The organism is Neobacillus sp. NPDC093182, from assembly GCF_044754045.1.
In genome coordinates, this window is the sequence record NZ_JBIVOI010000001.1 from 345,401 (window position 1) to 403,071 (window position 57,671).

Sequence of the window (57,671 nt, forward strand, 5' to 3'; positions counted from 1 at the left end):
TTCATGATTACGTCCCCATTTTGCACCAGGAACTACTAGCAGCGCTTCCAAATCTTCGACCCAAAACTCTACCGCTTCCAAAATATGCGAAACAATTTGCATTGCGGACCATTCTGTTTCAGAAGGTTTAACATAAAGTGCACCCTCTTCCGTATTTTTCAATACCGCTATAATATCATCTATACTCTTATTAAATACTTCCAATTTTTCATTCAGTACTGCTGTTGCCATCGTTACGTCCTCCTTCAAATCACTTCATACATAAATTTAAAAAATGCGTTAGAGCCAGCTCTAACGCGTTTTTAATTAGCAATTTACACGTTCATAATTTTTCTTGAAATAGCCATATAGGAAATCAACAACATGGTAGTCAGTTGGCTTGTGCTGTTCGAAAATAAAGTTACGAAGTGCAAGTGCTGTTGGATCCTCCGCATGAATAATTTCGCCCCATCTGCGTGCTGATCCTTGTACCATTGCAGAGCGTGGGATTCGAATTTCTTGGTATGCTTTAAACGCTTCCTCGTAGGATTTATGTTCTTTTAATTTCTCACCTAATACAAATGCATCTTCGAGGGCTTGAACGCCGCCTTGTGCTAAATATTGAAGCATGGCATGTCCAGAATCTCCTAATAGCGTAATGTTGCCATTTGTCCAATTGTCGATTGGTTCACGGTCATACATTTGCCAGCGGAATTGACGGTTAATGTAAGTTAAAGCGTTTTCAACCTTTGGATGACAATTTTCAAAACGACGTGCCATTTCTTCTGGTGTTCCCCAGTCTTCTACAGTCGCATCATATGATTTAAATACAACTACTTGGTTGTAAAGCTCTCCGCGGCGAACTGGGTATTGTACCATGTGCAGGTTTGGACCAATCCACATGATGACATCGTCTAAGTCTAAGTTTGCGGTAGTAGCCACTTCTTCAATTGGAATCGTTCCACGATAAGCTACATATGCAGAGTTTACTGGTTTATCATCAACTAACTGCTTACGCATGTTTGATTTTACCCCATCCGCACCAATAACTGCTTCTGCTTTAAACGTTTCCCCATTTTGATTAACAATGGTTACAGTATCACCATTTTGTTCTGCAGTTTGAATACATTGGTTGGTAAAGAATTTGATATTGCTGCTTTTTTGACATGCTTCATAAAGAACTCTGTGTAAGTCAGAGCGATGTAATACGATATACGGCTGGCCGAATTCTTTTTGGAAACCTTCCCCTAAATCAAGAGTTGCTATTTCTTTTGCAGTATAAACATCTTTTAGGACAAGGCGTTTTGGTAATACTGCATGTTTTAAGATTTCTTCCTTTACCCCTAAACGATCTAAAACCTCTAACGCATTTGGTGCTAACTGAATCCCAGCACCTACTTCTCCAAATTCAGGTGCTTGCTCAAAAACCGCTACTGATTTACCCGTTTCTTGGATTGATAGTGCTGCCGCTAAACCACCTATTCCTCCACCTACTATAATGATGTCGCTTACATTAGTCATTGACATTTCCCCTCCAACTGAGTTATTATCTTCCACAAATAGTGAACTTTGTTACCTGATAAGAAAACTTTAAATCATTTTTTATCAATTCGTCAACAAAAACTTTTAAAATTTAGAAAATTTATATTAATCATTTTTTCTACTACTATCCAAAACCAACCGAAAAATGGGGTGATCTTTATGACAACTGAAACGAAAACGATCGGTATTCAGTCATTACAAATTGGGTTAAACATATTAGAGATCTTAGCAATGGAAAAAAAACCTCTAAAGTTTACTGATATTCAAAACCTAACCGCTATGACAAAAAGTAATTTATATAAATATTTGTCTACACTATCCCAATTTGGATTAATCTATCGTAATCCTCATACAAACGCATATACGCTTGGACATAAATTTGTACAGTTAGGAAATGTTGCTTTAGGCCAATCTTCTTTAATAGAAGTGGTCATTCCCTATTTCAAAATGATAACTGAGAAAACGAACCTAACAGTCCTGCTGGCTGTTCCTTCTACAAAGGGTCCACTCATTTCATATATTTTAAGTGCTGATTATGGAATAAATATCGGTGCACAAATAGGGACACACTTACCGCTCTCCTCCTCGACTGGCGTTGTTTTTTCTGCTTTTGAAAAAGACGTCCTAATGAAAGAATGGGAAGAAAAAGAATTATCGAAGTTCAATGAAAGTGAATTTAAGCAGTTTCAAAGTGAAAAAGAGAAAACCAGAGGATTGTTTTTTGCATCAAAAACGGAACCTCTAATAAAGCATGTCTCCTCTTTTAGTGTCCCTATATTAAATTTCAACCATGGACTGCTCGGTGCCATAACGATCGTTGGTATTACTGAGACAGTACCAAAATCGGCGGACCATCCAACAGGAAAATACGTTCTCAATGCAGCCAAGGAAATTTCCGAGTACTTCGGTTTTACAAAATAAAATTCTGAAAACAAATAATATTGACAATCGTTTTGAAATATTTTAATATTTTTATAAATAGTGAACTAGTTTCATAATTAGTGAAAAACAAGGAGGCCAACCATGAAACTTATTAATTTTACTGTCGCTGGGCATACACGTGCAGGGGCAATCGTTGATAACAAAGTAGTCGACTTAAACTATGCTTACCAAGCACAGTTAAAGGCAGAAGGAAAATACCGATATGAAGCAATCGCAAAAGCATATGTGCCGGATAATACCGACGAGTTGTACCAAGGCGGCAAAGAATCACTGATTCTCGCACAAAATGCAATCGATTTCATACTAGCTAACCCTGAAAGTTTTGGAAAAAAAGTGATTTACAATCGCGAGGAAGTTAAGGTAGAAGCGCCAGTTCAACGTCCAGGCAAAATTATTTGTGTTGGACACAACTACCGTGAGCACATTTTAGAAATGGGTCGTGAAATCCCATCGAACCCAGTTATTTTCGCAAAATTTGCTAATACGATTTTAGGACCAGAGGACGATATTCCACACTATCCAATCTCTGATCAGCTTGACTACGAAGCAGAGTTTACTTTTGTTGTCGGCAAACAAGCTCGCAATGTTGCAGAAGAAGATGCATTAGATTTTGTAGCAGGTTACACCATTACAAATGACGTTACCTATCGTGACATTCAACGACGTACGCTTCAATGGCTGCAAGGAAAAACAGTAGATGGCAGCGCACCAATGGGACCATATTTGGTAACTTCCGATGAGCTGCAAAATCCATCTGGCTTAGATGTTGTCCTAAAAGTAAATGGTGAAGTACGTCAAAAAACGAATACTGCTAATCTCGTATTCTCTGTTCAAAAATTAGTAGCTTTCTTATCCAATTTAATGACGTTAGAGCCTGGAGATGTTGTCTTAACAGGAACTCCTGGAGGCGTTGGGGTGGCGATGACTCCTCCGCAATTCTTAAAAGATGGAGACGTAGTTCGCATTGAAATCGACCAAATCGGTGCACTTGAAAATAAAGTAAAGGCAACGGAAGCGGTAGTCACTGTTTAATTAGACATTGCAAGGGGTCAAGCAGCAAATAGGCTGCTCCCCTTTTCTCTATAAAATTTGAAGGCAAAGGAGAATGTAAAATGGCTGAAGTAAATCCAGAAGTTCAAGAGTTTATGAAAAGTTCAATTGTAACCGATTACACAAAAGATATTCAACAATACAACTTAGGACCCCTTTGGGAAGCAATTCCTACAATTATGCATAAAACGCCAAAGCCTCAAGCACAAGCTTATCTTTGGAGCGATGAATTAATCAAAAAGAAAATGGCAGAAGCAGCTCAAATCTTCACACCAGATCGAGGTGGAGAACGTCGTGCAATCTATTTCCAAAATCCTGGCTTAACTTATCGGGAACCTTGGGGATGGGGATCGACTACTCAAACGATTTATGCAGCTGTACAAATGTTATTGCCTGGTGAAAAAGCGCCATCTCACCGTCACTCTCAAAGTGCATTGCGCTTTATTTCTGAAGGTTCAGGCGCATACACGATTGTACAGGGTGAGCGTATTTTCATGGAAGAAGGCGACTTTTTGATTACTCCAAAGAATTTGTGGCACGGGCACGCCCATTTAGGGACAGAGCCTATGTATTGGATGGATGCCTTAGATATTCCTACTATTTACGCAATTGGCGGTACCTTCTTTGAACCTTATGAAGATGGTTTACAGCAGCCAGATATTCCAGATAATTTTTCAGAGAGACGTTATCGCGGCGGCATGGTTCGTCCTGTTGGTGATGATAAGTTCACCGTTGCTCCACTTGCTAATTATAAATGGGACCGCACGGTAGAAGGAATTAAAGGCTTGATGGAATTCGATCCAGATCCACATCATGGATATGCTGTAGAGTACATTAACCCATCTACAGGTAAATCCGCTAACCCGACTCTCGGTACTCGAATGCAGCATTTACCGCATGGTTTCAAAACAAAGGCATTACGCCATACACACTCAACTGTTTACCAGGTACACAAAGGTTCCGGTCACACAGTCATTAACGGCATTCGCTTCGATTGGAAAAAAGGCGACTACTTCGTGGTTCCAAACTGGGCTTGGTATGAACACTCTGCTTCAGAAGACTCTTACCTATTCTCGGTAAACGATTTACCTATTATGAACCGTTTCGATTTAGAACAAGAGCAATCGTTTGAAGAAAATAACGGTCACCAAAAAGTTACTGGTGAATTTAAAGCCGATTTCCGTTAAGGAAAGTTTAAAATCACAGATGTATTCAACAGAGAATTAACATGGAAAAAAGCGGCCTCCGATGTTTGTGAGGCCGCTTTTTCTATGTCAATCGGATATCGGCAATGGCTGAAATCGGGATACGGTGTACTTCTTCAAAGTGATCGATAATATGAAGACGTTGCGCCATTTCATCCCAATAATGAATTTTTCCAATGACGATTTCATAATTTCGATTTCGATAATGAGTGATGGTAACGAATTGGTCGAATTCGATTGCTTCAGATAAGGTCATATTCATAAGTTCGAGCTGCTGCTCATCGATTTCTTTCCGCTCATCATATTGATCTTCCTTCACCCAGTCTCTAAGCAATTTAATATGCTCAGGAAGCATCATCGAAACCCATTTGATTCTTCCGCGGTCGCGAATCATTCATTCTCCTCCTTACTTCGTTGCAACTCCAGCGCCTAGGGGCTCGGTCGAAAAAGAAAAATTGCTTCTGCTTTTCCTACTGTCTAGCTCCAGCGCCTAGAGGCTCGGGGTCATAAGTCAATCCGTCAAGAAGGTTAAAAAGCAACCTTCTCGCCGGCTCGCCTATGCCTGTCGCCTCTGTTCAAGGCGCTTCCGCCTTTCTCACTACCCCTTATGCCCTCCAACAAGCGTAGCTCGATGCTTTGCCGTTCCAGCAGTTGTATAGGAAACAGCCCGCAGCAGGGAACCTGAACCAAAGCGTCTGCGGATAGAATCAACTACATAGCCAAGCTCCCTCCGCTTTACCGCGCCCATGTCAAACAGGTCGAGCTGAAACTCATGATCATCGACGATATTTCCAATACTAATTGCAATTTGCCTTACCGTCTTTCCTGTATAATGTTCGTGGAATAATTCGAGACAGACTCGGTAAAGATCCATCGTTACATTCGTTGGCTGCTTGATGGTTCTTGAGCGGTGAAAGCCGCCGCCGAGTTCATCCTGGCTATAGCCAATGCTAAGGCTGATTGTTCTCCCAGCCTTACGGCGAGATCTCGCTCTTCGGGCTACTTCTTCACACATTTCTAAAATTACATGCTTTATCTCTTCTTCTTCTTTATAATCTCTTAAAAGAATTTGGCTTTTTCCAAAGCTGATCTGCCCCTCAATCAGGGGTGCTCCCAAGTCTGAAAGGTCTACTCCCCAGGCATGATGATAAAGCTGATTGCCCATAATTCCGAATTTCTTTTCCAGTGCTTCTAAATCATAGCGAGCCAGCTGGCCAACCGTAAAAATGCCCATCCCATTTAGAGTTTTTTCAACACGCCTGCCGATTCCCCACATTTCTCTTAGCGGTGAAACCTTCCAAAGCTTCGTCTGGACGTCCTCGTACTTCCATTCAGCAATTCCATGCTTCTTTGCTTCGAGATCGAGGCAAAGTTTTGACAGTAACATATTCGGGCCAATTCCGACCGCACAGGGAAGCTGGAACTCACGTTCAATATCATTCTTAATTTTCTCTGCAATCGTAAAGGCGTCCCCCCACAAATGAAGTGCCCCATCCACCTTGATAAAACTTTCATCAACGCTATACGTGTGAATAGCTTCCTTCGGTACATAACGATTAAATACGCGGGTAATTTCAGTAGAAATACGCAAATAAGTGGCCATTTTGGGCTCGACTACTTGAATGCGGGGATCATCGGGAATCTCAAATAGCCTGGAACCTGTTTTAATTCCAAATTCTTTCTTCAAACGTGGTGATGCGGCTAGCACAACACTTCCATTCCGTTCTTTGTTACCGGCCACAGCTAGATAGCAAGTCAAGGGATCAAGACCATGCATGACAGCGGAACAGCTGGCATAAAAGCTCTTCATGTCGACGCATAAAATATGATTGTGCGGTAACGTGCTGTAATCAACCATGACTTTTCCCTCCATTTAAATATCGAACGTCTGTTCCTTATATTATATACACATCTTACACGAATATGCGTTCGTATTCAATGGAAATTTTTTGACATATTTCATGGTTTTGGTTATTTTTCCGGGGGAAAAAGCGGTATAATTGTGAGTGAGGTGTACGTACATGGAGAAAAAGTTAATTCTTAAAATGATAAAAAATTGCTTCAAACAATATTATGCCGAGATAGATTCACTGCCAATGAGCAGTAACGATTTAGAGGCGCTCGCGGATCGGATTATTCAAATAAAAGTAGAACAGCCCACGGTAGATTTATACGAGGCTGTGAATGATACTGTATACGAATTTTTAACAGGATGAAAGCACAAAAAACCGCTGTCGCGGTTTTATTTTTTGTTAAATGCTTTTTTGCCAATACGTTCAAACAGTCTTGGAAAGAGAACATAAACAACGCTGCCCATGTTCATCCAGCGCGGCAGGTTGATTTCTCTCGTTTTCGTCAGCATACTGTCAACGACTTTCCGAGCAACATATTCAGGCTGAAGCATAAACTTTTGAACATTTTTAACATAGGTGCCTTTTTCATCGGCAATGTTAAAAAAGTTCGTTGCAATAGGCCCCGGATTCACAGATGTTACGAGAACATTGTAATCACTAAGCTCCATTCTAAGCGAATTCGTGTAGCCAAGAACCGCATGCTTAGTAGCCGAATACACACTTGATTTTGGCGTTGCGATTTTTCCCGCCTGGGAGGCGATATTAATGATATGGCCGAAACGGCGTTCACGCATTTTCGGGAGCACCATGCTTGTGCACGCCATTAGTCCGACAACATTGACATTGAACATACCTTTAATTTCATCCATTGTTGCTGCATGGGCTTCACGGAACACACCGAACCCCGCGTTATTAACAAGGATATCTACCTCACCAATCTCCGCAAAAATAGCTGTAAAAACTTCCTTCACTTTTTCCGTATCAGAGACATCTAATTGATAGACCTCTACCTTTACTTGATGCTTTTGCTGCAATTCCATTTGCAGCTGCTTCAACTTTTCAATGCTTCTTGCAATTAGGACAAGGTTGGCACCACTTTCCGCACAAAGCTTGGCGATTTTAGCACCTATCCCCCCGGATGCACCGGTAATGACTATATTTTTACCCTTAAGTTGTTCCCTAACCATACTCACACCTCATCTAGCTTGATAAAGGACTGGTTGATGATCCTCACTACTACTAATCTCGCCGATTGAGGCTAAATAGTCAAGCTGGCCCACGGTTTCCGATAATGTTAATATCAATTCGCGCTTATACGCTGTAGGAAAAAGCCTCTTGCAAAGTTCAAATACAGTATGCTTCTCCTCTTTTAGCCAATTATTAACCTTCATTGCACGTTCATGTTGATGAATCAGTCTTTTTTCAATTAGCTCTTTTAATTGGAAAACTTCCTCGCCATGACCTGTATAAACGAATTGAATGGGATAGGATAACAACTTTTTCATCGAATCATTATGCTGCAGCTGAGGCTTCGGTCTTTCTGCTTCACCTGGTGCTGGCATTTCTAGGAATGGATTTGGTGAGATATGTGCAAGAATCAAATCCCCTCCAATAAGAATTCCATCTCTTTCTCGAAATAGAGCGATTTGACTCTGGGCATGCCCAGGTGTCTCTATGACTTTCCATTCACTTAACCCCGGCGGGATCATCCCTTCAACCAATTCTCCCGTCAAGGAGCGGTTACAGGAGTACCTGAATGTTTGTCTTAAATGTAAGAGAGCCGAAAAATATTCTGACGGGATTCCAAAGTCAACAAATTGTCTTCGAAAAAAAGCCTCTTGTTCTTGAAAGAAAGCCTCTGTTGGTTTAATCCATCGTTCATTCAGCGGGTGCCCGTAAACCTCTGCCTGATCTGATAAAAAATCAAGCATTCCAACATGATCAGCGTGATGATGGGTAATAATCACCTGTTCAATATCATCCGGGCTTAATTGTAATTGAGACAGCTGAGCCTTAAATGCAATCCATGACTCCTTGGTTTTGACACCACAATCGACAAGTGTCAGCCGCTCACCTTTAAGTAAGTAAACATTAACGTCCCCGACTGCATAAGGAGTCGGCAAAATTATTTTTGCGATACCATCTTTCCATTCTGCCATTCAAAAAAACTCCTATCGTTATTTTTAAATAGAATGTGAACATTTTTTGACAATTATTTATATAGTAAGTGTAACGAATTTCCCTTTCGATTGTCATTATTTTTGCATAATATAGTTAAAATAAATAAAAAATTCAGATTTTATCACTTGACAGAAGAGCCGTAATCTTGGATAATCACTATTAAAATTTGATTCGAACATTCGCGATGATTAAGACCAGTAAATGAAAAATGGCAAAAGAGAGTGAAGTCCATCGGCTGAAAGTCTTCACAGCCCTCTTTATCATTGAACCTACCTTATGAGCACTTAGGAAAACCTAACGTAATCCGGCGTTATCGGAGTCGAGTGAACCCTGATATGTATTTAGTTTGGGTAAATGAAGGTGGTACCACGGAAGCTAGACCTTTCGTCCTTTACGGATGAGGGGTCTTTTTGTTTTTATAAACAAGTAAAAGGGGGCAATATGATGAAAAAAATAGCATTTATCGGTGCCGGTTCGATGGCTGAAGCATTTATTTCAGGGATTCTTGAAAATAGTTTGATTGATAGAAAGAATGTATGGGTTACAAATAATTCAAATAAAGAGCGGTTGAAGAGGATAAGTGATACGTATGGCGTCCGTACCACTTACGATTTAAACGAATTGTTTGCAGGAGCTGACATCGTCATCTTATCGATGAAGCCAAAGGATGCCGCAACCGCCATCCAATATATTCGTGAATATTTAACCGAAAAAATGCTGGTAGTTTCTGTGTTAGCTGGTGTGTCGATGAGCACGATTGAGACATTAGCAAAATTACCGATTGCGATTGTTAGAGCAATGCCAAATACTTCAGCAGCCGTTGGTAAATCTGCCACTGCCGTTGCTGTAAATGAACGAGTTACCCCTCAGCAAATTGAATTAATGAAAGATCTGTTTGGAACGGTCGGCTTGACAACTTTTGTAGAAGAGGAGCAGCTTGACGCTGTTACAGGACTCTCCGGCAGCGGACCTGCGTATATTTATTACCTCATTGAAGCAATGGAGAAGAGTGCTGTTGAGGTTGGACTCGATAAGGAGATGGCGAGTGAATTAATCGTACAAACGTTAATTGGAGCAGCTGAGATGGTGAAAAACTCCACAAAATCATCTGAACAGTTACGAAGAGATGTAACAAGCCCAGGCGGTACAACAGAGGCAGGGGTCAAAGTACTCGAGGAACATCAGGTCCAGCAAGCGTTCATTTCTTGTATTAAGGCTGCAACGGCCCAATCGATAAAGATGGGAGCGGCATTACGTGAACAGCTGGAAGTTACCGAACCAACTTCCTAATTTGTGTCTATTGATTTAAACTAGGGTAAAAAAGACTAGGAAGTGTAAAAGATGCTGACGGTATTATTTTCAATGGGTATCCTGGTCTGGACTGTTTTTCTCATAGACGGGCTAATCGGTTTACGGAAAATAGACGCTTTAGAAGATGCGGATGAGTTAGAAAATGGACCTTTGTTATCCGTCATTGTAGCGGCACGCAATGAAGAAAATCAAATAAGAGATAGTATCCTTAGTCAGTTGGCGCAAACTTATAGAAACGTTGAATGGATTCTCGTTAATGATCGGTCAACGGATGACACTGGGCTTGTGATGGAAGAATTAAAAAAGGACGATCAGCGAATTTCTGTTCTTCACATAGAGGGATTGCCTGAAGGGTGGCTTGGAAAAAATAACGCCTTATACCAAGGCTTCCTTAAAGCGTCGGGAAAATGGCTATTGTTCACCGATGCGGATGTAAAGTTTAAAAAAGAGGCATTTGCAAAGGCGCTTCATTATTTTGAGAAGCACGAGCTTGACCATCTAACAGTGGCACCAAACCTGAGTGCGAAAAAGTTTTGGTTAAAATCATTTGTTGCTTTTTTTCTATTCGGGTTTTCTTATTTTAAAAGACCATGGGCTGCCAATAACCCAAAATCAAAAATCGGGACTGGAATTGGAGCCTTTAACCTTGTTTCCAAAGAAGCGTATAGCAGCTTTGGAACACATGAAATGGTGAAAATGCGGCCGGATGATGACTTACAGCTTGGAATGAGAATGAAACAAGCAGGCTACGCTCAGAGGATTGTTACAGCTCTTAAGCTGATTGAAGTAGAATGGTACGGAAGTTTGCAGGAAGCATTTATCGGCCTCGAAAAGAATACATTTGCCGGATTACATTACCGGATAAGCATGGTGTTTTTTGCAATATTCGGCGTTTTTATTACGAATGTCCTGCCCTTTATTACGATATTTTCTTCTGATAAAATAGTCGCCCTCTTAAGCTTAGGAATTATTTTGTTAAGCGGGATTCATTACGTTATGGTCATCAAAAAAATGACCATATTCTCCCCCTCTATGTTTCTAGTATTGCCTGTGACAGCTTTGCTGTTTATCTATTCGATCATCCGTGCCAGCTATCTAACCTATAAACGTGGCGGCATCATGTGGAGAGGCACCTTATACAAATTAAGAGAATTAAGAGACAAAGGGTGAAGTTTTTTATAAAGGCTCTTTTCTAAAATGCACTATAGTGGTATAGTGACCGAAAAATTAATGATGTAGGAGGTTCATAATGTCTGCAAAATTATTTTCTCCTTATACGATAAAAGGTGTTACGCTGAAAAATCGAATTGTAATGGCGCCGATGTGCATGTATTCAAGTCATAACGAAGATGGTCAAATTCAAAACTGGCATCGTACCCATTATACTAGCAGAGCAGTTGGACAAGTTGGGCTTATTATCGTTGAAGCAACTGCAGTCACTCCACAAGGCAGGATTTCACCTAGGGATTTAGGCATCTGGAGTGATGACCACATTGAAGGTTTAGCAGAACTCGTTAGCTTAATGAAAGAGCATGAAGCTAAAACAGGTATCCAGCTTGCACATGCGGGTAGAAAGGCAGTCCTAGAAGGTGAAATCATCGCCCCTTCTGCCTTAGCTTTTAATGAAAAAATGAAAACACCTAAAGAAATGACAAAAGAGGATATTAAGGAAACCGTTGAAGCTTTTAAAAAAGGAGCGGAGCGGGCAGCAAAAGCTGGTTTTGATGTTATTGAGATACATGGTGCTCATGGCTATTTAATTAATGAGTTCCTCTCACCGCTAACAAATAAAAGAACCGATGAATACGGTGGTACTCCTGAAAATCGGTACCGTTTCCTTCGTGAAGTAATTGAAGCCATCAAAACAGTCTGGGATGGAGTGCTATTTGTGCGAGTTTCTGCACATGAATATCATGAAGAGGGATTAACACCGTTAGATTACGTATTTTTCAGCCAATGGATGAAGGAACAAGGCGTAGATTTAATTGATCCAAGCTCTGGAGGAGTCGTACCAGCACAGATTAATGTGTATCCCGGCTATCAAGTGCCCTACTCCGAAACCATTAGAAATGGTGCCGAAATATCTACTGGAGCAGTGGGATTAATTACAACGGGTATTCAAGCAGAGGAAATTCTTCAAAATGAGCGTGCCGATTTAGTATTTTTAGCACGGGAATTGTTACGTGACCCATACTGGCCAAGAACAGCAGCCAAAGAACTGGGCATATCCATTGAGGGTCCCAAACAATATGTACTCGGCTGGAAATAACCAAATAAGACGGCTTTTGGCCGTCTTAATAGCTGGAATATAGTCATCGCGGATATATTGCTGTAACGTCGAAAACATTCATTTACTAGGTATATTTATTTCTTTAAAGTCTTCAGCAATGTCTGTATTCGCAAAGACTTCCTGTGCTTCCGCAGCTAGTTCAGCCCAGGCTTGTCGATCATAGCGTGAGCTGATGTGGGTCAAACAGAGCTGCTTACTTCCGGATTGTTTCGCCACTTCTGCAGCCTGATGGGTGGTTGAGTGGAAATAATCATAGGCAAGCTTCTCTTCCCCTTTAGAAAAGGTTGCTTCATGTATTAATAAATCTGCGTCCTGGGCTAAAAGTATTGCGTTCTCACAGTATCTTGTATCTCCAAGAATCGTGACAATCCGGCCCTTTATATCCGGACCGAGAAAATCTGCTGGTACGATAATGGTGCCATCATCAAGTGTAACGGTTTCACCTTCTTTAATTTTCCGGAAAATTGGTCCTGGCTGTACTCCCGCCTCGACAAGCTTATCCGCTAAAAGGGTCCCTGGTTTATCCTTCTCGATAATTCGATACCCGTATGAAGGAATACCGTGATCCAACAGTCGAGCTTCGACAGTAAACTGTTCATCTTCAAAAATAATCCCTTCGTCGAATTCGACGATTTTTAGCGGGTATTTTAAATAAGTTTGGCTGACTGAAAGGCTTATCGTGATATATTCTTTTAGTCCTTTTGGTCCATAGACAATCACTTCTGATTCTCCGCCTTGAAAAGAACGGCTGGCTAATAAGCCAGGCAGACCATAGATGTGGTCGCCGTGAAGGTGGGTAATGAAAATTTTCTCGATCCTGCGAGGTCTGATCGAAGTATGTAAAATTTGATGCTGGGTTGCTTCACCTGCGTCGAACAACCAAATGGCTCCTCGTTCTTCGAGTAACTTTAAGGCAATAGAAGTAACATTCCGAAGCTTAGCTGGAATACCAGCGCCAGTGCCTAAAAATAATATGTCCAATATATACCCGCCTTTCCCAATAATAATATAAATAATATAGCATATCGCTTGCACAATTGCCCTTTGTGCGTATATTCTCTTTTAAAGGAATAGATTTGAATACATGCTTCAGTCGATTTTTGCGAAATCTAAATTGAATACATATAAAGAGAGGTATTTATCGTGGAACAATCTAAGAATATGACTTCATTAATTATGATATTTGGTGCAACGGGAGATTTAGCCGTTCGGAAGCTCTTTCCGTCCCTTTACCGATTGTTTCAAAAAGGAAAGTTAGACAAATTTGCAGTTATAGGCGTAGCAAGGAGACCCTTATCTACAGAAGAGTTTCAGAATTCTGTAAAGGACTCGGTACTAACTGCTCTCGGCAAAAAGGAAAAAATCGATGAGTTTATCTCTCATTTTTATTATCAGTCACACGATGTAGCTGATTCCAGCTCATATCAAAACCTAAAACATTTAGCACAGCAAATTGATGATAAATATGAATTAGAAGGTAATCGTATTTTCTATCTTGCCATGGCTCCTGAATTTTTTGGCCCAATCGCTTTACATTTAAAATCGGATGGATTAACAGATGTTAAGGGGTACAAACGACTGGTCATTGAAAAACCATTCGGACATGATTTAGAATCTGCAAAGGTGTTAAACGAACAAATTCGTCAGGCCTTTTCAGAAAGCGAAGTTTACCGAATCGATCACTATTTAGGTAAAGAAATGGTTCGGAATATCGAAGTAATTCGTTTTGCGAATGCCATTTTTGAACCTTTGTGGAACAACCGTTATATCTCCAATATCCAAATTACCTCAAGTGAAGTACTTGGAGTGGAAGAACGCGGCCGTTATTATGAAACAAGCGGTGCTCTCAGGGATATGGTTCAAAACCATATCATGCAAATGGTAGCACTCCTTGCAATGGAGCCTCCGATTAAATTGACAACAGATGAGGTTCGTTCTGAGAAGGTTCGAGTATTTCGTTCATTAAGAATGATCAAAGGGGATAAGATAAATAAATATTTTGTCCGGGGACAGTATGGTGCCGGTTTGATCGAGGATCAACAGGTTCCTGAATATCGTGCAGAACCAATGGTAGACAAAGAGTCCAATACAGAGACTTTTGTAGCCGGGAAAATTATGATTGATAATTTCCGCTGGGCTGGTGTGCCTTTTTACATTCGAACTGGTAAAAGAATGACAACAAAATCAACAAAGATTGTTGTTCAATTTAAAGACATTCCGATGAACCTTTATTATCAGCCGGAAAAACTGTTGAACCCTAATCTGCTTGTCATCCATATCCAGCCTGAGGAAGGAATCACCCTCCATCTCAACGCAAAAAAAGCTGGCGGACATCTTGATGCCCAAGAGGTTAAATTAAGTTTTGCTAACACAGGAATTCATGCAATGAACACTCCTGAAGGGTATGAAAAGCTCCTGTATGATTGTATGCGCGGTGATGCAACTAATTTTACACACTGGGATGAAGTCGCCTATTCTTGGGCCTTTGTTGATAATATTTCTGAAGTATGGGAAAAAACGAAAGCCGTAGACTATCCAAATTATGAATCTGGTTCAATGGGTCCAAAAGCAGCTGATGAACTGTTAGAAAAAGACGGATTTTTCTGGTGGCCTGTAACCGATTTAGATGTAGATATCTGTAAATAATACAAAAAAGCTCCGCATTTGTTACTAAAACAATTGCGGAGCTTTTAGTTGTCTTCCTTCTTTTTTTGAGGGAATGAACGGAGAAAGTCTTTATTAAAGCTTGTTCCGGTACCAACATTATCAGCTTTGTTTACTTTTCGAGTGCCGGCATTTTCAATGATATTTTTGCCAAATTTTTCACGTAAAGTCGATAGTGTTTTCAATAATGGTTCTTTCTTTGCATCTTTTTCAAATGAAAATAAATCAAGCTGTTTAAAGGCTAAATCCTGCTCTACTAAATCATAGCCTGTGATGCCTAATAAACGGACGGGGTCTCCATTCCAAGCTTTGAGAAAAATTTGCTTCGAAAGGGAAGCAATATCATCTTTGTGCTGAATGGGGTTAGAAAGTTTCTTACTACGGGTAATTGTTTTTCGATCTTTAAAACGAATGGTAATGCCCAGCGTTGCTGCTAGGACATTTTTTCGCTTTAACCTTACTGAAACCGTCTCTGCCAATGCTTCCAATACCCGGTACAATTCTTGTTGATTGCTCGTATCCTTTGGCAGCGTTGTGGAGTTTCCAATACTTTTAAAATCAGACACCGACTCGGGATCGACGGGTCGATTATCAATTCCATTTGCTCTTTCCTTTATGCGAATTCCATTAATGCCGAGCAGTGATTTAAGCTGTATTTCATTGCCAGCCGCTAATTCACCAATGGTATGAATGCCAATGGTCGTTAATTTTTCAGCCGTCTTTTTACCAACGCCATGCATCTCACTCGTGTTTAACGGCCATAAAACGGAAGGGATGTCACGTTTTCTCAGTATCGTAATTCCCATTGGTTTTTTCATATCAGAAGCTGTTTTTGCCAAAAACTTATTTGGAGCTATACCGATACTGCACGGCAAATCAAGCTGTTCAAGAACCCTTTTTTGAATACTTTGAGCAATTTCGATTGGACTGCCAAGTTCAAAGGAATCGGTAATATCCATATACCCTTCATCAATTGATACAGGTTCCACAAGTTCTGTATAATTCCTGAGGATCTCAAACATGGCGATAGAAGCAGTCCGGTAGCGATCAAAATTAGGTTTCCTAATAATTAACTGCGGGCAAAGTTTCTTTGCTTCCCAAAGGGGCATAGTCGTCTTGACCCCAAATTTCCTTGCTTCATAGCTGCAGGTTATGATGATTCCCCGTCGCTCCTCCACGTTTCCAGCAATTGCAACGGGCTTCCCCTTCAATTCCGGTTCATAAGCCATCTCCACAGAGGCGTAAAAGCTGTTCATATCTACGTGCAGAATGACTCTTCCCTTTTTCGGATACATTTCCTTCATACGTGGCACTTCTCCTATAAACAATAGTATCTCTAGTATAGCAAAAAGGAGAACCGGCTGGCTCCCCTCTCACATATCCTTATTGATTTGTAACCTCTTCAATAATGGCAATTGTCATCTCTGCAAGCTTGTTTAATTCTTCAATCGGCATACGTTCATTTGTAGTATGAATATCTTCATAACCAACAGCCAGGTTAACAGTTGGAATGTTAAAGCCCGCAATAACGTTGGCATCGCTTCCGCCGCCGCTATGCTGCAATTCACAGCTGCGGCCAATTTTCGCTGCCGCTTTACGTGCGATTTCAACTACTTGATCGCCTTCGCCAAATTTAAATCCTGGATACATAACCTCTACTTCAACTTCAGCTCTTCCACCCATTTCAGCAGCAACTGTTTCAAAAGCTTCTTTCATTTTAGCAGCTTGTGCTTCCATCTTTTCAGCAATAAGGGAACGGGCTTCTGCAAGAATATCTACACGGTCGCAAACGATATTCGTTTGTGTACCGCCTTCGAAACGGCCAATATTTGCAGTTGTTTCTGAGTCAATTCTGCCTAATGGCATTCTCGCAATCGATTTTGCTGCAATCGTAATTGCAGAAACGCCTTTTTCTGGAGCAACACCTGCATGAGCTGTTTTTCCGTAAATAACCGCTTTTATCTTAGCTTGTGTAGGAGCAGCAACAACGATATTACCAACTAACCCATCACTGTCAAGTGCATAGCCATACTTCGCTTTTAATAATGAAGAGTCAAGTGCTTTAGCTCCTACAAGACCAGATTCTTCTCCAACCGTGATAACAAATTGAATCAACCCATGAGGAATCTTTTGTTCTTTTAAGACGCGGATTGTTTCAAGCATCACTGCTAAACCAGTTTTATCATCAGCACCTAAGATCGTTGTTCCATCTGTGACGACATAGCCGTCTTTAATAGATGGCTTAACACCTCTTGCTGGAACGACTGTATCCATATGGGAAGTAAAGTAAATAGGGTCAACACCGTCTTTAGTAGCAGCAAGTGTACAAACTAAGTTACCTGCACCATGTCCTGTTACAGCGGTTGTATCATCTTCAAACACATCAAGACCTAAATCTGTAAACTTATGTTTTAAAACTTTAGCAATTTCAGTCTCGTATTTTGTTTCAGAATCAATTTGTACTAGTTCTAAAAATTCATTCAAAAGACGCTCATGATTAATCATCTGAATAACCCTCCGTTTTATGTACTCACTACTAGAGTATACTCCTTCATAAACCTGTCTTCAAATGATTGCTTTAAAGTGGGATATTCCCGTGTTTCTTGAAAGGTCTAGATTCTTTTTTATTCCGAAGCATTTCTAATGCTTGAATAATTTTTATTCTCGTTTCACGAGGGTCAATGACATCATCAACCATTCCTCTGCTTGCCGCCACATATGGATTGGCAAACTTTTCACGGTATTCTTCAATCTTTTGCTGTCTTACCTGCTCAGGATTATCGCTATTTTGAATTTCCTTTGCAAAAATGATATTGGCGGCTCCCTGTGGTCCCATTACGGCAATCTCAGCATTTGGCCATGCAAACACTAAATCTGCGCCGATAGACTTACTATTAAGGGCTACATATGCGCCTCCATAAGCTTTTCTTAAAATAACGGTCAACTTCGGAACGGTCGCTTCAGAATAGGCATATAGAATCTTTGCACCGTGGCGGATAATACCTCCATGCTCCTGTTTTACACCTGGGAAGAAGCCGGTAACATCTTCAAATGTGATAATCGGAATATTAAACGAGTCGCAAGTGCGAATAAATCTTGCTGCTTTGTCTGATGAATTAATGTCCAGCCCGCCTGCCATAACCTTTGGCTGATTACAAACCAGTCCAACCGTTTCCCCCTTAATACGCGCAAAGCCGACGACGATATTTTTCGCAAAGTTCTTTTGAATCTCCATAAAAGAGTCTGCATCCGCTACTTGTTCAATTACTTTTCGCACATCGTAAGGACGAACAGCATCGAAGGGAATAACGTCCGTCAAATCTGGACGATAATCATTTTCTTCATCTACCTCAAGTCTTGGAGGTTTTTCTTCATTATTTTGCGGAAGATAGCTGAGAAGCTTTCGAACCTCTTCTAATACCTCCTGCTCGGAGGCAGCTTCAAAATGCGCATTGCCGCTAATACTATTATGAACATGTGCACCGCCAAGGTCTTCGGCAGATATCTTCTCACCTGTTACCGTTTCGATTACTTTCGGACCAGTAATAAACATTTGACTGGTTTTTTCAACCATAAATACGAAATCAGTAATCGCAGGTGAATAGACAGCTCCTCCGGCACAAGGTCCCATGATGACAGAAATTTGCGGGATGACCCCAGAATAAATTGCATTTCGATAAAAGATATGGCCGTAACCGTCTAGTGAAACAACACCTTCTTGAATTCGTGCTCCTCCAGAATCATTTAGGCCAACAAACGGTGTACCGTTTTTAGCAGCTAAATCCATGACATTGGCGATTTTTTTTGCATGCATTTCCCCAAGGGCCCCGCCAAAAACAGTAAAATCCTGCGAAAATAAGTAGATGGGCCGGCCATTTACTTTTCCGTAACCAGTAACAACGCCATCACCAGGACCTTTCTGTTCATCTAACCCAAAATCATTCGTCCTGTGCTCGATAAATGGGCTTAGCTCAACAAATGACCCTTTATCTACCAAAAGCTCAATTCTTTCCCTTGCAGTTAATTTTCCCTTCTCATGCTGTTTTTCGATTCTTTCGTCACCGCCGCCAAGCTCCACTTCCCGGCGTTTATCATATAATTCATTTATTTTCTCGTAGATGTCTATCATTTACCCCTTCACCCCTTCTTTTCGCATAGCTCGACCAATACACCCGATGCTGAATTGGGATGCATGAAGGCAATATGTGCTCCTCCTGCACCAATCCTTGGCTCTTCATCTATCATACGAATCCCTTTTTCTTTCATCTCTATTATTCTTTCTTCAATAGAGTTAACACCCAAAGCGATATGGTGCATCCCCTCACCGCGTTTTTCAATAAATTGGGCAATTGTACTTTCCACTGTTGTTGGTTCTAAGAGCTCTATTTTTGTTTCCCCAGCTTTTAGGAACGCAACTCTAACTTTTTGACTTTCGACTTCCTCAATCCCTAATAAAGGAAGCTTGAGGACCTCCGTATAAAAAGGCAGGGTGGTCTCGAGCGATCGAACAGCAATTCCAATGTGATCCACTTTTTTAATCATTTATACCCCTCTATTTTTCATAATTTAAATAGTTTCGACAATTATCATATTCGCTAAAAAATTCATAATTCCTTCCCAAATTGAGATGTTGTTCCATTGTTCAATTGGGCTTTTCCCTGTAAAATATAACTAATGCTATTAAAATAAAGGGGGAACCCACTTTGAATAAGAAGAGAACAAGAAAAATAGTCGTATATTTAATGCTAATCGCTATGTTAGCCTCCACTCTCTTAATTGGGATTGCTCAATTTATTTAATAAAAAACAAAGACAAAGGGACTGTTTTGGATAACAGTCCCTTTTGATATTTATTGAATAGCTCCATGTTCTTTTGCCATCTGCTCAAAAGATTTATTCGTTGAGGTGACTAATATTTTTGTACCCAATGGAATTAGCGGGTACAAGGAAGAAATGACTTCATTCTGTGTACGAATGCATCCTTGTGATACATATCTTCCGATGGAGGCAGGCTGATTGGTCCCATGAATTCCGTATATTCGTCCATCTGTTTCCTCGGCATCAAAACCAATCCATCTAGACCCAAGCGGGTTTTTGGGGTCACCTCCAGGAATATCCTTACGGCGATAATACGGTTCTTCTGCTTTTACCGTTATCGTAAATAGCCCTTCTGGTGTTAGCTCCTTCGTCTTACCAGTGCCAACGCTCACAACAGTTTGGACTTTGTTTTCATCAATCAATGCCAATTCATTTGTTGTTTTATTGACAATAACGAAAGGGTCACCAGGAAGAGGATTGGGTCCAAGCGGCCACAAGGGGGAAATAAAAAAAGCAAACAGGATTGGCGATAGTATCTTTATCATAAAATCCACCTGCCATTTTTTCCTTAGTTTGCTTCTATTTTTCTCAACTTATTCCCTATTGTTGTATGAAAGGTACTTTTAATGATGAGATATTCATTCATCTCTTTTACTAATTGAAGCAGTGCAGCACGCACCTCAAATTCTTCTCTTGTCTTAGGCAGCTCCATTTCTTCAAATTCCTTTTTCATCTCTTTTAATTTTTCAAGATAGATATGCGCCGTATTCCCAGGTTGAATATTTTCGGATAATTCTTGGAGAAATTCAGCTATTATTTTTCCTTGTGGTACCGTCACAGTAAGTGAAGTTACAATCGGTAAAACCCGTTCTAGGATTTCGAATTGCTTTTCTCTCATTCTAAAGTAATAAAAATAATCATTTTCTTCCCTTAAAACATGATTTTCTAGTTCTAGATATGCAATTGATTTCGCCTCTTCCAGCACCTGTGCTGTTTCTGTAATTTCCTTACCAGACCAGTCACTGTCACCAGTTCTGAGATATTTAACCATTTCACAAAAAATTACCTGGAAATTCCCCTCAATTCTACTTTGATAATGCTTTAATTTATGATCTACGCTTGGCATATAGACATTTATCAACAGTGCTACACCAATACCAGTGACAATAACACCAAGCTCATTAAGAAAAAGATCAATCGAAATCTTGTTAGCCAAATAAATATGTAGAATAATAACACTGCTGGTAACGACTCCATCGGTTGCTTTAAGCATAACCACTGTCGGGATAAAGAATAAAAGCATGACTCCAATCACGATTGGATGATAGGCAATCCCTTCAAAAAAGAGGGCAGAAAAGGGCATTACCAAAACACATGCTAAAAATCGGTCCCAAGCTGTTCGTAATGATCTTCTTTTCGTTACTTGAATACAAAGAATCGTTAATATACCTGCAGAAGCAAAGTTATCTAGACCAAGATGTTGGGCAATTAGAATGGAAATGGCCGTCCCTGCGGCTGTTTTCAATGTTCTGTAACCAATTCGAAATTTCATAGAAAACTCCCTTAATATAATAAAAAAGATGATCCATATAGACCATCTTTAGCTTATCCTTTTTATAGCATTTTTTGCAAGAAATCTTGTGCGCGCTTGCTCTTGGGGTTTGTGAAAAATTCTTGCGGCGCTGCATCTTCTACCAGCACTCCTCCATCAAGGAAAAGAACTCGGTCAGCTACCTCACGTGCAAAGCCCATTTCGTGCGTCACAATCGCCATTGTCATCCCAGTATGCGCGAGGGATTTCATAACTTCTAATACTTCCTTCACCATTTCAGGGTCAAGAGCAGAGGTTGGTTCATCAAAAAGCATAACCTCTGGCTCCATTGCCAATGCCCTTGCAATCGCAACCCGCTGCTTTTGTCCGCCAGATAATCTCGTCGGGTATTCTTTTGCTTTTTCCGCTAATCCAACTTTATCTAATAAGTCGAAAGCAATCTTTTCTGCTTCTGCTTTTGATAATCCTTTAACCTTTATGGGTGCATAGGTAAGATTCTCCAAAACAGTTTTATGAGGGAATAAATGAAAATGTTGAAAAACCATGCCAACATTCTGCCGCACCTTCATGATATTCGTCTTTTTATCGGTTACATCTTGGTCCCCTACCAGAATCCTTCCGCTTGTTGGGTTTTCAAGAAGGTTCATGCAGCGCAGGAAGGTTGACTTTCCTGAACCAGAAGGTCCAATAATCGCAACCACTTCTCCAGCTTTAATTTCCGTAGTGATGCCCTTTAAAACTTCAAGCTTACCGTAATTTTTATGCAAATTTTCTACCTTAATCACTGCGTCTCATTCTCCTTTCAACCGCTTTTCCTAGGAAGGTCAAAGTTACGACCATTAAGTAATAGATTAGACCAGCAATCAATAATGGTTCGAAGAAAGAATAGTTTTCTGCGCCAACCTGATAAGAACGACGCATAATATCCATTACGCCGATTGTGGTAACAATTGCAGATTCTTTGGTTAAGGTAATAAATTCATTCATTAATGCTGGAAGGATATTTTTAAGGGCTTGAGGAAGGATGATATCCCACATCATTTTTGTATAAGGCACACCCAGCGCCATTGCGGCTTCCTGCTGTCCTTTATCAATCGCCTGAATCCCTGCTCTAATAATCTCAGATATGTACGCACCAGAATTAAGAGCAAAGGCTAATATCGCAGCTGTGTATGGTTCAATTTGATAGCCAATCAACTGTGGTGAACCATAATAAATTAACATCAACTGTAAAACCAATGGTGTACCACGAAAAATCGAGGTATAAACGTCCGCAAACCAGCCAAGAAATTTGAATTTACTTATTTTAAACAAAGAAAGGATAATTCCTAAAATAAACCCTAATATCCCTGCCAGAATGACAATTTTAAGTGTAACAAGTATTCCTTCTAAAATGTATGGCATTGAAGGAATGAATTGCGTGAAATCTAAGTTCATTCATCTGCCGTCCTCTCTAAATAATGAAATGAGTAAGACGTTCAGAAGACTTTCTGAACGTCTTGGTTGTAAAATTAGTTTTCCCCGCCAAACCATTTAACAATCAATTCTTGCAGTTCACCGTTTTCTTTCATTTTTTGAAGCTCTTGGTTAAACTTTTCTGTTAGATCGCTATCCTTTGGAAATGCAATCGCTGATCCTGCTTCTTCTGGGTCATCGCTGATTGTGAAGCTGGTTAGATCCGCTTCTTTATCAAGATATCCTTTTGCCACTGTATCTTCAATAATGATAGCGTCAAAACGGCCTGCTTTCAATTCTTGAATAAGCTCTGGGATACGGTTACGATTTTCTACTGTAATAGCTACAGTTTCATTAATTTCTTCGGCTTTACCTTCTTGAATAGAACCTAACTGAACGCCAACTGTTTTACCTTCTAAATTTTCTACTGTTGCAATTCCGCTTTCTTTTTTCGAGATAACCATGTGCTGTGCTGTATAGTAAATATCACTGAAGTCTACATTTTTCTTTCTTTTTTCTGTTGGAGTCATTCCCGCTAATACAAAGTCTGCTTGTCCAGATTTAAGTGATTGAATCAAACCGCCAAAATCCATATCTTTTACTTCAACTTCATAGCCAAGTTTTCCAGCAATCGCATTCGCTAAATCAACATCAAAGCCAATAATTTCGTCGCTTTTATCTGACTCAATGTATTCAAATGGTGCATAATCTGCTGAGGTTGCCATTACAAGTGTCTTTTTATCACCTGCATTATCGTCTTTAGATTCGCCACAAGCTGCCAGTACACCAACAGCTAATATCATTATTACAAATAAACCCATTAACTTTTTCATTTGTTTTCCTCCTATAATTTTCTGAATATTTTTTACTATAACTTTTACTAACTTTATAGAGTCAAAGGTTCAATATTTATACAACGTAATGAATTTTAACACAGACTAAAATAATTATGCAAGTATATTTATAAAAATTTATTATTACTTTATTAATATAAAAAAGCCAATCTCCCGTTAAGGAAATTGGCACTTATGATTATTATTTAAAGTTCTTCGCAGTTTTCTTCGAATTCTTTTTGCAGTCTTGCTACTACTGTTGCTGGATCGTAGCCTTCAATTTGGTGTCTTTCAACCATTGAAACGATTTTTCCATCCTTCAATAAGGCAAAAGATGGTGAGGATGGCGGATAACCTGTAAAATAGCTGCGCGCTTTTTCTGTCGCTTCTTTATCCTGGCCTGCAAAAACCGTAACAAGGTGGTCAGGACGTTTATCATAATGAAGGGCATGGAAGGCTGCTGGACGTGCAATGCCGCCTGCACAACCACATACAGAGTTAATCATCACTAATGTTGTTCCTTTTTGTTCTAGCGCTTCTTCAACCTGTTCAGGTGTTTTTAATTCTTTATAGCCTGCAGCTGTAATCTCATTACGTGCTTGAGTCACAACATCATTCATGAAAAAATTGAAATCCATGCTCATACGTTTCACTCCTAATTTAAGTCGATATAACTACATAATAACAGTAAAAATGTATTTCTTTCAAATAAATAGGAACTTTTTCAATGAGAAAGATTGTCAATAAATTGACAGCCACTACTTTTTACCCGATAGAAATATATGAAAGAGTATATCCACGGCTGTTGCAGCAGTTTTTTCTCCAGCCATTACTTCATTTTCTAATTGAGGTAATTTGAGTTTAACTTCCGGATGGTGAAAGAAGCTATAGTGCAGCTGATCGGATATAAGAGAATATATCCAATCACGCTGCTGCCCTTTTCGTCTCTCAGCAAACACCCCAGAGGATTTTCCTTTCTCCTCAAAATCCTTAATAATACCCCAAACCTCTTTAATACCCTCCCCTGTTAAAGAGGAGCAGGTATAAGCCTTGGACGCCCAGCCCTTTGTAGCTGGCTGAAGGAAATGAAGGATACGGCTATACTCTTTTCTTGTCTGCTCCGCTTTTTCTTTGTTGGATCCATCTGCTTTATGAACAAGGACGGCGTCGGCCAGCTCCATGATTCCTTTCTTCATACCCTGTAATTCATCACCGGAACCAGTTAGGACGAGAAGCATGAAGAAGTCGACCATGTCTCTAATAATCACTTCGCTTTGGCCCACTCCGACGGTTTCAATTAAGATCACATCAAAACCAGCAGCTTCGCAAATTAACATCGCTTCTCTAGTTTTTCGATGTACTCCACCCAGCTTTCCAGCCGTTGGTGATGGCCGGATAAAAGCCCTTGGATTTCGCGACAATTGCTCCATCCTCGTTTTATCGCCAAGAATACTTCCACCCGAGAGACTCGAACTCGGATCGATCGCCAGCACTGCCACTCGTAATCCTAGGTCGCAAAGGTATGTGCCAAACGCTTCGATAAATGTACTTTTGCCAGCACCAGGCACACCCGTTATCCCAATTCTAATCGCTTTACCACTGTGGGCCAGGAGCTTTTGGAGAAGTTCCTGTGCCTTATGAAAATGTTGTTCAGCATTACTTTCCACTAGTGTGATGGCGCGGGCGAGCTGGCCTCTATTTCCCGAGAGAACCCCATCAACTAATGCTTCAATCGTTGGTTCCATAGACTTGCGTTTCTGAAAGACGGTGTTTCTTTCAATGGTGACTGGCTGACCTTCCAGCTCCTGTCCCCGTTTAATTACGCTTGAGAATTTATCCGGTTCATTCGGGTCGCTCCACTCCGGTTTCAGATCCTCAGACATCTATTTTTCCACTTCCTCATAGCCAAGCTGCTTATAAATTTCTTTTATCACCTTTTGGGCAGCAACTGGGATAATCGTTCCTGGTCCGAAAATAGCCGATGCTCCATTGTCATATAAGAATTGATAGTCCTGTGCAGGGATTACGCCGCCAATGACGATCAATATGTCTTCACGGCCGAGTTTTCTTAACTCAAGCGCAAGTTGTGGCAATAAAGTCTTGTGACCTGCGGCCAATGAGCTCATTCCGATAACATGAACATCGTTTTCTACTGCCTGCATAGCCGTTTCTTCCGGGGTCTGGAATAATGGACCGATATCAACATCAAACCCAAGGTCAGCGAATGCGGTGGCAATGACCTTGGCACCACGGTCATGTCCATCCTGCCCCATTTTTGCAATTAGAATTCTTGGTCTCCTGCCTTCATTCTCGAGGAATCCATCAGTCATCTTTTTCACTTCACTAATTTCCTCTTCGTTTGAAAATGCCTTACTATACACCCCGCTAATAGAACGAATCACCGCTTTATGTCTGCTGGAAACCTTCTCAATCGCATCGGATATTTCACCTAAGGTGGCGCGAACTCTTGCAGCTTGAACTGCAAGTTCTAACAAGTTGCCTTCACCCGTTTCAGCACCCTTTGTTAAAGCTGCCAAAGCTGCTGCCACCTTTGTGTCATCACGGCCTGCTTTTAAGCTAGTTAATTTCTCTATTTGTTTTAAACGAACTGCAGTATTATCAATATCTAATATATCAATTGCTTCTTCCTTTTCTAGACGATATCGATTTACACCAATTATCGTTTCTTTTCCTGAGTCGATTTGAGCTTGTCTCCTTGCAGCAGCCTCTTCAATCCTCATTTTGGGAAGACCTGTCTCAATCGCTTTGGCCATGCCGCCTAGATTTTCAATTTCCTCAATATGTGTCCAAGCTCTTTCTGCCAATTCTTGTGTCAGCTTTTCAACATAATAAGATCCAGCCCAAGGATCAATTACATTGGTGATACCTGTTTCTTCTTGTAAAAATAATTGTGTATTACGGGCAATTCGAGCTGAGAAATCAGTTGGCAGGGCAATCGCTTCGTCCAAAGCATTGGTATGGAGGGATTGCGTATGTCCCATTGCCGCAGCATGTGCTTCAAGTAAGGTACGTATGACATTATTAAATGGGTCTTGCTCCGTCAAACTCCAGCCTGATGTTTGGGAATGCGTTCTGAGTGCCATTGATTTCTCATTTTTCGGCTCGAATGATTTCATCATTTTTGCCCAGATTAAACGTGCCGCCCGCATTTTAGCAACTTCCATAAAATAATTCATTCCTATTGCCCAGAAAAAGGACAATCTTGGAGCAAATTTATCAATGTCAATTCCAGCCTTCAGCCCTGTCCTTACATACTCCACCCCATCAGCAAGAGTGTAAGCTAATTCCAGGTCTGCAGGCGCCCCCGCCTCCTGCATATGATAGCCAGAAATACTGATACTATTAAACTTTGGCATATATTTGGAGGTATACTCAAAAATATCTGCGATAATTTTCATTGACATCTCAGGTGGATAAATATATGTGTTACGGACCATATACTCTTTTAAAATATCATTTTGAATTGTTCCGGACAGCTTATCCTGTGTGACTCCCTGTTCCTCAGCTGTAACAATAAAGAAAGCAAGAATCGGTAAAACTGCACCATTCATGGTCATGGATACTGACATTTGATCCAAAGGGATCCCATCAAAAAGGGTCTTCATATCAAGAACCGAATCGATAGCAACCCCAGCCTTGCCGACATCCCCAACAACACGCGGGTGGTCAGAATCATAGCCGCGATGTGTCGCTAAATCGAAGGCAACCGACAAGCCTTTTTGACCCATCGCTAGATTGCGTCGATAGAACGCATTGCTCTCCTCAGCCGTCGAAAACCCTGCATATTGTCTTACCGTCCATGGACGATTCACATACATGGTCGGATAGGGCCCACGAGTATATGGCGGAATACCTGGCAGGTCATCTAAATGCTGAATCCCTTCACGGTCATCAGAAGTATAGAGTGGTTTTAGTTGAATTTGTTCATTCGTTTCGAACAATAAATCATCAATGGAGGTATCTATCTCTTTGTTAACTTGTTCCTGCCATTGTTCTTTCGTAATGAAGTCTTGTTTATCAAACAAGGAAATATTTTCGAAATCAGGCTTTTGTGCGCTCATCTAGTGCCACCTCCATTTCTGTAAGAATGGTCGAAAGAATTTCGTAGCAGTTACTTTTTATATGAATAAATTGCTTGATCCCTTCACTGGCCCATTTTGCATGTAAGTCTTTTTCTGGCAAACCTGCTAAGTAAAAAGTCAGATCCGGAAATTCTCTATTAAGTGTTGATAGAATTTCGTGTCCAAATGATTCATATTGGTCATTGCTTCCACACAAGCAAAAATATTTTGTATCTTGTCTTAAAATAAATTGTTTGGCAGATTCCAGAGAGGTAATAGAACCACTATCGACCGCTTCAATCCCCCCAGCAGCTGCGAATCCTCTCATGAAATCTAACCTAGGTTTATAGTATTTTAACTCTCCTAGACAAATCATGCCGATTTGGGGTTTAGAACCCAACTTACTTTCAATTTCTTCACTTATTCTACGCAGTTTTTCAAATGGTTCTGATAATCTCGCTTGCTGAATCTTTCTTATCTTAATGGTATTAGTAAGACCAACACTTAACTGATGATCAAATGTTTGTGCTTTAGCCTGGTCAGCAACTTCAGCAAGATTAGCGTACACGTTAGTACCAACAATACTTTGTTTTCTCGTAAAAACATCCTGTTCCCGTTTGGTCTGGACAGATGCTATTTCGTCTTGTAACCAGCCCGATTTTAATACTTCCAACAAACCGCCATTTGCTTCAATCATCTGAAAATACTGCCATGCTTTTTCTGCAAGCTCCTTTGTCAACGCTTCTACGTACCAGGAGCCGCCGGCAGGGTCGACCACTTTTTGCAAATATGCTTCTTCCTTCAGAATGTTTTGCGTGTTTCTCGCAATTCGTTCTGAAAGCGGCGAACTGCCTGTTATATCATCAAACGGAGTTATGTGAAGATATTGGACTCCTCCGACTACTGCTGCGAATCCTTCATTTCCAGCACGAAGAAGGTTAACATATGGGTCATAAACTGTTTTTGTGAACGAAGACGTTTCTGCAGTAATATGCATTACCCGCTCCTTAGGCTCAGCCCCATAAACTTGCGTAATCTTATTCCATAGAATACGTGCTGCACGCAACTTGGATAGCTCCATAAAGAAATTGCTGCCGATTGAGAATTGAAAAATCATTTTTCCGAGAACATCCTCTAACTTCATACCTCTATCTACTAGACTCTGAAGATAGAATGTACCGGCTGCCGCTGCAATTCCCAGCTCTTGAACCGCATTGGCACCGCCTTGATGGTAGGTTGAGGTATTTATTAAAACTGTCCGTAATTTTGGTAGTTTTTCATTTGCAAGCTTTATATCATCCATCCAACCCTTGAAAAATTCTTCTACGATGAATCCTTCCTCCACAAACAAAGAGAATGGGTCGCTGCCAACATAGCCGCTAACTTGATTAGCGCTTGTCTCACGTTTTGTTAATGCTGTTAACAACGCTGAATGCATGCCTCTCCCATTAATGGCAAACGGGAATCTAGAAGGTAAATCTCCCAGTATGTCATATATCATTTCTTCTGATTCAAAAAGAACCTCTGAAATTTCAAATGAGAGCGCGGTTTGTCCTTTTTCAATGCTCCCATGGAGCTTTTCCTTTAATTCGTCAACCGACTGATATGAAATTCGCTGTGCAATTTTCCAATCATTTGTTACATATCCTAATGGATTAATGCCTCTGCGAAAATCTGAACCTCCCGGATAATCCGGTGCCTTCTGAGCATCCCGCTGAGAATAAAGCGGTTTCAAAATTATTTTTTCATATGTACTGCTTTTTAATGTTTCAATACTTTTACCCTTTAAAGATTCTTTTGCTTTTGTTTTCCAGTCCTCTTCAGTCTTTAAAGGAAAAGATTGATTCCGAAAGTTATCCAAACGCAGCATCCCCCTTCCTTGTACTTATAAATAAAACTAATATTCAATAAATTTAACTTAGTTTTATTGTAAGATAGATGGACATATCAAGCAATAAAAATAACCGCTGCCAAATCGGCGGCGGTTGATTTACTAATATATTGATGTAGTAGATTTTGATGTATTTTCAAGAATTTCTTTTACTCGTTGTAAGAATCGACCGCAAACAAGTCCGTCTAATACTCTGTGGTCGAGTGACATACATAGATTTACCATATCGCGAACGGCAATCATTCCATTGTTCATCACGACAGGCCGCTTGACAATTGATTCTACCTGAAGGATTGCTGCCTGTGGATAGTTGATGATTCCCATTGATTGTACCGAGCCAAATGAACCAGTATTGTTGACAGTAAACGTTCCACCCTGCATATCTTCTGAGCGAAGTTTATTGGTTCTTACTTTAACAGCAAGTTCAGAAATTTCGCGGGCAATTCCCTTTATCGTTTTCTCATCGGCATGCTTAATGACAGGTACATACAATGCATCGTCCGTTGCAACGGCAATAGAGATATTGATGTCTTTCTTTTGAATTATCTTATCCCCGGCCCACATGGAATTGATCTGTGGAAATTCCTTTAAAGCTTGCGCAACAGCTTTAACGAAAAAGGCAAAGAAAGTTAAATTAAAGCCTTCTTTTTGTTTAAATTCATCCTTCAAGGAATTGCGGTATTCTACAAGATTGGTTGCGTCCACTTCTATCATGGTCCAAGCATGCGGTGCTTCATGCTTACTGCGCAGCATATTTGCTGCAATTGCTTTACGGATTCCTGTTACCGGAATTTCGATATCGCCTGCTGCAACAGGGATACTCGGAGCAGGAACTGGCTGCTTCGGAGCTGCAGCTGGCTGAGTTGAAACAGATGGTACAGTTTCTTGTACTGCAGCAGGTTGAGCCTCCTCTGCCCGTTTAGGTGCTGCTGCCTTTGCTCCCTCGGTTGGGATATTACCAGATTCAATTAATTTCAATAAATCTTTTCGTGTAATACGGCCGCCTGCACCGGTGCCTGTCACCTGGGTTAAATCAATTCCATGTTCTTGAGAAATCTTTAGAACGGCAGGTGAATAACGAGCTTTGTTACTCTGATCTGTTTGTTGGGGAACCTCAACTGTTTCAGACACATCCACTTTTTGCTCACTTACACTTATTTCTTCAGCATTGCTGCCCTCGATTTCTATGGTACAAATGATTTCTCCGACCGCGAGTGTGTCACCATCTTCCGCAACTAATTCTTTAATTGTACCAGTGAAAGAAGAAGGAACTTCTGCGTTTACTTTATCTGTCATAACTTCAGCTAATGGATCGTATTTGTTTACTTTATCTCCGACAGAAACCAGCCACTTAGAGATTGTTCCTTCGGTTACACTTTCCCCTAACTGGGGCATTTTAATTTGTTCAATTACCAAGATTCCAACCCTCCTATTGTCTAGCTGCTGCGGCTAGCCAGTTTTCCCCCCGAATATGCTTCCTCGATTATCTTGTAACAATCATGGCTTGTTAAAGCGATGATTGTTACAGCTCGAGTCATAAGCCAATCCGTCAAGAAGGTTAAAAAGCAACCTTCTTGCTGGCTCGTCTTATGCTTGTCGGGGCTGAACAAGCCGCCTCCGCTTTTCGTTTAGTACTCTGCGAGCTCGCGCATTGCTTTTTCAACTTTGTCTGGATTGACCATAAAGAACTTCTCCATTGTTGGTGCATATGGCATTGCTGGGACATCCGGTCCTGCCAGACGCATGATTGGTGCATCTAACTGAAATAAGCAATTTTCAGCAATGATGGCAGATACTTCACTAATAATACTGCCTTCTTTATTATCCTCGGTAACAAGTAACACTTTACCAGTCTTAGAGGCTGCTTCAATGATTGCTTCTTTATCTAACGGGTATACAGTCCTTAGGTCAAGGATATGTGCCGAAATACCATCCTTAGCTAATTTTTCAGCTGCCTGGAGGGCAAAATGAACACAAAGCCCATAAGTAATAACCGTAATGTCTTCACCTTCACGCTTCACATCTGCTTTTCCAATTGGCAATGTGTAATCATCGGCTGGGACTTCTCCTTTAATTAACCGGTATGCCCGCTTATGCTCGAAGAATAGCACTGGATCATTATCACGAATAGCAGCTTTTAATAACCCCTTCACATCATAAGGGGTTGATGGCATTACAATTTTCAATCCTGGTGTATTCGCAAAAACCGCCTCAACTGACTGCGAATGATAAAGGGCTCCATGTACGCCGCCGCCATATGGAGCACGAATAACCATTGGACAGCTCCAATCGTTATTTGAACGATAGCGAATCTTTGCTGCTTCTGAGATAATTTGATTTACAGCAGGCATAATAAAATCAGCGAATTGCATTTCAGCAATTGGTCTCATTCCATACATCGCTGCACCGATTCCTACCCCAGCAATTGCGGATTCAGCAAGCGGTGTATCGATTACACGCTCTTCACCAAATTGTTCGTATAAGCCCTGAGTAGCTTTAAAGACTCCGCCTTTTACCCCTACGTCTTCACCGAGCACAAAAACCTTTGGATCACGTTCCATTTCTTCGCGAATGGCCATTGTGACCGCATCTATATAAGAAATTACTGCCATGTTACATCCCCCTTACTTATCACCATAAACGTATTTCAATGCGTGTTCAGGTGCCGCATACGGTGCATTCTCTGCATAATCAGTGGCTTCGTTCACTTGCTTCATTACACGATCGTTAATTTCTTTTTCCAACTCATCATTCATTATACCGGTTTCTTTTAAGTAGGCACCAAACGTAATAATCGGATCCTTCGTTTTCGCTTTAGCCACTTCATCAGGGGCGCGGTACGAACGGTCATCATCGTCAGAAGAGTGTGGTGTCAGTCTGTAAGAGATTGTTTCTATTAGTGAAGGACCCTCACCGCGGCGGCCGCGATCTGCGGCTTCCTTCACGACTTTATACACTTCTAATGGGTCGTTTCCATCAACAGTAAAGCCTGGCATACCGTAACCAATTGCACGATCAGATACCTTTTCACATCCCAATTGTTTCTCAATCGGAACAGATATCGCATATTTATTATTTTCACACATGAAAATAACAGGCAGTTTATGAACTCCAGCGAAGTTAGCTCCTTCATGGAAATCTCCTTGGTTTGAAGACCCTTCACCAAAGGTTACGAAGGTCACGAGATCCTTCCTTTCCATTTTCCCTGCTAACGCTACACCGACAGCATGCGGAACCTGAGTTGTTACAGGAGATGATCCCGTAACGATGCGATTTCTCTTTTGCCCAAAGTGCCCAGGCATTTGCCGGCCGCCAGAATTTGGGTCCTCCGCTTTAGCAAAACCAGATAACATTAGTTCTTTTGGTGTCATTCCAAATGTTAAGACTACGCCCATATCGCGGTAATATGGCAGTACATAATCTTTTTCCTTATCAAGTGCAAATGCCGCTCCCACTTGTGCTGCTTCTTGTCCTTGACATGAAATAACAAATGGTATTTTACCAGCACGATTCAACAGCCACATCCGTTCATCAATCCGGCGGGCTAGAAGCATAGTTTCATACATTTCCAAAACCTTTTCATCACTTATACCTAATGCATGATGACGATTTTCAGCCATTTATTTATACCTCCCGTTTGCTCACATTTTAAAAATTATGAGTGGATTGCTCTTCCGTCCACTGCAAGTGCAGCTTCACCAATTGCCTCTGATAATGTTGGATGAGGATGAATGGTATGAGCTATTTCCCATGGTGTCGCATCCAATACCATTGCCAATCCTGCCTCTGTAATCATGTCAGTTACATGAGGACCAATCATATGCACCCCTAGAATATCGTTGGTCTCTTCATCAGCAACAATCTTGACAAAACCATCGGATTCTCCAAATACAAGAGCCTTCCCGATTGCACGGAATGAAAATTTGCCCACTTTTACTTTATGACCCTTTTCTTTTGCCTGTTCCTCGGTAATCCCAACGCTAGATACCTCAGGATTGCTATATATACATCTAGAAACTAGATTGTAATTAAGCTCTGAAGGATCTTTTCTAGCAATATGCTCAACTGCAATTATACCCTCATGGGAGGCAACATGGGCCAGCTGCAGGCCGCCAATCACATCACCGATTGCGTATATATGAGACTCTTTTGTTTGGTAAAATTCATTCGTTACGATAAAGCCTTTTTCAACCTGAATTTCTGTATTTTCCAGACCAATCCCCTCAACATTAGCCTGTCGTCCAACAGATACAAGCAGTTTTTCTGCCTTAAATTCTTTCAATCCCGCTTTTACCTCTGCAGAAATTGTAACGCCATCACCTTTTACAAGTGTTTCAGGAAGGACCTTTGCTCCTGTTACAAGTTTAATTCCCTTTTTCTTCATCAGGCGCTGCATTTCTTTTGAGATTTCTTGGTCTTCAGTTGGAATAATGCGATCTGCGAATTCAATCACCGTGACTTCAACCCCGAAATCAGATAGCATAGAAGCCCATTCAATTCCAATAACACCGCCTCCGACAATAATGATAGAAGAAGGTAAGTTCGTTAGCTCTAGTGCTTCGTCAGAGGTAATGACTAATTCTCCATCAATTTCTAGTCCAGGAAGTGTTCGAGGTCTCGAACCTGTTGCAATAACAACATTTTTTGGAATGAGCATTTCATTTTCTTCTCCATTATTCATTTCAACCGAAATCGTTCCCGGCATCGGAGAAAAAATGGATGGCCCTAATATCCTGCCCAGGCCTTCATACACATCAATTTTCCCTTGCTTCATAAGATGTTGTACACCTTTATGAAGCTGTTCAATAATTTTATTTTTTCTTTCCTGTACTTTCCCAAAGTTATAGGAAACTTCACTTGTAATGACACCGAAATCTTCGCTATGCTTAGCTGTCGCATAAACCTCAGCACTTCTGAGAAGAGCTTTACTTGGGATACATCCTTTGTGAAGACATGTTCCTCCAAGTTTTCCTTTTTCAACTATTGCTGTTTTTAAGCCAAGCTGAGAGGCACGAATGGCAGCCACATAACCGCCAGTTCCACCGCCAAGAATGACTAAATCGTATTCTTGTGACACTGTATTTCCTCCCCAAATCGTTAAATTTTTGCTGTTTTGAATGTACCAGGATACTCTTTTACCTTTTCCTCTCCACGCAAAACTCTTAGTGCACCTTCAGCTAATGCTTGAAGTTCATTTTCACCTGGATGGACAATGGTATCTGCGATCCAATTAATCCTATCGGTGATGGATTTCACAAATCCTTTACCATACGCGAGACCGCCAGTTAACACAATGGCATCCACTTTTCCTGCTAATACTGCACTGGCTGCTCCTATTTCCTTTGCGACTTGGTAAGCCATTGCTTCGTAAATCAGAGACGCCTGTTCATCGCCAGCCTGAATTCTTTTTTCAACTTCAACAGCATCGTTGGTTCCAAGGTAGCCAACAAGCCCCCCTTGACCTACAAGTTTCTTCATTATTTCATCACGGTAGTACTGACCTGAATAGCATAGCGCAACTAAATCTCCTGCTGGAACAGTTCCAGCACGTTCCGGGCTAAAAGGACCATCACCATGGAGGCCATTGTTTACATCAATGACTTTGCCTTGCTTATGTACCCCAACGGTAATGCCGCCTCCCATATGGGTAACAATAAGGTTTAATTCGGTATATTTCTTACCTAATTCTTTTGCAACTCTTCGTGCAACAGCTTTTTGATTAAGAGCATGAAAAATACTTACCCGCTCAATTAAGGAAAAACCAGAGATTCTTGCAATGGGTTCTAGTTCATCCACAACAACGGGGTCGACAATAAAGGAAGGAATATTTAAACCAGAAGCAATTTCGAAGGCAATAATACCACCTAGATTTGAAGCATGCTGACCCGCAAAACCAGTCCGCAAATCCTCAAGCATAGTGTTATTGACAGCATAGGTGCCGCCTTCGATTGGACGAAGCAAACCGCCGCGTCCACAAACTGCACTCAGCTTCGATATATTAATCCCGGCATTATCCAGTGTTTCCAGGATTGTATTTTTTCTAAATTCATATTGATCAATAATATTATCAAATGAATTAATCACTTCTGAATCATGACGGATTGTTTTTTCAAAAATGGAAACTTCATTATCGAAGACCCCGATCTTAGTGGAAGTGGAACCTGGATTGATGACGAGTATTCGATATTTAGTATCAGGCAACGTATTTGACCCCCATTTTTTTACATTTGACATTTAGTAAAGGGGAAAAGACGCTGAATTATTCATTCAGCGCTCTGCCCTTTCCGCTTTTTTTAACGACGGCTTAAAATATGATGACCATTTTGAAGGAATTGACTGCGGGAATTACGCATTCTTTCAATTCTTTCCTCTGCCATACGATCTGCTGCTAAATAGGTAGGAATACCATCACGTTTAGAAATTTCAATAACTTTTTCAATATTTGCATAGATGGTCTCGACTTTCTTCAAGGCACGATCACGGTTATAGCCATATAGCTCATCTGCTACATTGATAACGCCCCCAGCATTTAGAACATAGTCAGGAGCATAAATAATACCCATTTCATGAATGAGATCACCATGGCGAGTATCCTTTAACTGGTTATTGGCTGCTCCAGCAATTACTTTTGCTTTTAACTGTGGAATGGTATCGTCATTTACCGTTGCACCAAGTGCGCATGGAGCATAAATATCACATTCCACACTATAGATTTCATTTGGATCTACAGCACGTGCTCCAAATTCTTCAACTGCACGCTGGACAGCTTCTTTATTAATATCGGTTACGATTAATTGGGCCCCTTCTTCGTGAAGATGACGGCAAAGATTATAAGCAACGTTACCAACACCTTGAATTGCTATCACTTTTCCTTCAAGAGAGTCAGAACCAAAGGCTGCTTTAGCAGCGGCTTTCATCCCGCGATAAACACCATAAGCAGTAACAGGTGAAGGATTGCCAGAAGAACCGAATGCTGGTGAAATACCAGTGACATAGTCTGTTTCTTCATGAATTAAATCCATATCTGCTACGGTTGTTCCAACATCTTCCGCAGTAATATATCTTCCATTTAACCCTTGAATATAGCGGCCGAAAGCACGGAACATTTCTTCATTTTTATCCTTGCGAGGGTCACCGATAATAACAGTTTTACCACCGCCAAGATTTAGCCCTGCTGCTGCGTTTTTATACGTCATCCCTTTTGCTAAACGTAATGCATCAATGATGGCTGCTTCTTCTGATTCATATGTCCACATACGGGTACCGCCTAGAGCCGGACCTAATGTTGTATCATGTATAGCAATAATTGCTTTTAATCCAGATTGTTTATCCTGGCAAAATACAACTTGCTCGTAATCGTATTGTTCTAAGTACTTGAAAATTTCCATGTTAAAAATCCTCCCTTAAGTTAAAAAATCTATTTGGTAACAGAGCAGATAGCGAGTGCTAGTGAATATAGCTTACTTTCCGCAGAATCAGCTCTAGAGGTCAATACAATAGGAGCCTTCGCCCCGGCAATGACAGCCCCTACTTTTGCTTTTGCAAAATAAATTAATGACTTATATAAGACATTTCCAGCCTCAATGGCGGGAACTAATAAAATATCAGCTCTTCCCGCTACTTCACTATGAATCCCTTTGTGTTCAGCAGCTAAAGCAGAAACGGCATTATCCAATGCTAATGGACCATCTACAATACAGCCGGTAATTTGCCCTCTTTTATTCATAATCGTTAATGCAGCTGCATCAATAGTCGCTTGCATAGCTGGATTTACCACTTCAACGGCGGCTATAGGAGCAACTTTAGGATATTCTATTCCAATCGCTTTTGCCAGGGTTGCAGCATTTCTTATCATTTGCGCTTTTTCCTCTAAATCTGGAGCAATATTCATCCCTGCATCGGTAATGATGGTAAACCGGTTGTAACCTGGAATCTCAAACACAGCTACATGTGATAGAATATTTCCTGTTCTTAAACCATATTCTTTATTTAATACTGCTTTTAAAAGAACGCTCGTAGGGATATTTCCTTTCATTAACACAGTTGCTTCCTTAGTCGATACAGCCCTAACCGCCAGTTCTGCAGCCATGGTATTGGAATCAGCATGAACAACAGTCAGACTTTTATTACTTTTTTGTTGGTCTTTGTGTTTCACATCCAAGATCGTAGTAATTTTTTCATTATCACCAAATAATATAAAATTGGCAAGATTTCGGTTTAATGCCTCGACAACTGCTTCTATGACTTCTTCATCTTCTGCCGCTGCAACAGCTACCGTGATATTTTCCTGTTGGGCTGCTTTGTTTATTAGTGATTCAAGCATCAAGTTGTCATCAACCCTTTCTCTCTTCAACTCCAACTCCATAAATGTAATATGCAAAATCCGTGCCAAGTTAAATCCTATGAAAACGCTTTATAACGCAGAGTAGATAGTGCAACTATTTTCATACTATGAAATTTATTGCATGCTATTATTTTCAAGTTTGTATTTTTCTAACTTATAATAAAGATTTCTAACGGACAAACCGAGGGCTTTAGCAGCGGCCGTCTTATTACCATTAAAACGTTGAAGCGTTTGTTGGATGATTTCGGATTCATAATCTTCAACCATTGCAGTTAAAGAACGATCCTGCTGGATTGATTCGCTATTGTCGGATACTTGTAGTTCAGTTCCCGGCTTTTTAGGCCTTAATTCGGGAAGGTGATGTATATTAATGAATGTTTCATTGTAATTCATAAAAATCATTGCCCGGCCAAGAATATTCTCTAGTTCCCGTACATTCCCCGGCCAATCATAATTCATTAATTTCAAGAGTGCCGCCTGGGCAGCACCCTCCACATTTCTGCCGTAATCACGATTTATTTTTTGGATAAGCCTTTCACACAATACAGGAATCTCTTCTTTTCGATTCCGAAGCGGCGGTATATGTATTGGCATACGATTTAAACGATAGTATAAGTCTTCCCTAAAAGAACCTTTCGCAATTCCTTTTTCAAGGTTCACATGGGTTGCGGCAATGATTCTAACATTTATCGGAACGGGTTTTGTGCCGCCTACTCGGATGATTTCATTTTCTTGCAAAACTCTTAGTAATTTCGCCTGAGTATTAGCTGAAAGTTCACCTATTTCATCAAGGAAAATACTTCCGTTATTTGCTTCTTCGAAAAAGCCCCTTTTTCCCCCTCTTTTTGCCCCTGAAAACGCTCCTTCTTCATAACCAAATAATTCACTTTCTAGAAGGGTCTCTGATATAGCTGCGCAATTCACACGTATAAATTTGTTGTATTTTCGATCACTTGCATTATGTATAGCATGGGCAAACAATTCTTTCCCTGTACCTGATTCACCTCGTAAAAGGACCGTTGCCGGCGTTTTAGCACCAAGCTTAGCCTGCTCAATTGCAAGCTTCATTTCCTCAGAACTGCCGATAATATCCTCAAAGGTATACTTCGCTTCAAGCGTGCGGATGATTTGACGTGCGCGATTCAATTCCCGGTTTAAAGATTTAATTTCTGACATATCATGAATAACGCCAACACTGCCTTTTAGTTTCCCTTTTACAATAATCGGCGCGACATTAACAATGACTTCCCGCTTATTAGCTCCTACCCGCATTGGGACCCCACGGACTGCTCTTCTTGTTTGAAGAACCTTCATATGCATACTATCGCCTTCGGATATATCTGCTGTTGCTGGGTGACCAATCACTTGTTCTTGTGTAAGGCCGGTTAGACGGGTATACGCCGGATTTATCAGAAGACCCCTTCCGGTTTCATCTACTACCGAAATCGCATCATCACTGGAGTGGATAATGGCCTGGAGCATGGTTTGAATTTCTTTTAAATCGGTGATTTCCTCAGCAAGATTCACTACTTCTGTGATATCTTTAAAAACTGCAAATGCACCAATTAAAGTTCCATTCTCTTCAATGATGGGAATGCGGGTTGTGATAATTTTTCGCCCGTTCCCCAAATTCATTTCTTGATTTTTCTCTATTCTTCTCGTTTCAAGAATTAAAGGAAGTCTACTTTCAGGAATGACTTCAACAACATTTTTCCCAATCGCTTGGTCCCGTTTTACACCGGTCATTTCTTCTGCTCGTCGATTAAATAAAATCACTATCCCCTTAGAATCTATTACCAGCATCCCATCATTGGCTGCATTAAAAATTAGTTCTTGTTGATACGAGGCATTCTGGTGCTTAACGATTAATTCTTCCTTTTCTTCTAAAAGCTTTGCTAAAAGAAAGGCAACACTGCCAGGAATTAAAACCGTTTTCTTGTCCTTCGTGCTCCTTAACTCTTGAAAAACACGTTCATTCCCGGTTACCTCAATGATGATATCAATCTGTTCGTTTATATAAGGCTTCCAATCTGTCCCGGTCGTAATCCCCTCACTTTGTGCCAATATAATCCCTGGCGCATCAAGGTTTTTATCAATCACAACCTGAACATTCAAAACTTCTGTTTCGTTGAGTAATTTAAGGATCGCTGTACCACCCTTACCGGCACCAACAATCATAACATTTTGCATTTTTTCGCCCCTTTATTATATTTGAAAAAGAAAACTTTTTCACACCAACATAATCGAAAACATGCAATATTTTTCATTATCTATTCTATATTTTTTTACTTACCTTGACAAATTATATCCTTGTACTAATATTTCTTTTGAAGGTATAATTCTTATGACTTATCTAACAATTGGAAGGATTTAATTATGAGGCGGATTATTGCTCTACTTATATTGGTTATTCCTGGTTTTTTAGCCGGCTATGGGATTAAATTAATGCGCGATATGACATTTGGGATTCTGCAAAGCCCAATCCCTTTTTTATGGCTCCAATTTCTATTAGGCCTGATTCTATTCATTGGTGGTTTAGGTTTTGTCGCGGGATTCATTTTTCATCGTGACAGAAAGAGAAATAAAGTACAATCGAGGTTTTCAAACACAAAAAAATAAAAGAGGCCATTTACGGTCTCTTTTCAAATTGGTTTTTAATTTTTAATGCCTTTACCGGATCGTCTGTGATAAACGCTGTACAGTTAATTTTTAAAAGCCTGTTCATGTCTGCCTCTTTATTGACAGTGTATGGTCTAACTGCTATTCCATTTTCCATTGCACCTTTGATAATTTCATCTGATATCGACGCCAGCTTCGGATGAATTCCGTTTGCGCGGATGGATTGTGCATAAACCCATGGCATATAAATTCGCTCATTAAATAGTGGTGCTGTCTCGATTTCGGGTGCTGTCCGATAACATAGGACGATACTGTAATGATTAAAAGAAGAAATGATAATCCGATCCATTAAATTATATTTTCGAACAAGCCTAATGACCTTTTCTTCCATGCCTTCATATGGTAATAGGTTATTTTTTAATTCTATGTTACAAACTAATTGATTGGATTGCATCCATTCAAGAACCTCAATTAAAGACGGGATTGGTTCTTTTTTCACACCTTTTTTATTGGCATTGAACTTTCGTATCTCATTAAAAGTAAAATTTTTTACAAAGCCAGAACCACTTGTTGTCCGGTCAACTTTTTCATCATGAATAACCACCACTTCACCATCTTTGGTTAATTGGACATCGAGCTCTAAACCGTCTGCATTTGCCTTTTCTGCTGCTATAAATGCACTCATAGTATTTTCTGCAAAGAGTGCAGAATAACCTCGATGAGCAAAAATTTGTGTCATTTTTTCACTTCCTAACTAAAGAATGGAGGTATGAACTTCAATGAAACCTTTACAATTATCGCCTGAAACAGCTGTTAAGCTTGCCGAAAAATTGAATGTTCCGTTAGAACAACTTATGCATATGCCTCAACATATACTTATTCAAAAATTAATGGAACTTGAAAAGGAAAAAAAATAATTGTAATCCACGGAAAAAGCCCTCATTTTGAAAATGAAGGCTTTTTCTTTCCTATTATTGATCTCTTCAAGAGGCCTTATGCTCTAAACGCAGTTTGTCCGCAACCATAGCAATAAACTCTGAGTTAGTTGGTTTCGCCTTAGACATGCTTACGGTGTACCCGAATAAAGAGGAAATGGAATCGATATTTCCACGGCTCCATGCTACCTCAATTGCATGACGGATAGCACGTTCCACCCGGCTGGCTGTGGTATTATATTTCTTCGCGATATCAGGGTATAATACCTTCGTAATAGATCCCAGTAGTTCAATGTCATTGTATACCATCGAAATGGCCTCACGTAAGTATAAATATCCCTTAATATGCGCAGGAACACCAATTTCATGAATAATGCTTGTAATGCTGGCGTCTAGATTTCTTGGTTTGTGTTCAGTATGTGACCGGTAATTTCCTGTAGGAACCTTGCGGCTAACCTGACTGCTTTTACCACTAACCTGACGGATATGATTTCCTAAATTCTCCATATCAAACGGCTTTAAAATAAAATAGGAAGCTCCAAGCTCTACAGCCTTCTTTGTCACGTCTTCTTGACCAAATGCAGTCAACATAATAACGTTTGGAATAGCGCCTTTTTTCAACTCTCTTAAGCGTTCTAGCACAGCTAATCCATCAAGATGAGGCATAATAATATCTAAAACGAGTACATCCGTATCCGTTGATTCAAGTAGTTCTAAACAATCCTGACCATTATGAGCGATACCTGCAATCTCCATATCATCCTGGGACGAAATATAGTCCTCTAATAACCCCACTAATTCCCTATTGTCGTCAACGACACATACTTTAATCTTTTTCACCTTTATATCCTCCTCAAATCCAAATGGTCATATCTCTATATCATTTATCTTTATTCTCTTAATTCTATTCTAAATTAGAAATTCGACAATGCAACTAAAATTCCTCTAGTTTTTTTAATATTTCTTAAAATAGTGATAAAATCTTATCTTTTCTTTATTTTCCTTTAAATTTCGACTTAATTCGCATATATGCCTTTTTATTCCATTTTATTGTCGAATATTATGTAAAACAAAATAGGCGAAATCGCCTATTTTGTTTTTACTCTTATTTATTGTCTAGCTACAGCGCCTAGGGGCTTTCGCTTTTCGTTTTAACTTGCCTTTTCCTGCGGTTTTTCATATATGTTAATTCCTGCTTCACTTAACATCCATTCAATGTGTACACCATAACCAGAGGTTGGATCATTGACAAAGACATGCGTTACGGCGCCAATCAGCTTTCCATCCTGGATAATAGGACTTCCGCTCATACCTTGAACGATGCCTCCAGTTTTTTCTAAAAGCCTTGGGTCGGTAACTTTTAATACCATGCCTTTGGTTGCTGGAAATTTCTGCGGGATCGTGCTGACAATTTCAATTTCAAATTCTTCAACCTTGTCATCATTAACAACTGTTAAAATTTTCGCCGGCCCTTCTTTTACTTGGTGAGAAAGGGCAATTGGCAGCGGTTTATCCATAACACCGTTCTTTAAATCTTTATTTAACACTCCAAATATGCCAAATGGACTATTTTTTGTGATGTTTCCGACAATTTCACGATCTGAAGAGAAACGTGCAAGCTTTTCACCTGGATCACCATTACTTCCTTTTTCAATAGAGGTAACAGTTGAACGAACGATTTGACCATCTTCAACAACAATCGGCTTCTTCGTGTCCATATCCGATATTACATGCCCTAAGGCACCATATTTTTTTGTTTGCGGATGAACAAAAGTCATGGTTCCAATACCCGCTGCTGAATCACGAATATATAATCCAAGCTTGTACGAGTTTTCTCCCTTATCTTTTAGTGGAGTAAGTTTCGTTGTGAACTTACCGCTTTCCCTGCTAATAACCATATCTAATGCTTGCCCGCTTTGTCCTGCATTTTGTACAAAGGGAGCTACGTCTGTCATTTTTTCAATTTTGTTTCCATTGATTTCGGTAATGATATCACCAATTTTTATTCCAGCAATTTCACCAGGTGATTTTTTTCCATCTTCGGTATTAACTAAATGGTGACCTACGACCAATACGCCAACCGTATTTAATTTAACACCAATGGACTGCCCTCCTGGCTGGACTCTGAAATCCTTTAAGACATTTACATCGACCTTTTTTACGGGAATTCCTGCAAATTCTAATAACATTTCATCTTTGCCGTTTTCGCTGGCTGTTAGGGAAACTTGGTTTTGATTTTGTTCAAGTGTGATAGTTGGATTGTGAGATACTAATGAGGCTGATACCGGTACAGCCTTTTGGAAAGTATAATCTTGTCCTTCAAAGACTGTAATGGTCTTTGGTATATCAAGGTATTTCTGTAATGGCTGAAAAAACAAAACGCTGATTAATGAAACAAGGAGAATTCCACCAATGATCTTTCTAATTATTTCTAACTTCAAAATCTTCACTCTCCTCGCTTCTGTTTCACACTATATCGAAATGGCTACATCTTTAATTTTGCCTGCATCAGCGCCATTTATAACCTGATACAACATAAAAAAGCTCCCCTAATTGGGAAGCTTTTCAATTTTTTTATTTTCTGAAGCTAAAAATAACAATTCTTCTGCATGTTTCTTCGTTAGATCCGTAATTTCAGCACCTGAAATCATGCGGCCAATTTCCTTTATTTTCTCTTCGATACTAAGTGGACTTACCGAAGTTTTTGTCCGTCCGCCTTCAGTTACCTTAGAAATAAAAAGATGAGTATCTGCCATTGCTGCCACTTGTGGTAAATGAGAAATACATAATACCTGCGAATCAACCGCCACATTATAAATTTTTTCAGCTATCGACTGAGCCACTCTGCCGCTTACTCCTGTATCCACCTCATCAAAAATAATGGAGGTAACACCTTGGTGTTTTGAAAAAATACTCTTCAGTGCCAGCATAATTCTTGATAACTCCCCGCCGGAAGCAATCTTAGATAATGGCTTTAATGGCTCACCAGGATTGGTGGAAATATAGAACTCCACATGGTCAACTCCATTTTTTGAAAAATGAGGTAAAATCGATTCAAACCGAATTTCGAACACGGTTTTTGCCATGTATAGTTCTTTTAACTCATTATGTATTAAGTTAGTCAGCTTATCTGCCCAGCGTTTCCGGAGTTCGGTTAACTGCTTAGCCTCAAGGATTAAGTCCTTTTTAATCGATGTTAATTGCTTCTCTAATTGACCTATATGTGTTTCTTTATTTTGTAATGTTTCGATTTCTTCTTCGATTTTAGCGGCGTATTCTAATATTTCTTCAATCGTTTTTCCATACTTCCGCTTCAATTGATTAATTTCATTTAACCGTTCTTCAATTTCATTTAATCGCTGCGGGTCATATTCTAATCCGTCTAGTTCATTTCTTAATGTACGGGAAGCATCTTCTAATTGATAAAAGCTGTTCATAACCAATTCATATATTTCTTTATAAGAGGAATCCAACGCAGCAGCATCTTCAAGCTGACCCATTACCATACTAATCCAATCCAGCCCCTTCTGTTCTCCTGTCAGAGCATTATAACTAGATTGGACCGCCTCGAATACACGCTCAAAATTCGCAAGTTTTCTTTTTTCTTCAAAAAGTTGTTCATCTTCTTTAAGCTTTAATTTTGCATTTTGAATTTCATCAAATTGAAATTGAATGAGATCGAGGCGATGCGCTGTTTTTTGCTCATTTTCACTTAGCGATTTCAACTTCTGGGACGTTTGTTCATAGCGGTGAAACACTTCCTGGTATTCTGTTTGTGACTGAGAAATTTCTTCAAACCCATATTGGTCAAGTAATAGTAAATGCCTGCTCTCATCCATTAAATCTTGATGTTCGTGCTGGCTATGTATATCCACTAGGGTTGAACCTACTTCGCGAAGAGTCGATATGGTCACTAGCTTCCCATTGATTCTACAAACACTTTTGCCTGAACGTGAGATATCTCTTCGTAGAATAACCATTCCTTCTTCAATTTCTATTCCAAACTCAAAAGCCTTTGAATGACAAGGATGGTGCTCATCAATTTGAAAAAGACCTTCAATTTCAGCTTTTTCCTCTCCATGTCTGACAAACTCAGCGGAACCTCTGCCGCCGACGAGCAGGTGGATAGCGTCAATAATAATCGATTTCCCTGCACCTGTTTCTCCTGTTAAAACGGTCAGCCCTTTGTCAAAAGAAATGGAAAGGGCCTCAATGATCGCAAAGTTCTTAATCGATAATTCTGATAACAAGGTATACTCCCCCTATTTAAAGCATGTCAAGGAACCGGTTAGTGATTGTCTCTGTATCTTCTGGAGTACGACAAATGATTAAAATAGTATCGTCACCACAGATGGTTCCCAGCACTTCTTCCCAATCAAGGTTATCTAACAAAGCCCCAATAGCCATAGCGTTACCAGGCAGACATTTCATTACCAATAAATGACCTGCGGAATCTATGCGAACAAAGGCATCCATTAAAGATCTCTTTAATTTTTGTAATGGATTAAACCGTTGATCAGCTGGAAGGCTATATTTGTATCGCCCATCTAACAACGGAACTTTAACGAGATGCAGTTCTTTAATGTCTCGAGAAACTGTTGCTTGAGTCACATTAAACCCAGCGCTTTTTAATTCATCAACCAATTCATCTTGTGTTTCAATATCATTAGCAGTGATAATTTCTCTAATTTTTATATGACGTTGACCCTTATTCAATCCATTCACCCCATAATCATCAAAACATTTAGGTATTTTGTACAAAAATGTCGCTTCTACCAATATGTTAGCCCATTTTGCCAAGGAAGTACAATTATTATTTTGCTAAAAAACGTCCAAATTAAAAAGGAAGGAAAAGCATAAGCTTATCCTTCCACATCTTGTTTAGATTTAAATTCCTGATGAGCGTCTCTCACAATTTGTGCCGGTTCGGCAGGAAGCTGATTTTGACCAGCGTCTTGCTCTCCCATCCATTTAAGGTGAAGGAGAAACTCAATATTTCCATCGCCTCCGGTAATCGGAGAAAAGGATAAATTAACCGCATTAAATCGTTGCTCAAGTGCAAAATCTACAATTTTATTAACAACTTGTAAATGTACTTTTTCATCCCGTACAATACCTTTTTTCCCAACTTGCTCACGACCTGCTTCAAATTGAGGCTTAACAAGTGCCACAATATCACTGCCAGGTACAAGCAGGGTTTTTAAGACAGGTAATATTAATTTTAATGAAATAAAAGAGACATCTATCGTGGCAAAATTAGGCATTTCCCCTGCTAGATCTTTCGGCGTTACGTAGCGAAAGTTGGTTCTTTCCATTACCACTACTCGTTCATCCTGCCGCAGCTTCCAGGCAAGCTGATTATAGCCTACATCCAAAGCATAGGACATTTTAGCACCATTCTGCAGGGCACAGTCAGTAAAGCCTCCTGTTGAAGCACCAATATCGAGCATAATTTTATCTTTAACTGTGACATCAAATACTTTTAATGCCTTTTCCAGTTTAAGACCGCCTCGACTGACGTAAGGAAGCACATTTCCCTTTATCATTAGAGGGATATCTACTTTTACTTTCTCGCCAGGCTTATCTAACCGTTCTTCATTCGTATAAACGAGTCCCGCCATGATCGAACGTTTTGCTTTTTCTCTTGTTTCTGCTAATCCTCTTTCAACTAATAATACATCTAATCGTTCTTTATTCTTCATGGTTATGCCCTTTGTTGTTTTTTTCGTGCAAGTATGGTCATTCTTTTTACAACCTCTGACGTAGTCATTCCAATTTCTTCTAGAAGTGATTCTACATCACCATGTTCGATAAATTGGTCAGGTATCCCCATTCGGTCGATTGCTTGATGGTAATATCCTTTTTCATGCGCATATTCTAGAACAAAACTTCCAAAGCCGCCCTGCAGGACCGCTTCTTCAATGGTTAGGATAGGGATATTATTTGAGAGTAACTCATTGAGCATTTTTTCATCTAAAGGCTTGATGAAGCGCGCGTTTACAACTTTTACCGAGATCCCTTGTTTCTCAAGCGTTTCTGCCGCTTCAAGAGCCATCTGTATTGTTGTACCAAAAGTTAAGATTGCCGCGTCCTCGCCATCCTTCAAAACCTCCCATGTACCAATTGGAATGCTCTTAAATGTTTCATCCATTGGTACACCCAAACCATTACCTCTTGGAAATCTCATCGCAATTGGACCATCATTATAATTCATCGCAGTATAGACCATGTGCTGGCCTTCATTTTCATCCTTAGGCATCATTAAAACAATATTAGGAACATGTCTTAAAAAAGCAATATCGAACACGCCCTGATGCGTTTCACCATCTGCACCTACTAATCCAGCTCGATCGATTCCAATAAATACATTTAAATTTTGACGGCAGATATCATGAACAACCTGGTCATAAGCTCGTTGCAGAAAGGTTGAATATATCGCTAAAAAAGGTTTCATATTTTGGGTTGCCAATCCAGCTGCAACGGTAGCTGCATGCTGTTCCGCAATTCCAACATCATACATTCTCTCCGGAAACTCACTAGCAAAGCCCTCTAGCTTTGACCCAACTGGCATAGCAGGGGTTATCGCCACAATACGCTCATCTTCACGAGCCAGCTTGCGAACTGTTTCACTTACTAAGCTGCTCCAGGCGGGTGGTGTCTTATCCGGTTTGACAAAAGCACCTGTATCCATTTTATAAGGTCCTGTACCATGCCAGGTACCTTTTGTATCACTTTCAGCAGGATGAAAACCTTTCCCTTTTTTCGTGATAACATGAAGAAGGACCGGTCCTTCCGTTTTTTTAGCATATCTAAAATTTTCAAATAAAGCTTCAAAATCATGTCCATCAACAGGACCTAAATAAGTGAAACCCAATTCCTCAAAAAACATGCCAGATACAAATAAATATTTTAGACTGTCTTTCACTCGTTCCGCAGTTGCTGCCAGTTTCCCTCCAACAGCCGGTACCTTTTTCAAGAACAATTCTAATTCATCTTTGACCCACTGATATTTACCAGCAGTACGTAATTGGCCAAGGATATTATGAAGAGCACCAACATTTGGTGCAATCGACATTTCATTGTCGTTCAAAATAACAATCATGTTCTTTTTTTCATGGCCTATATGGTTTAAAGCTTCTAATGCCATTCCCCCTGTTAACGCACCATCGCCAATGATTGGTACAACAAAGGAACTCTCTTTTTTCAAGTCTCTAGCTATGACCATTCCCATTGCAGCTGAAAGGGAAGTTGAACTGTGTCCTGTTTCCCAAACATCGTGCTCGCTTTCATTTCTTTTTGGGAAGCCGCAAAGTCCTTTAAATTGACGCAATGTGTCAAATTCGCAAGCCCTGCCTGTAAGAATTTTATGAACATAGGACTGATGTCCTACATCCCAAATAAATTTATCTTTGGGGCTGTCAAAACATTTATGTAAGGCAATGGTTAATTCGACAACACCTAAGTTCGGTCCAATATGGCCTCCAGTAACAGACAGCTTTTCAATCAAGAATTGGCGTATCTCTTGACTTAAAACCTCCAATTCTTGATTTGACATCCCTTTTAAAAAGGAAGGGTCTTTTATTGATAACAGATCCATGTTTGGACCACTCACTTTCATACTTTTTCTTTCCGTACATCATATAGTAAAAAATAGCCGCTAACACAAAAAAGTGGTAACGGCATTGACAACGTTTTTTACATTGACAACAATTATAACACAATTACGTTGTTGTTCAAATACCTGTTATTTAGTGGTCCCTTGTAGCTATCAGGTCAGCGATTTCTTTAAGTAAATGTATGTTAAGTCCTGTCTTTTCTAAGTATTGTTTAGAAAGATCCAATTGCTGTCTTAATGCTTTCTTGGCACCTTTCATGGACAAGAGCTGTGGATAGGTGCTTTTCTCGTTACTTGAATCACTTCCGACAGGTTTACCTAGTACCTCTTGATTTCCTTCTAAGTCGAGAATGTCGTCCTGTATTTGAAAAGCAAGCCCTAGATGATGGGCAAATGCAGATAGGTTTTCTAGTTGAGTTTGATTTGCCCCGCCCAGCAATGCTCCTGCTATGACGCTAAATTTTAATAGCTTACCTGTTTTATGAGTGTGGATATACTCAAGCTCTTCAATGGATAAAGTTTTTCCCTCTCCTTCCATATCTGCAACCTGACCGCCCACCATTCCTTCACTGCCGGCAGCTTTGGCCATCTCCATTACCAATTGTAGTTTGGTTTCACTAGAAGCAAATTCGTCAGGAGTTTGTCCAATTACCTGAAAGCTGTAGGTCAATAATGCATCTCCCGCTAAAATGGCGATGGCATCTCCAAACACTTTATGATTCGTAGGCTTGCCTCTTCTAAGATCATCATTATCCATACTCGGCAAATCATCATGGATTAAGGAATATGTATGAATCATTTCAATTGCAGCGGCTGCCAGGAGTCCGATTTTTGGATCTTTTTCGAAGGCGGCAAGGGTTGCAAATACCAGTAAGGGACGGATTCTTTTTCCGCCTGCTTCAAGAGAATAATGCATCGCTTCTTTAATAATAGGAGGTGCATTCAGCTTTTCCACCAAGGTTCGAAGCTCTGATTCAAGCAGTTGTTTATGTTCTTGTGTAAAGGCATCTAGAACTTTAGCAGTCAAGCCTATTCCTCCTCTTCAATCGTAAAGTTTTGTTTACGTCCGTCCTCCGTAATAATCTGTGTTAATTGTTCTTCAACACTTTTTAGCTTATCATGACAAAGCTTTGACAGCTCCATCCCCTCTTTATAAAAGGCAATGGCAGCTTCGAGTGGGACATCCCCTTCTTCAAGCTTATCCACAATTTGCTCGAGCTTATTCATTGCTTCCTCAAAGGAAATCTTTTGTTCATTACTCACGGTTTTCGCTCTCCTTTATGTTCTGTACATTGCAGAGAAGGCTGCCATCTGTTAATTGAATTTGTAGTGGTTCGTTCTCTTTTACTTGTTTAACACTTTTTATTAATACATTGTCTTCAGAATAAACGAGACTGAATCCTCGTTCCATTATTTTTAAAGGGCTTAAGGCTTGAAGTGTTGCGAGGATTCTTTCGAATTCAGTTTGTTTCTTCAAGAAGATTTGTCCCATTGCCCGTTGTATATCTTTTTTTGAACGTTCAAATCTAATTTCTGCATCTCGTACTGCTACTTTTGGATGGTTACGAATGAGTCGGTTATGAATCGTTTCGTGCTGAGACTTTTTTAGGTCAGTTAGTCTAGCAGCACCACGTACAAGTGATTCTGTTAATTTATCCACCTGTTCGAGCTTTTGTTCGTATAGACGCTGCGGGTAACGAAATGCATAGGATTTTTGTGCACGCTCTAACCGTTGTTTTTCATATCGATATCTACTGTTCATGGATTGAAGCATCCGGGTTTTCCGCTGAAGCAGTCTTTCCATTAGTTCATCAATATGAGGGACGGCTAGCTCGGCCGCCGCAGTTGGTGTTGGAGCACGCATGTCTGCCACAAAATCAGCAATTGTAAAATCTGTTTCATGGCCTACTGCAGAAATGATTGGGATATCTGAGTGATTAATCGCTTTAGCTACTATCTCCTCATTAAAGGCCCATAATTCCTCAATCGAGCCGCCTCCACGCCCCACAATAAGTACATCGATCTCATTCATTTTGTTTGCTTTTTCAATAGCCCGTGCTATAGAAGCTGCTGCATTCTCACCCTGTACAAGTGCCGGTAAAACAAGGATATTCGTTATCGGATACCGTCTTTTAATAGTTGTGATAATATCCCTTATTGCCGCTCCTGTTGGTGACGTTATGACTCCTACCGTTTTCGGATAGCTCGGAATGGGCTTTTTTTGTTCTATAGAAAATAGGCCTTCTGCTTCAAGTCTTTTTCTTAACTGCTCGTAGGCTAAAAACAATTCCCCGATTCCGTCTGGCTGCATTTCTTTAATATACATTTGATATTGACCACTTGGTTCATAGACCGAGACATCCCCTTTTACAACCACCTTCATTCCGTTTTCCGGTAAAAACTTCATGGTACGTGATTGACTTGAGAACATCACTGCAAGAATACGTGCTTTTTCATCCTTTAACGTAAAATACATATGTCCGCTAGAATGCTGTTTAAAGTTTGAGATTTCGCCTCGTACATTTACATCCTGCAAATGAGGGTCTGCGTCAAATTTTCTTTTTATGTATTTTGTTAATGCCAGCACAGTTAAATACTTTTTTTCCTGCATAACGAACTCCTTTTTAGAACCGCAGCGTATTTTTTGCTGATTTAAGAGTGTTATACATGAGCATAGTAATGGTCATCGGACCTACTCCCTTTGGTACAGGGGTAATATAACCTGCCTTCTGACTTACTTCATCAAACGCAACATCACCGCATAGCTTACCCGCTTCATTCCGGTTGATCCCTACATCAATAACCACTGCACCTTCTTTTACGTGTTCAGCTTTAATAAAGTTGGCTATACCCACTGCAGCAACAAGAATATCTGCTTGCGATGTATGGTACTGTAAATCGATTGTTTTTGAATGACAATAAGTTACAGTTGCATGTTGATTAAGAAACAACTGTCCTACAGGTTTTCCAACGATATTACTTCTCCCCACCACGACAACATGTTTACCGGCTACCGAAATATCCATTTCTTCTAAAAGTACCATGATTCCATAAGGGGTACATGGAAGGAATGCATCCTGACCTGTCATCATTCTACCAATGTTTATCGGATGAAATCCGTCTACATCCTTTAAAGGAGAGATGGATTCAATAACTCTTGTTTCATCAATATGCTTTGGAAGCGGAAGCTGTACCAAAATGCCATGGATAGCCGGGTCTCCATTTAGTTCCTCTATTTTTGTCAGTAATTCTTCCTGGGTAGCCATTTCTGGTAATTCAATCAACACTGAGTGCATACCTAGGTCTCGACAAGTTTTTTCTTTATTCGTTACATATGTTCTTGATGCATGATTATTGCCAACAAGGATAACAGCAAGTCCTGGTGTAATCCCTAATTCCTTCAGCTTTTGGACCTCAGATGCAATTTCCACCTTTTTTTTTGCTGCTATTTCTTTTCCATCAATAATAGTTGCTACCATGCGTATTTCCCCCTATTTCAAAGTAAGATGTCTTGATTATAGTTTTTCTTTTACCTTCGACAGGACTCCATTAATAAAACGGCTAGATTGTTCATCCCCGTATATTTTTGCTATTTCAATCGCTTCATCTAAAATAACATTTTCAGGGATTTCATTGCGGAAATATAATAACTCGTAAATCGCAATCCTTAATAAATTCCTATCAACCGTTGCTAAACGGTCCATCGTCCATTTTTCAAGATTCTCTTTGATTAACGGATCAATTTCATCTTTTTGTTCCACTACTCCTAAAACTAGCTTTGTTAAGTAGTCATCTCCAGCTTCACCTTCCAGAACATGTTCTATCGCAGAAGCTGGTTCTGTGTTACTAACATCAATTTGAAAAAGAGCTTGTAACGCCTTTTCCCTTGCTGTTCTTCTCTTCATTATACATTTAACTCCTTTAGAGATAATAATTAATTTTTGTCGAATTTCATACAACGAATGCATGATATAGTTTTGTACATAAAAAGATAATAGCATAACTAAAACTGATTCGCACTGTAAGAACTTATTTTTACCTAGAAGCAGTGTACTAATAACCTTAAAAAAGAAAAAAACCAAAGGAATTACTCCTTTGGTTCGGGCTGTGTTATGTTTGTCTGTTGATTTCCACTCCAGGCACTTCGCTTTCCGCGGGCGGTCCGGGGAGCCTCCTCGGCGCTTAAGCGCCTGCGGGGTCTCCCCTGCCCCGTCCTCCCGCAGGAGTCTTCGTGCCTTCCGTTCCAATCAACGAGTTAATTAAAACAACAATTTTCTATAACACAGCCTTGATTAAATTTATTAAATCTCTTCTTCTACTTCTGGTTCTGGTTTTTGGGTTTCGAATGAGATTCCGACTACGTGTATGTTTACGGCCTCTGCCTCTAATGCGGTCATGTTTAGCAATGCTTGGCGGATGTTATCTTGTATTTTTCCTGCTACTGTAGGAATTGATACACCAAATTTCATTAAGCAGTATACATCTACAGTGATTCCTTCTTCTGATAGTTCCACTTTAACACCTTTACCGTGGTTCTTCTTACCCAATCTTTCCACTACACCCGTTGCGAAATTACCGCGCATTTGCGCTACTCCTTCGACCTCGGAAGCAGCAATACCCGCAATGACTTCAATGACTTCAGGTGCAATTTCTACTTTTCCATGCCCGCTGTTTCCTTGATTCATTTCCAGTACATTATACTCGCTCATAAAGTACACCTCCAGATTTTAGCTAGACTTCATCACATCATGTAACTCAAGAAACTTTGTATTGAATTGTCCCTCAACGAAATTCTCATGCTCAAGCAATTTTAAATGGAAAGGAATAGTGGTATGAATACCCTCAATCACAAATTCGCTTAGCGCACGTTTCATTCGTGAGATTGCTTCTTCCCTGCTATTACCATATGTGATGACTTTCGCAATCATGGAATCATAATAAGGTGGAATGGTGTACCCTGGGTAGGCAGCTGAATCAATTCGAACACCAAAGCCGCCTGGAGGCAGATACATATTAATTTTTCCCGCTGAAGGCATGAAGTTCTTTTCCGGGTTCTCTGCATTGATACGACACTCAATGGCCCAGCCCGTAAACGTAACATCCTGCTGATTTATCGTTAATCTTTCTCCAGAAGCCACTCGGATTTGCTCCTTAATTAGATCAATACCTGTGACCATTTCGGTAACTGGGTGCTCCACCTGTATTCTTGTGTTCATTTCCATGAAATAAAATTTACGATTGCGGTAGTCATATATAAATTCTACCGTTCCAGCACCTGAATAATCAACTGCTTTTGCGGCTTTTACTGCTGCATTTCCCATCTCAGCACGAATTTCTCCATCTAAGGCTGGTGAAGGTGTTTCTTCTAAAAGCTTTTGAAGTCTGCGCTGAATAGAACAGTCTCTTTCTCCTAGGTGGATGGTGTTTCCATAGGAATCTGCAAGAACTTGTATTTCAACGTGACGGAAATCCTCAATATACTTTTCTATGTATACTCCTGGATTACCAAAGGCAGTCAAAGCCTCCTGCTGGGTAATATTAATACCCTTAACTAGTTCCTGTTCATTTTTTGCCACACGGATACCTTTACCGCCTCCGCCGGCGGTTGCTTTAATAATTACAGGATATTGTATCCTTGCCACAAGCTCAAGCGCCTCATCAATATCGTTAATGATCCCAGTAGATCCAGGTACAATGGGTACACCAGCTTCTCTCATTGTTTCTCTGGCAATATCCTTTGTTCCCATTTTCGTAATCGCTTCAGGACTTGGTCCTACGAAGGTAATATTACATTCACGGCAAAGTTCAGCGAAATCTGCATTTTCTGCTAGAAATCCATAACCAGGATGTATCGCATCGCACGCAGTCAGTTTTGCTACACTAATCAAATTTGTCACATTTAAGTAGCTGTCTTTTGATAATGTCGGTCCTATACAATAGGCTTCATCTGCAAGTTGTACATGCAGAGCTTCACGGTCTGCCTCGGAGAAAACAGCAACTGATTCAATTCCCATTTCTCGACAAGCGCGAATTATTCGGACCGCTATTTCTCCTCTGTTTGCAATTAACAGTTTCTTTATCATCCAGTTATCGCTCCTTATTCCGGCTTCACTAAAAATAAAGGCTGTCCGTATTCTACTAATTGTCCATTCTTCACAAGAACTTCAACAATTTCACCATTTACTTCTGCTTCAATTTCATTAAATAATTTCATTGCTTCTACAATACATACGATAGAATCCTTTGTCACAACAGAACCTGCTTTTACATAAACGTCTGCTTCCGGTGTTGGTGAGGCATAAAAAGTCCCAACCATTGGAGAAGTAATTTTGTGTAAATTTGAAGTATCAGCCTGACTTGCAGCATTACTTACTGCTTCTTCCTGCTTTACTTCTGGTACAGGTGCTGTACTTGCAACTGCAGCTGGTGCTGCTGGCTGCACGACAGGAATTGCCTGAGCTGCTGCTTGTGGTACCTGTACAGCGGTAACAGTTGTTGTTCCAGTATTCTTTTTCATTTTAATTTTTGAGCCTTCATTCTCATATACAAATTCATCAATACTGGACTGGTCCACTAATTTTATTAATTCACGAATTTCTTGTACTTTTAACAATCTGAACACTCCTTGTCCTGCTAAATTAAGACTAACTACTAATACTATACGCTAATACCTTATTAAAGTTCAATAATCTTGTTAACGAACAGTAAAAAAAGGAAAGCAAAATGCTCTCCTTTAAGATATTTCAATTTATTTTGTTGGCTGGAATTCAACAGCAACAAAGTTGGTTTCACCAATTTCTTTCTTCACCATTTGAATAATCGCATTGGCTTCTGATTTAGAAGACTCTTTATTAGACTTTACAATAATTTTAACTGTGGAACCATCTGCTCTAACAAGAGCGTCTTCATAATCCATGGCTTTAATTAACGTTTCAAGCATTTCTTCCTTTTGGGCAATTTCATTTAATTTTTTCATTTGGTCCACTGCTTCACTTCTTTCAGCCGCAGGTAGATCAGTCGTTGCAACAACAGCGTTTAATTGTTCCTTTAATTCACTGCGCTCATCTTGAAGCTTTAACCGAAGCGCTTCAAATTCTTCATCACCTGCAACTTGTGAAATAACAGTATCGCCTTCTTTGGCTTCAGTATCGGTTTTTGTTTCTTTTTCCTTTTGGTCTGCTTTCTCTTCTTGTTTTACTGCAGCAAGTTCATTACTTTTTTGTTCAGGTGAAGTAATGTAATAAACGGATAACACAACTACCAAACTTAACATTGTTAATAACCAAACTGTTTGTTTTTTCAATAGCATTTTTAAATCCCCCTTTTATTTTTTAGGCATAACGGCAACGCGATGACTTGGTACGTCAAGCGCTCTTGTTACTGCCTCAATAATCCATTTTTTTACTTGAATATTTTCTGCACCTTTCGCTACCACTAACACTCCGCGAATGGCTGGTTTTTGATATTCAACCACAATGGGTACCTCTTTCTCTCCTTCACGAATAATAACTAATTGCTCGTCTGTGGAGGTATCCTGTACCTTTCGTTCCCCACCCTCGTTGTCTTTTTCTTCCGTTGTCTGAGATTTTGTCACTGTATTTTTCTCAAGCACTTTCTTGTCAGTTGAATCAATATTCACTACCACCGTTACATCGTCCACACCCAGCATTTCTTCAAGTGCCTTCTTAAGCTGCTTCTCATACTCCTCTTCATATCCAGAGATACTTTTATTATTTGAGTCCTTCTTTAGGCTAAAAGCCTCAACATCTGAGGTTTCTGCTTGGCTGGTGGTTACGGCCTTACTATCAAGTGGAGCTGGTTTATCGGAAAATAGTACATTTCCGACAATCATGAATGCCGCACCAATGCAAAGCACTAGAATCATATATTGATATTTCCCGGACTTTTTATCGGAAGTCTCTCCCTTTGCCATTATGTTTTTCAACCATGAAAATGGTCCTTTATTATTTTCCATTCTACTTATTCATCCCCCCTTCAACCGAGACTTCAATTGCTTTTTCGGTTACATTCCATTGCTGCGAAAGAAATGCGGCGATTTTTTCAGATTCTTCTGTTGGATCCTTAGATGGAAGAGGTGTTTCTGTAGTAATGCTCACTGGTTGTATGGCTTCGACTGTCGTAACGGATGTTTCTGGCTGCTTTAAAAGTACTGTAACCATTTCTAGGTTGTCAGGGAATGATTCTTGACTATCATTCTTGGTTGTAAGTTCTATTTTTGCAATTTCCAAACCAAATTGTTCCATCAACTCCTCCTCTACTCCCTTTTCAAGCTGGACAGCCATTGTTTCTAAAATATATGCATGATTGGAGGCTTGTATTTCTTTTTTCTGCAATTCTATTAAATTTTCCATATTTTTTTCTCCAGAATCCTGAAATGTTGGGATCTGAGCCATGACTGTTTCAAAGTCCTTTGAGATTAACTTAAAAATTGGTGTAAGAATGATGGCAATAAGCAAAAGCCCGGTAACCATTTTTGTATATTTTTGTAAA

General features: G+C 40.1%; 57 protein-coding genes (2 of these 57 running past the window's edge). 11 read left to right on the forward strand and 46 right to left on the reverse strand.

Annotated elements, in window-relative coordinates; all coding sequences use genetic code 11:
* On the reverse strand, window positions 1–231 hold the start of the coding sequence (locus ACIQAA_RS01855) for a DinB family protein (RefSeq protein ID WP_402614216.1). It extends 264 nt beyond the left edge of the window; 231 of the gene's 495 nt are visible here — the first part of the coding sequence; it begins with the start codon at window positions 229–231; its stop codon lies off the left edge, out of view.
* 75 nt (window positions 232–306) lie between these two features.
* Window positions 307–1,500 (reverse strand): FAD-dependent monooxygenase, encoded by a 1,194-nt coding sequence (locus tag ACIQAA_RS01860; protein ID WP_402614219.1) that lies wholly within the window; start codon window positions 1,498–1,500, stop codon window positions 307–309.
* 180 nt (window positions 1,501–1,680) lie between these two features.
* On the opposite strand from ACIQAA_RS01860, the gene ACIQAA_RS01865 reads away from it, so the two are divergent.
* The 3 genes from ACIQAA_RS01865 to ACIQAA_RS01875 all read left to right on the forward strand — a co-directional run bounded on the left by ACIQAA_RS01865 (window position 1,681) and on the right by ACIQAA_RS01875 (window position 4,700).
* On the forward strand, window positions 1,681–2,442 hold the full coding sequence (locus ACIQAA_RS01865) for an IclR family transcriptional regulator (protein WP_402614222.1): 762 nt from the start codon (window positions 1,681–1,683) through the stop codon (window positions 2,440–2,442).
* Window positions 2,443–2,544: 102 nt separating this feature from the next.
* Window positions 2,545–3,495 carry a fumarylacetoacetate hydrolase family protein gene (locus tag ACIQAA_RS01870; RefSeq protein ID WP_402614225.1) on the forward strand — a complete coding sequence of 317 codons (951 nt, stop codon included), beginning with the start codon at window positions 2,545–2,547 and terminating at the stop codon, window positions 3,493–3,495.
* 80 nt (window positions 3,496–3,575) lie between these two features.
* A complete protein-coding gene (locus tag ACIQAA_RS01875) occupies window positions 3,576–4,700 on the forward strand; it encodes a cupin domain-containing protein (RefSeq protein WP_402614227.1) in 1,125 nt (374 codons plus the stop codon).
* An 82-nt stretch (window positions 4,701–4,782) separates the two neighbouring features.
* On the opposite strand, the gene ACIQAA_RS01880 is transcribed toward ACIQAA_RS01875, so the two are convergent.
* Window positions 4,783–5,112, reverse strand: a complete 330-nt coding sequence (locus ACIQAA_RS01880; RefSeq protein ID WP_402614230.1) for a YolD-like family protein — start codon at window positions 5,110–5,112, stop codon at window positions 4,783–4,785.
* Between the two features lie 204 nt (window positions 5,113–5,316).
* Entirely contained in the window at window positions 5,317–6,576 is a 1,260-nt protein-coding gene (locus ACIQAA_RS01885; protein ID WP_402614233.1) for a Y-family DNA polymerase, read from the reverse strand.
* 163 nt (window positions 6,577–6,739) lie between these two features.
* Between ACIQAA_RS01885 and ACIQAA_RS01890 the strand changes: the two genes are divergently transcribed.
* Window positions 6,740–6,934, forward strand: coding sequence for a YqzH family protein (locus tag ACIQAA_RS01890; protein ID WP_402614236.1), 195 nt, complete (start codon window positions 6,740–6,742; stop codon window positions 6,932–6,934).
* 26 nt (window positions 6,935–6,960) lie between these two features.
* On the opposite strand, the gene ACIQAA_RS01895 is transcribed toward ACIQAA_RS01890, so the two are convergent.
* Both ACIQAA_RS01895 and ACIQAA_RS01900 read right to left on the reverse strand, forming a co-directional pair.
* Window positions 6,961–7,758 (reverse strand): SDR family NAD(P)-dependent oxidoreductase, encoded by a 798-nt coding sequence (locus ACIQAA_RS01895; RefSeq protein ID WP_402614239.1) that lies wholly within the window; start codon window positions 7,756–7,758, stop codon window positions 6,961–6,963.
* A gap of 9 nt (window positions 7,759–7,767) precedes the next feature.
* Window positions 7,768–8,730, reverse strand: coding sequence for an MBL fold metallo-hydrolase (locus ACIQAA_RS01900; RefSeq protein WP_402614242.1), 963 nt, complete (start codon window positions 8,728–8,730; stop codon window positions 7,768–7,770).
* Between the two features lie 466 nt (window positions 8,731–9,196).
* Between ACIQAA_RS01900 and proC the strand changes: the two genes are divergently transcribed.
* The 3 genes from proC (at window position 9,197) to namA (ending at window position 12,332) form a co-directional block, all read left to right on the forward strand.
* Window positions 9,197–10,042, forward strand: a complete 846-nt coding sequence (proC, locus tag ACIQAA_RS01905) for a pyrroline-5-carboxylate reductase (RefSeq protein WP_402614245.1) — start codon at window positions 9,197–9,199, stop codon at window positions 10,040–10,042.
* Window positions 10,043–10,093: 51 nt separating this feature from the next.
* On the forward strand, window positions 10,094–11,233 hold the full coding sequence (locus ACIQAA_RS01910) for a glycosyltransferase family 2 protein (RefSeq protein ID WP_402614248.1): 1,140 nt from the start codon (window positions 10,094–10,096) through the stop codon (window positions 11,231–11,233).
* A gap of 79 nt (window positions 11,234–11,312) precedes the next feature.
* Window positions 11,313–12,332 carry an NADPH dehydrogenase NamA gene (gene namA / locus ACIQAA_RS01915; protein WP_402614250.1) on the forward strand — a complete coding sequence of 340 codons (1,020 nt, stop codon included), beginning with the start codon at window positions 11,313–11,315 and terminating at the stop codon, window positions 12,330–12,332.
* A 78-nt stretch (window positions 12,333–12,410) separates the two neighbouring features.
* On the opposite strand, the gene rnz is transcribed toward namA, so the two are convergent.
* Window positions 12,411–13,334: a ribonuclease Z gene (gene rnz, locus ACIQAA_RS01920; protein ID WP_402614253.1), complete on the reverse strand. Its 924-nt coding sequence runs from the start codon at window positions 13,332–13,334 to the stop codon at window positions 12,411–12,413.
* A gap of 195 nt (window positions 13,335–13,529) precedes the next feature.
* Between rnz and zwf the strand changes: the two genes are divergently transcribed.
* Complete coding sequence (gene zwf / locus ACIQAA_RS01925) at window positions 13,530–14,999, forward strand: glucose-6-phosphate dehydrogenase (protein WP_402615578.1); 1,470 nt, start codon at window positions 13,530–13,532, stop codon at window positions 14,997–14,999.
* 44 nt (window positions 15,000–15,043) lie between these two features.
* On the opposite strand, the gene ACIQAA_RS01930 is transcribed toward zwf, so the two are convergent.
* The 4 genes from ACIQAA_RS01930 to mce form a co-directional block, all read right to left on the reverse strand.
* Window positions 15,044–16,321, reverse strand: coding sequence for a DNA polymerase IV (locus ACIQAA_RS01930; protein WP_402614256.1), 1,278 nt, complete (start codon window positions 16,319–16,321; stop codon window positions 15,044–15,046).
* A 79-nt stretch (window positions 16,322–16,400) separates the two neighbouring features.
* On the reverse strand, window positions 16,401–17,522 hold the full coding sequence (locus ACIQAA_RS01935; protein ID WP_402614258.1) for a tripeptidase T: 1,122 nt from the start codon (window positions 17,520–17,522) through the stop codon (window positions 16,401–16,403).
* A 73-nt stretch (window positions 17,523–17,595) separates the two neighbouring features.
* Window positions 17,596–19,146 carry an acyl-CoA carboxylase subunit beta gene (locus ACIQAA_RS01940; RefSeq protein ID WP_402614260.1) on the reverse strand — a complete coding sequence of 517 codons (1,551 nt, stop codon included), beginning with the start codon at window positions 19,144–19,146 and terminating at the stop codon, window positions 17,596–17,598.
* A gap of 8 nt (window positions 19,147–19,154) precedes the next feature.
* On the reverse strand, window positions 19,155–19,559 hold the full coding sequence (gene mce / locus ACIQAA_RS01945; RefSeq protein ID WP_402614263.1) for a methylmalonyl-CoA epimerase: 405 nt from the start codon (window positions 19,557–19,559) through the stop codon (window positions 19,155–19,157).
* A gap of 161 nt (window positions 19,560–19,720) precedes the next feature.
* Between mce and prli42 the strand changes: the two genes are divergently transcribed.
* The gene (prli42, locus tag ACIQAA_RS01950) at window positions 19,721–19,816 is read left to right on the forward strand and encodes a stressosome-associated protein Prli42 (protein ID WP_179157034.1); all 96 of its coding nucleotides are present in this window, start codon (window positions 19,721–19,723) and stop codon (window positions 19,814–19,816) included.
* A gap of 50 nt (window positions 19,817–19,866) precedes the next feature.
* Here prli42 and ACIQAA_RS01955 read toward each other — a convergent pair whose 3' ends face one another.
* From ACIQAA_RS01955 to ACIQAA_RS02035, 17 genes are all read right to left on the reverse strand, one after another.
* The gene (locus ACIQAA_RS01955; RefSeq protein WP_402614266.1) at window positions 19,867–20,379 is read right to left on the reverse strand and encodes a L,D-transpeptidase; all 513 of its coding nucleotides are present in this window, start codon (window positions 20,377–20,379) and stop codon (window positions 19,867–19,869) included.
* Between the two features lie 23 nt (window positions 20,380–20,402).
* Window positions 20,403–21,386, reverse strand: coding sequence for an aromatic acid exporter family protein (locus ACIQAA_RS01960; protein ID WP_402614269.1), 984 nt, complete (start codon window positions 21,384–21,386; stop codon window positions 20,403–20,405).
* A 62-nt stretch (window positions 21,387–21,448) separates the two neighbouring features.
* Window positions 21,449–22,171, reverse strand: a complete 723-nt coding sequence (locus tag ACIQAA_RS01965) for an amino acid ABC transporter ATP-binding protein (RefSeq protein WP_402614272.1) — start codon at window positions 22,169–22,171, stop codon at window positions 21,449–21,451.
* Window positions 22,164–22,823 carry an amino acid ABC transporter permease gene (locus tag ACIQAA_RS01970; protein ID WP_402614275.1) on the reverse strand — a complete coding sequence of 220 codons (660 nt, stop codon included), beginning with the start codon at window positions 22,821–22,823 and terminating at the stop codon, window positions 22,164–22,166. The genes ACIQAA_RS01965 and ACIQAA_RS01970 overlap by 8 nt, the downstream gene beginning before the upstream one ends.
* A 74-nt stretch (window positions 22,824–22,897) precedes the next feature.
* On the reverse strand, window positions 22,898–23,674 hold the full coding sequence (locus ACIQAA_RS01975; RefSeq protein ID WP_402614277.1) for a transporter substrate-binding domain-containing protein: 777 nt from the start codon (window positions 23,672–23,674) through the stop codon (window positions 22,898–22,900).
* Between the two features lie 206 nt (window positions 23,675–23,880).
* A complete protein-coding gene (locus ACIQAA_RS01980) occupies window positions 23,881–24,318 on the reverse strand; it encodes a BrxA/BrxB family bacilliredoxin (RefSeq protein ID WP_402614280.1) in 438 nt (145 codons plus the stop codon).
* Between the two features lie 114 nt (window positions 24,319–24,432).
* Window positions 24,433–25,557, reverse strand: coding sequence for a methylmalonyl Co-A mutase-associated GTPase MeaB (gene meaB / locus ACIQAA_RS01985; protein ID WP_402614283.1), 1,125 nt, complete (start codon window positions 25,555–25,557; stop codon window positions 24,433–24,435).
* The gene (gene scpA / locus ACIQAA_RS01990; RefSeq protein WP_402614286.1) at window positions 25,558–27,756 is read right to left on the reverse strand and encodes a methylmalonyl-CoA mutase; all 2,199 of its coding nucleotides are present in this window, start codon (window positions 27,754–27,756) and stop codon (window positions 25,558–25,560) included.
* Window positions 27,737–29,626 carry a methylmalonyl-CoA mutase subunit beta gene (locus ACIQAA_RS01995; RefSeq protein ID WP_483874183.1) on the reverse strand — a complete coding sequence of 630 codons (1,890 nt, stop codon included), beginning with the start codon at window positions 29,624–29,626 and terminating at the stop codon, window positions 27,737–27,739. The genes scpA and ACIQAA_RS01995 overlap by 20 nt, the downstream gene beginning before the upstream one ends.
* 123 nt (window positions 29,627–29,749) lie before the next feature.
* A complete protein-coding gene (locus tag ACIQAA_RS02000; RefSeq protein WP_402614292.1) occupies window positions 29,750–31,063 on the reverse strand; it encodes a dihydrolipoamide acetyltransferase family protein in 1,314 nt (437 codons plus the stop codon).
* A 212-nt stretch (window positions 31,064–31,275) separates the two neighbouring features.
* Window positions 31,276–32,259: an alpha-ketoacid dehydrogenase subunit beta gene (locus ACIQAA_RS02005; protein WP_402614294.1), complete on the reverse strand. Its 984-nt coding sequence runs from the start codon at window positions 32,257–32,259 to the stop codon at window positions 31,276–31,278.
* A gap of 12 nt (window positions 32,260–32,271) precedes the next feature.
* Complete coding sequence (locus ACIQAA_RS02010) at window positions 32,272–33,267, reverse strand: thiamine pyrophosphate-dependent dehydrogenase E1 component subunit alpha (RefSeq protein WP_402614297.1); 996 nt, start codon at window positions 33,265–33,267, stop codon at window positions 32,272–32,274.
* A gap of 35 nt (window positions 33,268–33,302) precedes the next feature.
* Window positions 33,303–34,724, reverse strand: a complete 1,422-nt coding sequence (gene lpdA, locus ACIQAA_RS02015; RefSeq protein ID WP_402614299.1) for a dihydrolipoyl dehydrogenase — start codon at window positions 34,722–34,724, stop codon at window positions 33,303–33,305.
* 20 nt (window positions 34,725–34,744) lie between these two features.
* Window positions 34,745–35,881, reverse strand: coding sequence for a butyrate kinase (gene buk, locus ACIQAA_RS02020; protein WP_402614302.1), 1,137 nt, complete (start codon window positions 35,879–35,881; stop codon window positions 34,745–34,747).
* Between the two features lie 59 nt (window positions 35,882–35,940).
* Window positions 35,941–37,035, reverse strand: coding sequence for a branched-chain amino acid dehydrogenase (gene bcd / locus ACIQAA_RS02025; protein ID WP_402614305.1), 1,095 nt, complete (start codon window positions 37,033–37,035; stop codon window positions 35,941–35,943).
* Between the two features lie 29 nt (window positions 37,036–37,064).
* A complete protein-coding gene (gene yqiS, locus ACIQAA_RS02030) occupies window positions 37,065–37,973 on the reverse strand; it encodes a phosphate butyryltransferase (protein ID WP_402615580.1) in 909 nt (302 codons plus the stop codon).
* Window positions 37,974–38,105: 132 nt separating this feature from the next.
* On the reverse strand, window positions 38,106–40,181 hold the full coding sequence (locus ACIQAA_RS02035) for a sigma 54-interacting transcriptional regulator (RefSeq protein WP_402614308.1): 2,076 nt from the start codon (window positions 40,179–40,181) through the stop codon (window positions 38,106–38,108).
* Between the two features lie 186 nt (window positions 40,182–40,367).
* Here ACIQAA_RS02035 and ACIQAA_RS02040 point away from each other — a divergent pair, with 186 nt between their 5' ends.
* Complete coding sequence (locus tag ACIQAA_RS02040; protein ID WP_402614311.1) at window positions 40,368–40,610, forward strand: DUF2627 domain-containing protein; 243 nt, start codon at window positions 40,368–40,370, stop codon at window positions 40,608–40,610.
* Window positions 40,611–40,620: 10 nt separating this feature from the next.
* On the opposite strand, the gene ACIQAA_RS02045 is transcribed toward ACIQAA_RS02040, so the two are convergent.
* Window positions 40,621–41,349 carry a glycerophosphodiester phosphodiesterase gene (locus tag ACIQAA_RS02045; RefSeq protein WP_402614314.1) on the reverse strand — a complete coding sequence of 243 codons (729 nt, stop codon included), beginning with the start codon at window positions 41,347–41,349 and terminating at the stop codon, window positions 40,621–40,623.
* A 40-nt stretch (window positions 41,350–41,389) separates the two neighbouring features.
* Here ACIQAA_RS02045 and ACIQAA_RS02050 point away from each other — a divergent pair, with 40 nt between their 5' ends.
* On the forward strand, window positions 41,390–41,527 hold the full coding sequence (locus tag ACIQAA_RS02050) for a YycC family protein (RefSeq protein ID WP_402614317.1): 138 nt from the start codon (window positions 41,390–41,392) through the stop codon (window positions 41,525–41,527).
* A gap of 66 nt (window positions 41,528–41,593) precedes the next feature.
* On the opposite strand, the gene spo0A is transcribed toward ACIQAA_RS02050, so the two are convergent.
* The 17 genes from spo0A to spoIIIAF all read right to left on the reverse strand — a co-directional run.
* Window positions 41,594–42,385 (reverse strand): sporulation transcription factor Spo0A, encoded by a 792-nt coding sequence (gene spo0A, locus ACIQAA_RS02055; protein ID WP_402614320.1) that lies wholly within the window; start codon window positions 42,383–42,385, stop codon window positions 41,594–41,596.
* A gap of 311 nt (window positions 42,386–42,696) precedes the next feature.
* The gene (gene spoIVB, locus ACIQAA_RS02060; protein ID WP_402614322.1) at window positions 42,697–43,995 is read right to left on the reverse strand and encodes a SpoIVB peptidase; all 1,299 of its coding nucleotides are present in this window, start codon (window positions 43,993–43,995) and stop codon (window positions 42,697–42,699) included.
* Window positions 43,996–44,094: 99 nt separating this feature from the next.
* Window positions 44,095–45,795, reverse strand: a complete 1,701-nt coding sequence (gene recN / locus ACIQAA_RS02065) for a DNA repair protein RecN (protein ID WP_402614325.1) — start codon at window positions 45,793–45,795, stop codon at window positions 44,095–44,097.
* A gap of 16 nt (window positions 45,796–45,811) precedes the next feature.
* On the reverse strand, window positions 45,812–46,261 hold the full coding sequence (gene ahrC / locus ACIQAA_RS02070) for a transcriptional regulator AhrC/ArgR (protein ID WP_034673247.1): 450 nt from the start codon (window positions 46,259–46,261) through the stop codon (window positions 45,812–45,814).
* Between the two features lie 146 nt (window positions 46,262–46,407).
* Window positions 46,408–47,247 (reverse strand): TlyA family RNA methyltransferase, encoded by an 840-nt coding sequence (locus tag ACIQAA_RS02075; protein WP_402614328.1) that lies wholly within the window; start codon window positions 47,245–47,247, stop codon window positions 46,408–46,410.
* A gap of 2 nt (window positions 47,248–47,249) precedes the next feature.
* Complete coding sequence (gene dxs / locus ACIQAA_RS02080) at window positions 47,250–49,142, reverse strand: 1-deoxy-D-xylulose-5-phosphate synthase (protein WP_402614331.1); 1,893 nt, start codon at window positions 49,140–49,142, stop codon at window positions 47,250–47,252.
* Between the two features lie 151 nt (window positions 49,143–49,293).
* The gene (locus tag ACIQAA_RS02085) at window positions 49,294–50,187 is read right to left on the reverse strand and encodes a polyprenyl synthetase family protein (RefSeq protein ID WP_402614334.1); all 894 of its coding nucleotides are present in this window, start codon (window positions 50,185–50,187) and stop codon (window positions 49,294–49,296) included.
* Window positions 50,188–50,189: 2 nt separating this feature from the next.
* The gene (locus ACIQAA_RS02090) at window positions 50,190–50,423 is read right to left on the reverse strand and encodes an exodeoxyribonuclease VII small subunit (RefSeq protein WP_179596676.1); all 234 of its coding nucleotides are present in this window, start codon (window positions 50,421–50,423) and stop codon (window positions 50,190–50,192) included.
* Window positions 50,416–51,771: an exodeoxyribonuclease VII large subunit gene (gene xseA / locus ACIQAA_RS02095; RefSeq protein WP_402614337.1), complete on the reverse strand. Its 1,356-nt coding sequence runs from the start codon at window positions 51,769–51,771 to the stop codon at window positions 50,416–50,418. The genes ACIQAA_RS02090 and xseA overlap by 8 nt, the downstream gene beginning before the upstream one ends.
* Window positions 51,772–51,784: 13 nt before the next feature.
* Window positions 51,785–52,639 carry a bifunctional methylenetetrahydrofolate dehydrogenase/methenyltetrahydrofolate cyclohydrolase FolD gene (gene folD, locus ACIQAA_RS02100; RefSeq protein ID WP_402614340.1) on the reverse strand — a complete coding sequence of 285 codons (855 nt, stop codon included), beginning with the start codon at window positions 52,637–52,639 and terminating at the stop codon, window positions 51,785–51,787.
* 36 nt (window positions 52,640–52,675) lie between these two features.
* Entirely contained in the window at window positions 52,676–53,065 is a 390-nt protein-coding gene (gene nusB, locus ACIQAA_RS02105) for a transcription antitermination factor NusB (RefSeq protein WP_402614343.1), read from the reverse strand.
* A 396-nt stretch (window positions 53,066–53,461) separates the two neighbouring features.
* A complete protein-coding gene (locus tag ACIQAA_RS02110; protein WP_095247159.1) occupies window positions 53,462–53,869 on the reverse strand; it encodes an Asp23/Gls24 family envelope stress response protein in 408 nt (135 codons plus the stop codon).
* An 18-nt stretch (window positions 53,870–53,887) separates the two neighbouring features.
* On the reverse strand, window positions 53,888–55,243 hold the full coding sequence (gene accC, locus ACIQAA_RS02115) for an acetyl-CoA carboxylase biotin carboxylase subunit (protein WP_402614346.1): 1,356 nt from the start codon (window positions 55,241–55,243) through the stop codon (window positions 53,888–53,890).
* A 14-nt stretch (window positions 55,244–55,257) separates the two neighbouring features.
* Window positions 55,258–55,773 carry an acetyl-CoA carboxylase biotin carboxyl carrier protein gene (accB, locus tag ACIQAA_RS02120; protein WP_402614349.1) on the reverse strand — a complete coding sequence of 172 codons (516 nt, stop codon included), beginning with the start codon at window positions 55,771–55,773 and terminating at the stop codon, window positions 55,258–55,260.
* A gap of 135 nt (window positions 55,774–55,908) precedes the next feature.
* On the reverse strand, window positions 55,909–56,469 hold the full coding sequence (locus tag ACIQAA_RS02125) for a SpoIIIAH-like family protein (RefSeq protein WP_402614352.1): 561 nt from the start codon (window positions 56,467–56,469) through the stop codon (window positions 55,909–55,911).
* Window positions 56,470–56,484: 15 nt separating this feature from the next.
* On the reverse strand, window positions 56,485–57,135 hold the full coding sequence (spoIIIAG, locus tag ACIQAA_RS02130; protein ID WP_402614354.1) for a stage III sporulation protein AG: 651 nt from the start codon (window positions 57,133–57,135) through the stop codon (window positions 56,485–56,487).
* Between the two features lies 1 nt (window position 57,136).
* Window positions 57,137–57,671, reverse strand: the 3' portion of a protein-coding gene (gene spoIIIAF, locus ACIQAA_RS02135; protein WP_402614356.1) for a stage III sporulation protein AF. The gene runs 86 nt beyond the window's last position; 535 of the gene's 621 nt are visible here — the last part of the coding sequence; its start codon lies off the right edge, out of view; the stop codon is at window positions 57,137–57,139.

Excerpts from the sequence above, each read along its gene's own strand:
- ACIQAA_RS01860 (WP_402614219.1), bottom strand. The coding sequence starts at position 1,500 with ATGACTAATGTAAGCGACATCATTATAGTAGGTGGAGGAATAGGTGGT.
- ACIQAA_RS01865 (WP_402614222.1), top strand. The coding sequence starts at position 1,681 with ATGACAACTGAAACGAAAACGATCGGTATTCAGTCATTACAAATTGGG.
- ACIQAA_RS01870 (WP_402614225.1), top strand. The coding sequence starts at position 2,545 with ATGAAACTTATTAATTTTACTGTCGCTGGGCATACACGTGCAGGGGCA.
- ACIQAA_RS01875 (WP_402614227.1), top strand. The coding sequence starts at position 3,576 with ATGGCTGAAGTAAATCCAGAAGTTCAAGAGTTTATGAAAAGTTCAATT.
- ACIQAA_RS01880 (WP_402614230.1), bottom strand. The coding sequence starts at position 5,112 with ATGATTCGCGACCGCGGAAGAATCAAATGGGTTTCGATGATGCTTCCT.
- ACIQAA_RS01885 (WP_402614233.1), bottom strand. The coding sequence starts at position 6,576 with ATGGTTGATTACAGCACGTTACCGCACAATCATATTTTATGCGTCGAC.
- ACIQAA_RS01890 (WP_402614236.1), top strand. The coding sequence starts at position 6,740 with ATGGAGAAAAAGTTAATTCTTAAAATGATAAAAAATTGCTTCAAACAA.
- ACIQAA_RS01895 (WP_402614239.1), bottom strand. The coding sequence starts at position 7,758 with ATGGTTAGGGAACAACTTAAGGGTAAAAATATAGTCATTACCGGTGCA.
- ACIQAA_RS01900 (WP_402614242.1), bottom strand. The coding sequence starts at position 8,730 with ATGGCAGAATGGAAAGATGGTATCGCAAAAATAATTTTGCCGACTCCT.
- proC (WP_402614245.1), top strand. The coding sequence starts at position 9,197 with ATGAAAAAAATAGCATTTATCGGTGCCGGTTCGATGGCTGAAGCATTT.
- ACIQAA_RS01910 (WP_402614248.1), top strand. The coding sequence starts at position 10,094 with ATGCTGACGGTATTATTTTCAATGGGTATCCTGGTCTGGACTGTTTTT.
- namA (WP_402614250.1), top strand. The coding sequence starts at position 11,313 with ATGTCTGCAAAATTATTTTCTCCTTATACGATAAAAGGTGTTACGCTG.
- zwf (WP_402615578.1), top strand. The coding sequence starts at position 13,530 with ATGATATTTGGTGCAACGGGAGATTTAGCCGTTCGGAAGCTCTTTCCG.
- ACIQAA_RS01930 (WP_402614256.1), bottom strand. The coding sequence starts at position 16,321 with ATGAAGGAAATGTATCCGAAAAAGGGAAGAGTCATTCTGCACGTAGAT.
- ACIQAA_RS01935 (WP_402614258.1), bottom strand. The coding sequence starts at position 17,522 with ATGATTAATCATGAGCGTCTTTTGAATGAATTTTTAGAACTAGTACAA.
- ACIQAA_RS01940 (WP_402614260.1), bottom strand. The coding sequence starts at position 19,146 with ATGATAGACATCTACGAGAAAATAAATGAATTATATGATAAACGCCGG.
- mce (WP_402614263.1), bottom strand. The coding sequence starts at position 19,559 with ATGATTAAAAAAGTGGATCACATTGGAATTGCTGTTCGATCGCTCGAG.
- ACIQAA_RS01955 (WP_402614266.1), bottom strand. The coding sequence starts at position 20,379 with ATGATAAAGATACTATCGCCAATCCTGTTTGCTTTTTTTATTTCCCCC.
- ACIQAA_RS01960 (WP_402614269.1), bottom strand. The coding sequence starts at position 21,386 with ATGAAATTTCGAATTGGTTACAGAACATTGAAAACAGCCGCAGGGACG.
- ACIQAA_RS01970 (WP_402614275.1), bottom strand. The coding sequence starts at position 22,823 with ATGAACTTAGATTTCACGCAATTCATTCCTTCAATGCCATACATTTTA.
- ACIQAA_RS01975 (WP_402614277.1), bottom strand. The coding sequence starts at position 23,674 with ATGAAAAAGTTAATGGGTTTATTTGTAATAATGATATTAGCTGTTGGT.
- ACIQAA_RS01980 (WP_402614280.1), bottom strand. The coding sequence starts at position 24,318 with ATGAGCATGGATTTCAATTTTTTCATGAATGATGTTGTGACTCAAGCA.
- meaB (WP_402614283.1), bottom strand. The coding sequence starts at position 25,557 with ATGTCTGAGGATCTGAAACCGGAGTGGAGCGACCCGAATGAACCGGAT.
- scpA (WP_402614286.1), bottom strand. The coding sequence starts at position 27,756 with ATGAGCGCACAAAAGCCTGATTTCGAAAATATTTCCTTGTTTGATAAA.
- ACIQAA_RS01995 (WP_483874183.1), bottom strand. The coding sequence starts at position 29,626 with ATGCTGCGTTTGGATAACTTTCGGAATCAATCTTTTCCTTTAAAGACT.
- ACIQAA_RS02005 (WP_402614294.1), bottom strand. The coding sequence starts at position 32,259 with ATGGCAGTAATTTCTTATATAGATGCGGTCACAATGGCCATTCGCGAA.
- ACIQAA_RS02010 (WP_402614297.1), bottom strand. The coding sequence starts at position 33,267 with ATGGCTGAAAATCGTCATCATGCATTAGGTATAAGTGATGAAAAGGTT.
- buk (WP_402614302.1), bottom strand. The coding sequence starts at position 35,881 with ATGTCAAATGTAAAAAAATGGGGGTCAAATACGTTGCCTGATACTAAA.
- bcd (WP_402614305.1), bottom strand. The coding sequence starts at position 37,035 with ATGGAAATTTTCAAGTACTTAGAACAATACGATTACGAGCAAGTTGTA.
- ACIQAA_RS02035 (WP_402614308.1), bottom strand. The coding sequence starts at position 40,181 with ATGCAAAATGTTATGATTGTTGGTGCCGGTAAGGGTGGTACAGCGATC.
- ACIQAA_RS02040 (WP_402614311.1), top strand. The coding sequence starts at position 40,368 with ATGAGGCGGATTATTGCTCTACTTATATTGGTTATTCCTGGTTTTTTA.
- ACIQAA_RS02045 (WP_402614314.1), bottom strand. The coding sequence starts at position 41,349 with ATGACACAAATTTTTGCTCATCGAGGTTATTCTGCACTCTTTGCAGAA.
- ACIQAA_RS02050 (WP_402614317.1), top strand. The coding sequence starts at position 41,390 with ATGAAACCTTTACAATTATCGCCTGAAACAGCTGTTAAGCTTGCCGAA.
- ACIQAA_RS02075 (WP_402614328.1), bottom strand. The coding sequence starts at position 47,247 with ATGAAGAATAAAGAACGATTAGATGTATTATTAGTTGAAAGAGGATTA.
- dxs (WP_402614331.1), bottom strand. The coding sequence starts at position 49,142 with ATGGATCTGTTATCAATAAAAGACCCTTCCTTTTTAAAAGGGATGTCA.
- xseA (WP_402614337.1), bottom strand. The coding sequence starts at position 51,771 with ATGCAGGAAAAAAAGTATTTAACTGTGCTGGCATTAACAAAATACATA.
- folD (WP_402614340.1), bottom strand. The coding sequence starts at position 52,639 with ATGGTAGCAACTATTATTGATGGAAAAGAAATAGCAGCAAAAAAAAAG.
- nusB (WP_402614343.1), bottom strand. The coding sequence starts at position 53,065 with ATGAAGAGAAGAACAGCAAGGGAAAAGGCGTTACAAGCTCTTTTTCAA.
- ACIQAA_RS02110 (WP_095247159.1), bottom strand. The coding sequence starts at position 53,869 with ATGAGCGAGTATAATGTACTGGAAATGAATCAAGGAAACAGCGGGCAT.
- accC (WP_402614346.1), bottom strand. The coding sequence starts at position 55,243 with ATGATAAAGAAACTGTTAATTGCAAACAGAGGAGAAATAGCGGTCCGA.
- ACIQAA_RS02125 (WP_402614352.1), bottom strand. The coding sequence starts at position 56,469 with ATGCTATTGAAAAAACAAACAGTTTGGTTATTAACAATGTTAAGTTTG.
- spoIIIAG (WP_402614354.1), bottom strand. The coding sequence starts at position 57,135 with ATGGAAAATAATAAAGGACCATTTTCATGGTTGAAAAACATAATGGCA.